We start from the raw sequence: 57541 nt of genomic DNA on the forward strand, positions 1-57541 counted from the left end.
TCCGCCTTCACCCCGCCGCCGAAGGTGATGTCCGCCGTCGTCCACCTCGTACCCGTGGAGGCACCGGCCGGCGTGGACGTGAAGGTGCTGGAACGCCTCACCGCCGCCGCCTTCGGTCAACGCCGCAAGATGCTTCGCCAAAGTCTGAAGGGCGTTCCCGGGGCTCTCGATGCGCTGGAGCGGATCGGGGTCAAAGCGACCAGGCGCGCCGAAACGGTCAGCGTGGCGGAGTTCGTCGATCTGGCGAGGGAAGTATCACGCCCCTCCCTCTAGGGAAGGAGAGCAGCCGCCATCAGTTCTGAGCGGCGACCGGCTTGGCCTCCGGCGCTTTGGTTTCGACCTGCGCCGTCGTCAGCGGAGGTCCCTTGGCGATCACCGCGGCCAGCTGGTTCGCCTCCGGGCAGGCGCCCTTGCACAGGGTTTTGATCTTGGCGAGGTTGCCCCGCGCAACCGCTACCGCCCCCTTGGCCACCAGCGCCTCGCCCTGCCCGCGTAACGCGGCGATGTCGTTCGGCTCCAGCGTCAGCGCCTCGCGGTACAGGCGGATCGCCTTGCCCGGCAGGCCCCGCGTTTCAGCGACTTCCGCGAGGACGATGAACGCCTGACGATTGCGCGGATCGACTGCCAGCGCGGTTTCGATCAGGTCGGTCGCCCCGTCGAGATTGCCGGCGGTGCGCGCCGCACGACCCTCGGCCAGCAATTGCAGCGAACGCGCGTCGATCTGGTCGTCGGGGCGCTGGCCGCTCAGCGATGTCGAGACGCATACCAGGGTCAGCGCAGCGGCAAGGGCGACGGACGTAACGCGCATGAAGGTCTCCACTCGGGGCATTGTGCCCGAGATTAGCAGGGGCGGACCAGCCGTGCGACAAAAAAGCCGTCGGTGTTGTCGCTCGCCGGATCGAGCCGCAGTCCCTGCCCACGTGCTGCGCCTGCCGGAAGATCGAGCGGCTCGGCAGACCATCCCGGATGATCGTCGAGGAATGCCTCGACCTGCCCTGCACCCTCGGCGTCGAGCAGCGAACAGACGATATAGACCAGCGCGCCGCCCGGCCGGACGAGGCTCGCGCCGACCTCCATCACATGCCGCTGCTGGCTGGCAAATTTGCCGAGCCGGTCCGGCGTCAGCCGCCAGCGTGCCTCGGGGTTGCGTCGCCACGTGCCAGTGCCCGAACACGGCGCATCGATCAGCACGCAATCCGCGGTATCGGACCAATCGGTCAGCGCCTCGACCTCCCGGTTCGGATCGAGCAACCGGGTTTCGACGATCGTCACGCCCGCCTTCGCGGCCCGCGGAGCCAATCGCGACAGCCGCCCGCGATCGATATCGGTCGCCAGTATGCGTCCTTCGTTCGCCATCGCCGCGGCGAGCGCCAGCGTCTTGCCGCCGCCACCCGCGCACAGGTCCACCACCGCCTGCCCGGGCTGCGCACGCGCCGCCAGACTGACGATCTGGCTACCGGCATCCTGCACCTCGATCCGACCGCCCAGCGCATCGACGTTCGTCCCGCTGGGCAGCCGCATCGCATCCGGCAGTCCGGCGATCGGCTCACCGCCAAGCTGATCGATGGCCGCCGCATCCGCGGTCAGCCGATTGATCCGCACATCCAGCGGCGCGCGCGCGATCAACGCCGCCTGCTGCTGCGTCGATACGCCGGATTCCGCCAGTGCATCGGCCAGCCAGCCCGGCATGACCCCGCTCGCCGCCGCCTGTTCGCCAGCGTCGATCGGCGCCGGTCCGTGCGTCGAGCCATCGAACGTCACTGCGACGGCCTCATCATCGATCGCAACTGCCAGCATCGCCGCGCGACCCGATGCCGGCACCTCGCCGGCTCGTCGGATCGCAGCGTAGACCAGCTCGCGCACCGCGCGGCGATCCTTCGACCCGGCATAGCGGCGCGTGGCGAAATAGCGGGATATCAGGGTATCCGCTGCGGCACCGCCGCCCCGTGCGGCGGCGATCACCTCATCGAGTAATTCGATGGCGGCCTGTGTGCGGGCGGCGGGGGTCACTGGGCGGACGACGACATGCAGTTGATCCAATTCGATCGTTCGCCCCGGGCGCTTCGCAGGGCGTGAGGCTCAATGGGCTTCGACTGGCCCGGCATGCACGGACGCAAGGCGGCAGCGCGTGTCCGGATCAGCGCGTCGGATAATTCGGCGCTTCCCGCGTGATCGTCACGTCGTGCACGTGGCTTTCCTTCAGCCCCGCACCGGTGATCTGGACGTACTCGGCCCGCTTTTGGAGATCGGGGATCGTCGCCGATCCGGTATAGCCCATCGCCGCCTTGATGCCGCCGACGAGCTGGTGGATCACGTCCCGGGCCGGTCCCTTATAGGCGACCTGCCCCTCGATACCCTCCGGCACCAGCTTCATCTGGTCCTTGATATCGCCCTGGAAATACCGATCCGCGGATCCGCGCCCCATCGCGCCGACCGATCCCATCCCGCGATACGACTTGTACGCCCGCCCCTGGTACAGGAACGTCTCGCCCGGCGCCTCTTCGGTGCCGGCGAGCAGCGATCCGACCATGCACGTCGATGCCCCCGCCGCCAACGCCTTGGCGAGGTCGCCCGACGTACGCAGCCCGCCATCGGCAATGATCGGCACGCCATGCTTGGCGGCTGCCTCCGCGCAATCCATCACCGCGGTCAGCTGCGGCACGCCGACGCCCGCGACGACGCGCGTGGTGCAGATCGACCCCGGCCCGATGCCGACCTTGATCCCGTCAGCGCCCGCATCGATCAGCGCACGCGTCGCCGCGCCGGTCGCGACGTTGCCCGCCACCACCTGCACCGAATTGCTGAGCTTCTTCACCCGCTCGACCGCGCGCGCGACGTCGCGATTGTGGCCGTGCGCCGTGTCGATCACGATCAGGTCGCATTCCGCGTCGACCAGCGCCTCGGTCCGCTCGAACCCCTTGTCGCCGACCGTCGTCGCCGACGCGACCCGCAGCCGTCCCGCCGCATCCTTGGTAGCGGTCGGATAGGTCACCGCCTTCTCGATATCCTTCACCGTGATCAGCCCGACGCAGCGATACGCCTCGTCCACCACCAGCAGCTTCTCGATCCGCCGCTGGTGCAGCAGCACGCGCGCTTCCTCCTGCCCGACGTCGGTGGTGACGGTGGCGAGGTTCTCGTGCGTCATCAGCTCGGCGACCGGCTGCTTCGGATTGCCCGCAAAGCGCACGTCGCGGTTGGTGAGGATGCCGACCAGCTTGCCGTCGCGCTCCACCACCGGGATGCCGCTGATCTTGTGATGCGCCATCAGCGCCTGCGCCTCGGCCAGCGTCGCGGTCGGCGCGATCGTGATCGGGTTGACCACCATCCCCGATTCGAACCGCTTGACCTGTCGCACCGCCGCCACCTGTTCCTCGATCGACAGGTTGCGGTGGAGCACGCCGATGCCACCGAGCTGCGCCATGACGATCGCCATGTCCGCCTCGGTCACCGTGTCCATCGCCGACGAAAGGATCGGGATGTTGAGCGCGATGCCGCGCGTCAACTGCGTCCGCGTGTCGGCGGTGCTCGGCAGGATGTCCGACTCAGCCGGTACGAGCAGCACGTCGTCGAAGGTGAGGCCGAGCCGGATGTTCAAGATGCCGTTCCTCGCGGGAGGGGAGAAGTGGCGGGCCATGTAACCGCAGTGCGGCATTCGCGCTAGAGGGCGGCGAGATGGGCGCTCACGTAATCGGTGACGACGCCGACCAGCGACCCGCCGAACCGCGGGTTCACCTCCAACAGGCGCAGCGCACCATCCTCCAGCTTGTAGTTGAAGCAGCACGTCCCCTCATATCCCATGACGTCGAGGATATCGGCGCACGCGCCAAGCACATCGCCCGGATCGACCGGCTCGATGCTCGCCGGCCGATCGACCTCCCCGCGCACCCCCAGCGGCTGCCCCATGTCGTAGCGATAGCCGACATGGAAGCGGATACGCCCGCCGATCCGCAGCAGGTGCAGGACGTATTCGTGCGCCCCCGGAACCGCGCGCTGGCGGAACACGTCGGGATCGTCGCTCCCGTCGTCCTCGCCGGGACCGCGGATCATCCGGCACCCGATCCCGAAATCCCCCCGCCGCGTCTTGCGGATGTACGGATAGACGCCCGGTTCCACCCCCAGCAGCTCCGGCACCACGTCGCCGAAGCCCCGCTCGATCAGCCAGAGGTTCAGCGCCAGCTTGTCGTCGCACAGCGCCACCAGCTCGGGCGTCGGCAGCACCGCCCGCCCCCGCGCCACCGCTGGCCGCGCCGCCTCGATCTGGTCGACCCGCAGCGGAACGACCAGATCGAACCGCGCGACATCCACCGCATCCAGCGGCGCGAAGCTCGCCTCGTACCGCGCGTGGTCGATGTACCGCGCGATCGCCGGCATCTGCGTCGGATGGTTGCCGAAGAGGATACGCTGCATGGTGACCTTTGTAGAGCTCGCGACTGTGCTATCAACGCGCCACGGCGCGCGGGAGTCGCACCGCCGGGAGGGATGTCATGGGTTTATCGATCGCCGCGTTCGCACTGGTCCTCGTGCTCTTCTATCTCTTCACCAGCATCAAGATCGTCCGCCAGGGCTATCAATATACGATCGAACATTTCGGCCGCTACACCAACACCGCCAGCCCCGGCTTCAACTTCTACCCCGCCTTTTTCTATCGCGTCGGTCGCAAGGTGAACATGATGGAGCAGGTGATCGAGATCCCCGGTCAGGAGATCATCACCAAGGACAATGCGATCGTCTCGACCGACGGCGTCGTCTTCTTTCAGGTGCTCGATGCGCCAAAGGCGGCCTATGAGGTGTCGGACCTGTACGTCGCGCTGCTCCAGCTGACGACGACCAACCTGCGCACGGTGATGGGTTCGATGGACCTCGACGAGACGCTGTCGAAGCGCGACGAGATCAACGCGCGCCTGCTGTCCGTGGTCGATCACGCGACGGTGCCATGGGGCGTCAAGATCACCCGCGTCGAGATCAAGGACATCCGCCCGCCCGCCGATATCGTCACCGCGATGGGTCGCCAGATGAAGGCCGAACGCGAAAAGCGCGCGAACATCCTCGAAGCCGAAGGCACCCGCGCCTCGGAAATCCTCCGCGCCGAGGGCCAGAAACAGGCCCGCATCCTCGAATCGGAAGGCCGCAAGGAATCGGCCTACCGGGACTCCGAGGCCCGCGAACGCGCCGCCGAGGCGGAGGCCAAGGCGACCCGCGTCGTCTCCGAGGCGATCGAACAGGGCGGCACGCAGGCGATCAACTATTTCGTCGCCCAGAAATACGTCGAGGCGATCGGCAAATTCGCCACCAGCCCCAATGCCAAGACGATCCTGTTCCCGGTCGAAGCGACGCAGCTGATGGGGACGCTCGGCGGGATCGGCGAACTCGCCAAGGAAGCGCTTTCGTCCACCCAGGCATCGCCCAAACCCGAACCGAAGCGCGGGCCGTTCGAACTGCCCAGGCAATGACCCTCGATTCGATCGGCGGCGCCGGCGGTGCATGGCTGATCGCCGCGCTGCTGCTCGGGCTCGCCGAATTGCTCATCCCCGGCGTCTTCGCGATCTTCCTCGCGATCGCCGCGGGAATCGTCGGCGTCGCCACCCTCGCGCTGCCGCTGCCGCTAGAGGCGCAGATCGCCGCCTTCGCGGTCTGGAGCGTGGTCACGGTGCTGATCGGCAAGCGCTGGTACGTGGATTTCCCGGTCGCCAGCAGCGATCCGCAACTGAACGATCGTGCCGCGCGGATGATCGGCCAGACGGTGGTGGTAGAGGTGCCGATCGACGCCGACGGCGGCCGCGTCCACATCGGCGACGGTTCGTGGCCCGCGCGCGGCACCCCCGCCGCGGCCGGCACGCGCGTCCGTATCGCCGAGGTGCGCGGCGGCCTCGTCATCGTCGAGCCGCTCGACGTTTAATTCGTCGCGCCCGCCGCTTGGTAGCTGTCAGTTCACCACTGATCTGCTATATAAGACGGGTGACGCAGAGCATTCCCCACCTTTACCCGATCGGCATCGATCCGACCGACATCGACTTCATGGGCCACGTCAACAACGCGAGCTATCTGAAGTGGGTGCAGGATGCGGTCGTCAGCCATTGGCAGAAGCTGGCACCGGCCGAAGCGGTGGCCGCGCACCTCTGGGTCGCGCTGAAGCACGAGATCACCTATCGCAAGCCGACCTTTCTCGGCGACGACGTGATCGCCACCGTGCTGCTCGAAAAGGTTCAGGGCGCACGCGCCTTCTACGAAACGGTGATCCGCCGCGGCGAAGACGTACTTGCCGAGGTAAAGTCGAGCTGGTGCTGCCTCGACGCAGAAACGCTGAAGCCTGCCCGGCTGGCGCGCGACATCGTCGAACAATTCTTTCAGCGCGGCGATGGGCCGATGCCCGCGACAGGGCTCGTCGAACGCTAGGTCGCTCGGAGCGCGGCGAAAGCGGCAGGAGTATCGCCTCGAACACACCGTTACCCCGGACCTGGTCCGGTGTTCACGAGGCGGCATAGCGAATAGCCGAAGCGCCTTGTCTGCTCGTGGTGAGGGCGTGGCCCCCGGATCCGATCCGGGGGTAAAGGGGCGAGCCTTCGATAGCCACCCCCCCCCAAAAAAAATCGGTCAGGCGGGTTCCGGTGCTTTCACGCGAGGAGCGGACTGGCGAACGCCTTCGTCGACGTGCTCGGCGAATTGCGCGAAGTTTTCCACGAACAGATCGATCAGCTTGGCCGCGGCGGCGTCATATTCCGCCGGGTTCGCCCATGTCCCGCGCGGGTCGAGGATCGTCGCGTCGACGCCCGGCACCGCGACCGGCACGGCGAAACCGAAGTTGGGATCGACCCGGAATTCGGCATCCTTCAGGCTGCCGTCGAGCGCGGCGTTGAGCAAGGCACGGGTCGCCTTGATCGGCATGCGATGGCCGACCCCGTATTTGCCGCCGGTCCAGCCGGTGTTGACCAGCCAGCAATCGACTTCGCCCCTTGCGATCCGCTCTTTCAGCAGATTGCCGTATACCGACGGGTGCCGCGGCATGAACGGTGCCCCGAAGCAGGTCGAAAACGTCGCATCCGGCTCGGTGACGCCGATCTCCGTACCGGCGACCCGCGCGGTATAGCCGGACAGGAAATGGTACATCGCCTGATCCGGCGTCAGCTTCGCGATCGGTGGCAGGATGCCATAGGCGTCCGCGGTCAGCATCACGATGTTCTTCGGTACCCCGCCCATATTGTCGGCGGACGCGTTCGGAATGAAATCGATCGGATAGGCCCCGCGACTGTTCTCGGCGAGGCTGTTGTCGTCGAGGTCGAGCTGACGCGTGATCGGATCCATCACCACGTTTTCCAGCACGGTGCCGAACCGCTTGGTGGTCGCGAAGATCTCCGGCTCGGCATCGCGCGACAGGCGGATCATCTTGGCGTAGCAGCCGCCCTCGAAATTGAAGACGGCCGTGTCCGACCAGCCATGCTCGTCGTCGCCGATCAGCGTGCGGCTGGCATCGGCGCTCAGCGTGGTCTTGCCGGTGCCGGAAAGCCCGAAGAACACCGCGGTCGATCCGTCGGCGCCCATGTTCGCGGAGCAATGCATCGGCATCACGCCGCTCGTCGGCAGAAGATAGTTGAGCAGACCGAACACCGACTTCTTCATTTCGCCGGCGTATTTGGTGCCGCCGATCAGGATCAGCTTGTCGGTGAAGTTCACCGCGATCACCGTTTCGCTGCGGGTGCCGTGCCGGGCCGGATCGGCGCGAAAGCTCGGCAGGTCGATGATCGTATATTCCGCTTCGAACTGCTTCAGCTCATGCTCCTGCGGACGGACGAGCATCGTGCGGATGAAAAGATTGTGCCATGCGAGCTCGTTGACGACGCGGACGCGGACGCGATTCTCGGGCTGCGATCCGCCGTACAGATCCTGAACGAACAAATGCTCCTTTTCACGCAATGCGGCGAAGAAATCCGCCTTGAGTGCTGCGAAATGGGCCGGTGTCATGCCCTTGTTCGATTTGCCCCACCAGACGCTGGTCTCCGTCTCAGCGTCGCGTACGATGAACTTGTCCTGCGCCGAGCGGCCGGTGTGGCGTCCGGTTTCGACGACCAGCGGGCCGTCGGCACTCAGCCGACCTTCGCTGCGTGCCACCGACGTTTCGATCAGGCGCGCCGTCACCAGGTTCCAATGAATATCGGCACGGGTCTCGATACCCTGCGCGGCAAGGCCCGCGTGCGGAATACGCTCGTTCACAATCATCCTCCCATTCGTCGCCACCTGCGCGCGCATCCTGGGGAGGGGGCTGTGCGCGTGCTGGTCTATGCGCTTCGCATAAGCGGCGCGTGGCAGGCGGTCAAACGGCACGCGGTCGTCCGTCCGTTCACGGGTCGGCGGCATGTGGTTGAGCGCGGTCGCGCTTTGCCGTACCGCGGGTCGATGGCCCCGAGGTTCCTTTCCGCATGACGGCGACGATCGCGCTGGTCGACGACGACCGCAATATCCTGACGTCGGTGTCGATCGCCCTCCAGACAGAGGGGTTCCTGACCCGCGTCTATTCGGATGGCGAGACCGCATTGAAGGCGCTGACCGACAATCCGCCGGATCTCGCCATCTTCGACATCAAGATGCCGCGGATGGACGGACTGGAACTGCTCCGCCGTCTCCGCGAGAAGAGCCACATCCCGGTGATCTTCCTCACCAGCAAGGACGACGAGCTGGACGAGGCGCTGGGCCTGGCGATGGGTGCGGACGATTATATCGCCAAGCCCTTCAGCCAGCGGCTGCTGATCGCGCGCATCCGGGCGATCCTGCGTCGCACCGAACTGGCGACATCCCCGATCGAGGAGGATGCGGCGACGGGGGCCGGACCGCTGGTCCGCGGACGCCTGTCGATGGACCCCGCCCGGCATCGGACGACGTGGGGCGACGAGCCCGTGACGCTGACCGTCACCGAGTTTCTGATTCTTGAGACACTGGCACAGCGGCCCGGCATCGTGAAGACGCGCAACCAGTTGATGGATGCCGCCTATCACGACGATATCTATGTCGACGATCGCACCATCGACAGCCACATCAAGCGTCTGCGCCGTAAATTCCGGCAGGTCGATCCGACCTTCGACGCGATCGAGACATTGTATGGCGCCGGCTACCGATTCTCCGAGGAGTGATCTGCGGCCGGAAGGTGGCGATCTCGCGCTGCGCTGGTCGGGGCAGATTTCGCTCACCCGGCGTATTCTGGCGGTCAACATCTTCGCATTGCTGCTGCTCGCGGGTGGCTTCTTCTACCTCGACTCGTATCGCAGCCGCATCGTCGACGGTCGCGTCGCGCAGGCAAGCCGCGAGGCACGGTTGATCGGGGAGGCGCTGGCGATGGTCGGGACGGATCAGCGCAATGCGCTGATGATGCGGCTCGCGCGGGATACCGGTGCGCGATTGCGGTTGATCGATGGCGCCGGGCAGACGGTGGCCGACAGCCGCGATCTGGGCGTGCGCAATGTGACCCTGCTCGATCCCGACAAGCAGGCATGGGACCAGACGATCGCGCGGTTTCTCGACGCCGGAATCGATACGGTGGTGAGTGCCGCCCGCCCTCCCCTCTATCGCGAGCGCGTCGACGGGCGCGAATGGCCGGACGTCCGGGCGATCCGTCATGGGAAAGTCGCGTCGGCCAGTGTGTGGCGCGCGCCCGATCGGACGCCGGTGGTCACGGCCGCGGCACCCGTGCCGGGTGGCCCGATCGTCATGACGACGGTCAATGCGCGCGACATCACGCAGACAGTCCGGATCGAGCGATTTCGGCTGAGCCTCGTCCTGCTGGTGGTGACGATCGTATCGGTGCTGTTGTCGCTGTTCCTCGCCCGGACGATCGTGCGGCCGCTCAGGCGGCTCGCGCGGGCGGCGGTGCGGGTTCGGCTGGGGCGCGCGCGCGAGGTGGTGGTCCCGCGGCTACCGTCACGGCGGGATGAGATCGGCAGCCTGGCTCGCGCCCTGTCGGACATGAGCCTGGCGCTGCGTGCCCGCATCGACGCGACCGAGGCGTTCGCCGCGGATGTCACGCACGAAATGAAGAACCCCCTCGCCTCGCTGCGATCCGCCGTCGAGGGGCTGGGCGCGGTGAAGGATCCCGACTTACAGGCCCGCCTGCTAAAAATAGTCAGAGACGACGTCCACCGCCTAAATCGATTGATTACCGATATCTCGGAAGCCTCTCGGCTGGATGCGCAACTGAGCCGCGCCAAGTTCGAGCCGCTGGATATAGCGGCCATGCTGCGCGCGCTGGTCGACCAGCGGATTGCCCGCGACGTGGAGCGTGGCGTGCGATTGCGCTTCGATCATCAAGGGGGGGCGCTAATCACACTTGGCGAGGGCGCGCGGCTGGAGCGCGTGTTCGACAACCTCATTGATAACGCCGTGTCCTTTTCGCCGGACGGCGGGCTGATCGCGATTGCGGCGGTGCGCGATGGAAGTGATCTGGTGGTCCGGATCGAGGACGAGGGACCGGGCGTGCCGGATGAAGCGCGTGAGTCGATTTTCCGACGCTTCCAGTCGATCCGGCCAGAGGGGGAGGAGTTCGGACAGCATTCGGGCCTCGGCCTCGCCATTGCACGAACCATCGTCGAAGCGCATCAGGGCGACATCGCCGTCGAATCACGCGAGGATCGGTTGAGTGGCGCCCGTTTTGTCGTCCGCTTGCCGCTCGCTGACGAACGATAGGCAACATCGAACGGAGCCATGGCCATTCTGTCATCGGAAATCTTGCATGCGACCAGCATTGCGATCGACGGACGCGCCGTATTGCTGGAGGGCGTATCGGGCACAGGCAAGTCCGACCTCGCACTGCGCCTGATCGACCGTGGTGCCATGCTGATCAGCGACGACCAGACGCTGCTGGTGCGTAAGGGCAAGGACCTGCTGGCACGCGCGCCCGGCACGATCCGCGGCCGGATGGAGGTGCGCGGCATTGGCATCGTGACGATGGAGCACGTCGAGGACATACCGGTGAACCTGATCGTACGACTTGGCGTCGAACCCATGCGAATGCCTGAGCGACGCCAGCGGCGTATCGCCGGCGTAATCGTGCGTGAAGTCGCCTTCGAGGCTTTTCATGCGTCGACCCCGATCAAGATCGAATGGACGCTCCGTCAGCCGGAGGCAACTCCCGCATGACCAAGGATATCCTGCTCGTCACCGGCCTGTCGGGAGCCGGTAAATCGACGGTACTCAAGACATTGGAAGATCTAGGCTGGGAGGTCGTCGACAACCTGCCGCTGGTCTTGCTCGACCGTCTGCTGGAAGCCCCGTTGGCGGCCGGGCACGCCGACGACGGTCATCCGCTGGCGATCGGGATTGGCACGCAGACGCGGGATTTTGATCCGGTGCGGATCGTCGAGCGCATTCGCGTCCTGCGCGATGTTCATGGCCTCGATATCGGCATGCTGTTCCTTGACTGTTCGGGATCGGAACTGGAACGGCGCTACTCAGAGACTCGCCGGCGGCATCCGCTGGCCCCCGACCGGCCGGCGGGCGACGGGATCGCGCGCGAGCGTGAATTGCTGCGGCCGCTCCGCGATTGGGCGAACCGACTGATCGACACCACGGATCTTACCGCCCATAGCTTGGCGCAGCAGGTTCGCGCGACCTTTGCCGATCGCGGCAACGACGCGCCCGTGCTGTCGGTCCAGTCGTTCGGCTTCGCGCGCGGATTGCCACGCAATGCCGATCTGGTGTTCGACATGCGGTTCCTGCGCAACCCGCACTGGAACCCCGAACTGCGGCCCGGGACCGGGCTGGACCCGAAGGTGGCGGCGTATGTCGCCGAAGACCCCGCCTATCCACTGGCTATGGAACAGATCGGCGCACTGCTCGAACTGCTGATTCCCCGCTATCGCGCCGAGGGTAAATCCTACTTGAGCGTCGCGATCGGATGTACCGGAGGGAGACATCGGTCGGTCCATGTCGCCGAGCACCTCGCTGCCCGGTTGCGCGCGGCAGGTTTTTCGCCCACCATCACGCATCGCGACCTGGAGGCCGCACCGCAGGACTCGCTCGAGGGGCCGCCGGCCAGCACATGAGTAACGTATCTGAGATGATTGGCCTCGTTCTGGTGACGCACGGGCGGCTCGCCGAGGAATTTGTGACCGCGATGGTCCACGTCGTCGGCCCGCAGGACCGTGTGGCGACGATCGCGATAGGTCCCGACGACGACATGGAGGAGCGGCGCGCCGATATCGCCGCTGCCATCGCCGCGGTCGATGTCGGCCGTGGTGTGATCGTGCTGACCGACCTGTTCGGGGGCACGCCATCCAACCTCGCGATATCGCTGATGGAGCGCGGACGGGTCGAGGTGATCGCGGGAATGAACCTGCCGATGCTGATCCGTCTGGGATCTGCGCGCAAGTCCATGAAGGTCGTCGAGGCAGTTGCCGCGGCGCGCGAGGCCGGCCGCAAGTATATCTCCGTGGCATCCGAGGTTCTGGGAGAGGCTGCGGCATGAGCGAAGTCACCCGCACCGTCCTGATTACCAACAAGCGCGGATTGCATGCGCGCGCGAGTGCGAAGTTCGTCACTCTTGCCTCCAGTCAGTCGTGCGAGGTGCATGTTCGCAAGGACGATGGTGCCGTGACCGGCACCTCGATCATGGGGCTGATGATGCTCGGCGCCGCCAAGGGCGACAAGATCACGATCAGCGCAGCCGGCGAGGGTGCGGAGGCGGCCGTCGGGGCGTTGGTCGATCTCGTTGAGGCCAAGTTCGGGGAAGATTAGGCTTGCACAGGCAGGGCTTCCTGCCGGAGGGGTAATCCATGCCCCGTGAGATTACCGCCTTTTCAAACCCTCTGGTAAAGTACGCGCGCGAGTTGCGCGACAAAAAGCATCGCAGGGGTTCGCGCCAGTTCATGGCGGAGGGATTGCGCATCCTGACGGAGGCGCGTGATACCGGGCGACTACCAAGCATCCTGTTCTACGCAGCGGGCAATGCCGACCATCCGCTGGTGCATGGCCTTTCGATCGAAGTGGAAATGGCGGGCGGCGAATCGATCCAGACCACGCCTGATATTCTGTCGAAGCTGTCGGGGAAGGATAATCCGCAAGCGGTCGTCGGCGTGTTTGACGAGTTTGCTGCCAAGCTCGAAGACCTTGATCGGGCATCGGCGGGAATATGGCTGGTGGCGGAGCGGCTGCGCGATCCCGGCAATCTGGGAACCATTCTGCGGACCGCCGATGCGGTCGGTGCCGGGGGGCTGATCCTGATCGGCGAATGCGTCGATCCGTTTTCGGTGGAGGCGGTGCGCGCGAGCATGGGCGCGCTGTTCACGGTGCCGGTGGTCAAGAGCGAGTGGCAGCCGTTCCTCGACTGGCTGCGGCAAGGGCCAGGACAGTTGGTGGGATTGAGCCTCGACACCGAACATGACTATCGCGGCGCGCGTTACGAGGCTCCAGCGTTCCTGCTGACCGGCAACGAGGCGCAGGGAATGCCCGCGGATTATTCCGAGGCGTGCGACCTGCTGGTCAAGATCCCAATGCTGGGCAAGGCCGATAGCCTGAACGCGGCGGTGGCGACCGCTGTCATGGCGTATGAAGTACTCGCGCAGCAGCGGGGCTGATCGAGCGCAAGAGCGATGACATTTCAGGCCTTGATCCGAGCCGCCAGTTTGCCCTCAGGTCGTCAAACGGCTCGTGTGTCGTCCGTCTTTATCTCTACTCTAGCGATAGACGAGCGAGATGTAAGCGCAGCCAGCTCGGTCTGATTTAGCCTCGAACCATACCCGATATGCGGACCTCGCCGCCGTGATCGATGATCCTACCGGATACCATGCCACTGATGTGGACGATTGCGCCGTCCTCGATAATCACATCGCCGGCCACCATGCCGCTGATGCGGACCTCACGGCCGGACCGGACGATCACATCACCGGCGATCATGCCCGATACACTGCCGTCCCGGTCCATGACCAAGTCGCCGTCATACATTTCGCGCATCGTATCGCCCCCTATTGCGCCGCGTCCGAGAGGCGTGGCGGCTGCTCGTCACCGTAGCGTGCGAGCGCCTCGACCGGTTCCAGTACGCTGATTTCGCGCGCGCCGGGTTCGATATTGAGGTCGCGGAACTTGCGCGCCGAAACCAGCGCCCGGCTTTCGAAGCTGGAGACGAAGCTGTTGTAATTGTTGACGGCCGTGGTGAGGCCGCTGCCGACCTTGCGAAGGTCCTCGCCGGCCTTGGCGAGACGATCGTAGAGCTCCTTGCCGAGGACACCGATGGCGCGAGCTTCGGTGGCGAGCTTTTCCTGACGCCAGACCGCAGCGACGGTGCGCGCGATGGCGACAAGGTTGGTCGGTGTCGCCAGAAGAACCCGCTTATCGAAAGCGAACTGCCAGATCTCGTGGTCGTGTTCGAGTGCCGCGGAAAGAAAATGCTCTCCCGGGATGAACATGATGACGTAATCCGGCGTATCGGCAAATTGCGACCAGTAGCTTTTCGCCGACAGACCGTTGACATGCGCCCGGATCGATGTGGCATGGGCGATGAGACCGGCCTTACGATCGGCCTCGTCTACGGCGCCAAACGCATCCTGATAGGCGTTGAGAGATACCTTGGCATCGATGATCAGCGACTTGCCGCCTGGTATGGTGACGATCGCGTCGGGGCGCAGGCGACCGCCCTCCCCGTCGGCCACGCTGACTTCCATCGCGAAATCGGTGTGCTCTGCAAGACCGCAGCTCTCCAGCACATTGCGCAATTGCTGTTCGCCCCAACGGCCCCGGGCCTTGGGGGCATTGCGGAGCGCGTTGACGAGCTTGGCGGCTTCGCCGGAGACGCGTTCCTGACCGAGGCGCATCTGTTCGATCTGGCCCTTGAGGTCGCCGAAGGCGTCGCGGCGTTCCGCCTCGACCTTGGCGACACCCTCTTCGTAGCGCAGCAGGCGATCGTTCACCGGCTGAAGCAGTGACTTGAGGTTGGTCCCGGCGAGTTCCTCGGACTGACGAAAGCGCGCTTCAGCACGCTCCAGGAACGCCTTTTGCGCGTCGGTCAGCGCCTTGTTAGCAAGATCGTTGAACTGGGTGGCCATCAGATCCTTCGCCTCGCGCATGTCGGCTAGGCGGGTTTCGAAGGCTTCGTGCTGCGCCTTCAGCGTGGCTAGGTCGGCTCGCGCAGCGTCGCGGTCGGCGCGGATGGTCGTCAGTTCAATGCGAAGCGATTCGGCGGTGGCGATGCGGTCTTCGGCCTGGGCGCGGAGGGCGGCAAGATCGCGGATCGCGTCGTTGCGTTCACGTTCGACGGCGTCGCGAGTCTGGCGGACCAGGTCGGCGTCGGCAGCCCTGCTCTGCGCTACCGCAAGATCGGCGGCCAGCGTGGCGGCTTTGCGGTTTGCGAGCAGCCACCCGATGACGAGGCCGACGACGAGGGCCAAAATGGCGATGATGAGCGACTGGTCCAACGACTGCGTTTCCCTTGTTGTGGCGGGAACATACGTCGAACGTGTGGTTGGCGACAGGGAAATTTACTATTGGCAAGAACCCGTTCCTGCACGGCCGGCGCCCCGGACGTGTTCGGGGATCAACCCGTCCACGACCAGCCCGCCCACGCCTCCTGCTTTTCTCCCATCCGCGAAGTGGCCCCGGAACACGTCGGGGATGACGGGGGAGGTGTGGCGGCTTTCCTATGGATCAGCCGCGGCGCATCTTGGTCAGCTTCTTCATCACCATGTCGCGCTTGAGGCGGCTGATGTGGTCGATGAACAATACGCCGTTCAGGTGATCGATCTCGTGCTGCATGCAGGTGGCGAGCAGGCCGGTGAGGTCTTCCTCATGCGTCGCGCCCTGTTCATCCTGCCAGCGAACGCGGCAGGCGGCGGGACGGGCGACGTCGGCGTATTGCTCCGGGATCGACAGGCAACCTTCGTTATACGTGCTCGTCTCTTCGCTGACCGAGAGGATTTCGGGGTTGATATACGCGTGAGGCGCCTTGATCGGCTTGTCGTCCTCGTCCTTTTCGTCCTGCAGATCGATGACGAGAATGCGGCTGTCGATTCCGACCTGTATCGCGGCAAGGCCGATGCCGTTGGCGGCGTACATCGTGTCGATCATGTCGGACACGAACGCGCGCGTGTCGTCAGTGATCGCCTCGACGGGCTTGGAGATGACGCGCAGGCGCGGATCGGGGACTTCGACGATAGGGAGGACTGCCATGAGGGGTGAGCTAGGTCGGTCGTCAGGATGCGTCAAGATTGTGGGGCGTCAGGCAACGGGACGTCGCGCTCGCAGCGCCTGCGCGAGGGTGCCTTCATCGAGGTAATCCAGTTCTCCCCCCACCGGCAGGCCATGGGCGAGCTGGGTGACGCGGACGGGCAAGCGTTCGATGCGCTCTGCGAGGTAATGCGCCGTGGTCTGGCCTTCGAGGGTAGCGTTCATCGCCAGCACGACCTCGTCGATGCCGCCGGCCTCGACGCGGGTGACGAGGGCGTCGATCGAAAGGTCTTCGGGGCGAACGCCTTCGAGCGCGGACAGGCGACCGCCGAGGACGTGGAACCGGCCAGGGAACAGACGCGAGCGTTCAAGCGCCCATAGGTCGGCGACTTCCTCGACCACGCAGAGCGAGCGCTGGTCGCGGCGCGGGTCGGCGCAGATCGCGCACGGGTTGGCGGTGTCGACGTTGCCGCAGGTGGCGCAGGTCTCAAGCCGTTCGTCGACCGCTTCCAGCGCGGCGCGCAACGGACCAAGCGCGGCTTCACGCTTCTTGAGCAGGTGAAGCACGGCGCGGCGGGCCGAGCGCGGGCCGAGGCCGGGAAGACGTGCCAGCGCCTGGGTCAGGGCTTCGATTTCGGGAGACGCCATAGCCAGAACAGATAGGGGGTTGCGCGCCCGCCCGCCAGCGCGTTGAAGGCGGCGATGCGGATCATCTTCATGGGAACTCCGGACTTCGCGGTGCCGACGCTGGAGGCGCTGGTGGATGCGGGCCACGATGTCGTCGCGGCGTACAGCCAGCCGCCGCGGCCGGGCGGTCGACGCGGGCGTGAAACGGTGACGTCTCCGGTGCAGAGCCGGGCGGAGGCGCTTGGCATTCCCGTTCGGCACCCGGTCAGTCTGAAGGGAGCGGAGGAACAGGCGGCGTTTGCCGACCTCGGCGCGGACGTGGCAATAGTAGCGGCCTACGGCCTGATCCTGCCGCGGGCCGTTCTGGACGCGCCGGTGCATGGCTGTCTGAACGTGCATGGATCGCTGTTGCCGCGCTGGCGTGGCGCGGCGCCGGTGCAGCGGGCGATCCTGGCCGGAGACGCCGAGACGGGGGTCGGCATCATGCAGATGGAAGCGGGACTCGATACCGGACCGGTTCGACTGGAGGGACGTGTCGCCGTCGAGGGCAAGACGGCTGGCGCGCTGACCCGGGAACTGGCGGCATTGGGCGCACGGCTGATGGTGGAGGTGCTGCGCGATCTCAAGGCGCATCCCGCCGTAGCGCAACCGGACGAGGGTGTGACCTATGCCAGCAAGATCGACAAGGCGGAGGCGCGGATCGACTTCACCCGGAGTGCGATAGAGGTCGAGCGGCTGGTGCGGGCGATGAACCCCGCCCCGGGCGCCTGGTTCGAGGTGGCTGGCGAGCGGGTGAAGGTGCTGGCAGCGGAGGTGTTGCCGTTCAGCTTCCCCGGCGGCGAGGGTACGACCGTCGATGCGGGGCTGACGATCGCATGCGGGGATGGCGCGATCCGACCGACGTCGGTGCAGCGCGCCGGGCGCGGGGTGACCAGCACGGCCGACCTGTTGCGCGGGTTTCCGGTACGATCGGGGACCCAACTTTGACGCGATTCGCGCTGACGGTGGAATATGATGGCCGGCCGTTCATGGGTTGGCAGCGGCAGAAGCATGGGCCGAGCGTGCAGGCGGCACTGGAAGAGGCGGTGTTCCTCGTGACCGGCGAGCGGACGGCGGTGCATGCGGCCGGGCGGACCGATGCGGGCGTGCATGGGCTTGGAATGCGGGCGCATGTCGATATCGTCAGGGCCATCACGCCATTCCGCTTGATGGAAGCGCTGAACGCGCGGGTGCGGCCGAACCCGGTTGCGGTCCTCGACTGCGTCGTAGTGGCGGACGATTGGCATGCGCGATTTTCGTGCCTGGGGCGCGCCTATGAGTATCGAATCGTCAATCGGCGCGCGCCGTTGACGTGGGAGGCCGGACTGGCATGGCAGGTGCCCCAACCACTGGATGATACCGCGATGGCGGCGGCGGCGGCGGTGCTCGTCGGGCGGCATGATTTCACGACGTTCCGGTCGGCGCACTGTCAGGCGGATTCTCCGGTCCGAACGCTGGATGTCCTGACTGTCGAGCGTTCAGGAGAGCGGATCGCCGTGCGGGCCGCTGCGCGGTCGTTCCTGCATCATCAGGTGCGGTCGATGGTCGGGTGTCTGGCGTTGGTGGGTATGGGGCGCTGGTCGGTGGATCAGGTCGCCGAGGCGTTGGACGCGCGGGATCGGGCGCAGCTGGGACTGAATGCGCCGCCCGATGGCTTGTTCTTCGTGGCCGCCACCTACCCTGTTTGAGGAGGCGCTGCCCTATCGAACGAAGCGCGCGGCCAGTTCTACATGGGTGGACCAACGGAACTGGCCGACGGGCTGAATCCAGTCGATGCGCCAGCCGCCCTCGATCAGGAGCTTGGCGTCACGGGCGAAGCTGCTGGGATTGCAGGAAACGTAGCCGATCACCTTCGACTGGCAAGCGGCGAGCGCTTCGGTCTGGTCGCGGGCACCGGCGCGGGGAGGATCGATGACGATCGCGTCGAAACGGTCGAGTTCGGGAACGGTCAGCGGACGACGGTAGAGGTCCCGGTGTTCCGTGAAGACCTGCATCTGGCGGATGCCTGCGGCGGCTTTCAGGGAGAATACGGCATCGCGTGCGCCCTCCGCAGCATAGACACGTGCGGGAAGTGCGAGAGTGAAGGTGCCGAGGCCGGCGAACAGGTCGGCGATCGTGGCCGCGCCCCTGGTCGCTTCCCGCATCGCGGCGACAAGCGCGTCCTCGCCTTCCTGCGTCGCCTGCAGAAAGGATGCCGGCGGCAGCGGGACCGGGATACCACCGAGCGTGATCGTCACCGGCTGCGGTTCCCAGCGTGTCTCCGGACCGTCGCCGCTGTCGAGCGTGAAGCGCGCGACGCCGTGACGTTCGCAGAAGTCGGTTATCCTCTCCGCAGCAGCGAGGCCGTCGGCGGTCAGGTTGGTGACCATCACGTCCGGGCCCTGGTCGGACAGCGTCAGGTGCACGTCGCCGCGGCGTTTGAAGCCGAGTTTTTGTAAAAGTGCTCTCAGGGGCGCGACGACGGCGAACAATTCGGGCGCGAGAACGTGGCATTCGCGCATGTCGACAATGTCATGGCTCTTTTCGGCGGTGAAGCCGAGCGTGACGCGACCGCCCTTCCCTTCCGCGTGCAGCGTAGCGCGACGGCGGGTGTTCGGTGGTGAAACGAGCGGCGGGCGCAGTGTTGCGGTCAGATCCTGCCCGTCGAGCGCGCTGGCGACGCGATCGGTGACGAAGGCGGCATAGGCTTCGTCGTCGAGGTGCTGGAGCTGGCAACCGCCGCATTCGGGGAAGTGGCGGCACGGTGCAACCTGGTGATGTGGACCAAACGTCAGCGTGCCATCGTCGCCCAGCAGGTCGCCGGGCGCGGCGAAGGCGGCGTGGCGACCGTCCCCGGTGACGCCATCGCCGCGGGCGGCGACGCGCAGGATCATGTTGTCGGATGTCATGCGCTGGCTCTGGCGGCGGTGAGCGCGTTTGCCAAGTCGTCGGCGATGAAGCTGTTGCCGCAAAACGCCGCGGCGCGGGCGTGGAGCCATGTGCCAGCGCTGGCGGCGGTGAGCGGATCGGCATTCGGATAAGCGAGCTGTGCCGCGATCGTGCCGGCGAGAACGTCGCCGGTGCCGGCGGTGGAAAGCCACGGATTGCCGCCAGGGTGGACGATCGTTCGGGTCGCGCTGGCGACGATCGTGGTGGGGCCTTTCAACACCACGATCGCATTGGCGCGGGTTGCAGCGATGCGGGCGTGATCGAGCAACGAGCCTTCGGGGGTGCCGAACAGGGCGTTGAACTCGCCTGCGTGGGGAGTGAGGATGACGGCGTTCTTACGCGCCCTCAGCGCGTCGGGGTCGAGGAGGTGGAGCGCGTCGCCATCGATGACGATCGGGTGACCGTCGGCTTCGATCAGGGCGGCCAGACAGGTACGGGCCCGATCGTCGCGACCGAGCCCCGGGCCGATGAGGATCGCGCCGATACGCGTGTCGGCCAGTGCTTCGGGATCGTAGGGGCGATGAACGATCGCGTCCGGGCTACCCTGTCCGGTGCCGCCGTAGAGCGCCACATAGCCGGCGCCGCTGCGCAGTGCGGCGACCGCTGCGAGACGGGCGGCGCCCTCCATCGCGCCGGCGACGATGGCAACCATACCGCGAGTGTATTTGTGCGATTCAGGGCTTGGCTGCGGAAGATCGGGTCTTGCAGCGATGGTGACGCCATCCGGGCGATCGATGCCGAGGTCGATGAGGCGGATGGCACCGCATGCCGCGGCGGCCGGGTGGAGGACATGGGCCGGCTTTGGCGCGCCGAGAGCGAGCGTCACGGTGGCGGGGGTTTGTCTTGCCCAGACGGGGGCTTCCGCAGTGTCGGCATTCGTGCCGCTCGGAAGATCCGCCGCGATCACGATGCGCGCCGCCCGGGCGAGACGTGCGAGGGCGGCATCGAGGTCGGGCGCGAGGGGACGTGTGAGGCCGCTGCCGAAGACACAGTCGATCAGGATCGGGGCTGGGCGGGTCTGGTCGAGCGGCTCGATAATGCCGGTCCAGCGGCTACGCGCACCGCGGGCGTTTTTGGTTCTCGGTTCAGCGTTTGCCGCTACGCGAACCGGAACGCCGGCGGCGTGCAGCGCCGCCGCGGCGAGATAGCCGTTGCCGCCATTATTGCCGGGGCCGCAGAGGATCAGGACGTCGGCTCCCGCGGCGAGGCGTCGGGCGGATTGTGCGATCCCTTGTCCCGCCCGGTTCATAAGCGTTTCGGCCGAGGTGCCCGCGGCGATGGCGGCGTCCTCGGCAGCGCGCATCCCGGCTGTCGTCAGGATGGGCTGGCCGTGGACGGTAATCACCCGCCGCTCTTGATCGTCGCGGGCAGGCGATAACGGCTACCGCCGATCGATACGTCGATCGACCCGGCGTCGGGGATGGTGACCTGCGCCGCCTCCGCGCCATCCGCTGCGATGACGCCGCGACCGTCCCTGGTAACCAACAGGCGGTGGAACCCGCCGTCGGAATGCCGCAGGGTGAGGATCAGGCCGTGCCGGCCTTGCACCTGTTCGATCGTGCAAGTGCGCTGCAAAGCGCCCTGACCCCGGGCGCAAAGAATGTTGCCGTCATCCTCGGCGGCCTTCGCCTGTTGTGCCTCTGCCTGCGCGAGGACGTTGGCGTTCGCGGTCTGTGTCGCGGGATTTCCGCATCCGGCGAGGAGCAGCAACGCTCCTGCCGCCAGTCCGCGATCAAATATCCGCATAGACGTGGGTTTCGGCTTTCGCGCCGGGGTGGGTAACGGCGCCTTGCCATGCGGGACCGACGTTCTGCGCATAGCGCCACAATGCGCCCGAGCCGTAATCGTTCACCCGCGGTTGCCATGCGGCACGGCGAGCCGCGAGCGTGGCGTCCTCGACGACGAGGTCGATGGTGCCGGCCTCGGCATCGATACGGATCGTGTCGCCGTCCTCGACCAGCGCGATCGGACCGCCCTCGGCGGCCTCGGGGCCGACGTGGCCGATGCAGAAACCGCGGGTGGCCCCGGAAAAGCGACCGTCGGTGATGAGCGCGACCTTTTCGCCCATGCCAAGGCCGTAGAGCGCGGCGGTGGTCGACAGCATCTCGCGCATGCCGGGGCCGCCCTTCGGCCCCTCATAGCGGATGATGAGGACTTCACCTTCGTTGATGCTGCGCGCCTCGACCGCGGCGAAGCAATCTTCCTCACAATCGAAAACGCGCGCCGGCCCTTCGAACTGGAGGCGGTGCATGCCGGCGACCTTCACGATCGCGCCATCGGGAGCCAGGCTGCCACGCAGGCCGACGACGCCGCCGGTCGGGCTCAGCGGGGTACTGACGTCATAGATGACCTTTTGGTCCGGGTTCCACGTCACCTGATCGATGTTCTCGCCCAAAGTCCTGCCCGTAACCGTCATGCAATTGCCGTCGAGCAGGCCGCCGTTCAGCATCGTCTTCATCAGCATGTAGACGCCGCCGGCCTCGTACATGTCCTTGGCGACATATTGCCCGCCGGGCTTGAGGTCGGCGATATAGGGCGTCGACTTGAATGCTTCGGCGACATCGAACAGGTCGAAGTCGATGCCTGCCTCGCTGGCCATCGCGGGCAGGTGGAGCGCGGCATTGGTCGATCCGCCGGTGGCGGCGACGACGCGGGCGGCGTTGATGAAGGCTTCGCGTGTGCAGATATCGCGTGGGCGCAGCTGCTTCGCGACCAGTTCCATCACCTGCGCGCCGGCTGCAACGGCGATCTGTTCGCGCGTGCTGTAGGGTGCGGGAACCATGTTGCTGTTGGGCAGGCTGAGCCCGATCGCCTCGCCGACGCAGGCCATGGTGTTGGCGGTGAACTGGCCGCCGCACGCGCCGTGACCGGGGCAGGCGACCTTTTCGAGCTCGTGCACTTCCGACAGCGGACAGGCGCCGGCGGCATATTTGCCGACGACTTCGAACACGTCGACGACGGTGACGTCCCGGTTATGGAAGCGGCCGGGCAGGATCGATCCGCCATAAACGAAGATCGACGGGATGTTGAGGCGCAGCATCGCCATCATCATGCCGGGGAGTGACTTGTCGCAGCCGGCGAAACCGACGAGCGCGTCGTAGCAATGGCCGCGGACGGACAGCTCGACCGAATCGGCGATCACCTCACGGCTGACCAGCGAGGCTTTCATGCCCTGATGGCCCATCGCGATGCCGTCGGTGACGGTGATCGTGTTGAACCGGCGCGGCATGCCGCCGCCGTTGATGACGCCCGCCTGCGCGGCATCGGCCTGCGCATCGAGCGTCGTATTGCACGGCGCCGAATTGTTGCCGGCACTGGCCAGCGCGACGAAGGGCTTGGCAATATCCTCTTCGGCGATCCCCATCGCGTAATAATAGCTACGATGCGGGGCGCGCTCTGGTCCTACCGAGACGTGGCGGCTCGGCAGGCGGGTCTTGTCGAACTGGGTCATGGCGACAGGCTATTGCGTCGAGCCAACCCGCGACGCAAGTCTGTTACGCTAAAATTAGCTCAGAGCGCGTCCAGAGCCTTCGCGACGCCGTCCATGGTGAAAGGCTTCTGCAACACGGGGCGGTCGCGGAACTGGGCATCCACGCTATCGTCACTGCCGCCGGTGGCGAATACGAACGGAATGTCGCGTGCGGCGAGCGCTTCGGCGACGGGCGTGCTCTTCTCGCCGCCCCGCAGGTTGACGTCGAGGATGGCGGCGTCGATGCCGCCGCCTTCGACGCGTGCAAGTGCGCTAGCGACACTATCGACGGTGCCGACGGCGGTCTTGTCCAGAACCTCGAGGAAATCCTCGAGCATCATCGCGATGAGCGGTTCATCCTCGACGATGAGGATCTGCATGGGGGAAGGCATGCATGGTCCTTACCCGCGGTTGTTGCGCAATGCCAACATGTTGTTTGCAAGAGCAGCCCGGGACGAAACCTGCCGCTCCACCCCTTTGCGATGCTGGGAAGGAATCACGTGGCGGCCAGCACGTCCCTTGCCGCTTCTGCCAGTTGTTGCACGCTGAAGGGTTTTGGCAGGAAGGCGACGTTGTCGAGGTCGATCGACTTGCGCAATTGCTCCTCGGCATAGCCGGACATGAAAATGATCGGCAGGTCCGGGTAGCGATCGCGCGCATGGCGGACCATCGTCGGGCCATCCATCGTCGGCATGACCACGTCGCTGATGAGCAGATCCGGTCGGCCGTTCCTGTCGAGCAGATCGAGTGCCGCCTCGCCATTTTCGGCGGTCATCACGGTGTATCCCTGTCGGGTCAGCGCGCGTTCGGCAACGGCCCGAACCATGTCTTCGTCCTCGACCAGCAGGATGGTGCCGGTGCCCCACATCTCGACCGGCTTCGCGGGTGCCCGGGTCGGAACGGGCGTGCGGGTGACCGTGCCGGCGGCATGGACGGGCAGATACATGGTAAAGGTTGCGCCCTGACCCGGCTTCGATTCGGCGAAGATCCAGCCGCCCGATTGTTTGACGATGCCATAGACGGTCGACAGGCCCAGGCCCGTGCCCTTCCCCACTTCCTTGGTGGTGAAGAAGGGTTCGAAGATCTTCGGCAGAATTTCGGGCGGGATGCCTGCACCGGTGTCACTGACGACGAGTGCGGTGTAATCCGCGACCGGCAGTATGTCGGACGCCATCGCACGAACCTCCGCTGCGGTCACCGCCTTGGTCTGGATCGTGAGCGTGCCGCCGCCGCGTGGATTGTGCGAGAGCATCGCGTCGCGGGCATTGACGGCGAGGTTGACGACCACCTGCTCCAGCTGGCCCGGATCGGCGCGTACTGCGCCAAGATTGCGGCCGTGCGTGACGTCGAGCGTGATCTGTTCGCCCATGAGCCGCTTGAGGAGATTGGAGACCTCGGCAACCACATCGGGCAATTGCAGGGTCTGCGGGCGCAGGGTTTGCTGCCGGCTGAACGCCAGCAGTTGGCGGGTCAAGCTGGCGGCGCGGTTGGAATTTGTACGAATCTGCTGGATGTCGTCATAGTCGCTGTCGCCAGGTGAATGGCGCATCATCATCAGGTCGCAATGCCCGATGATGGCGGTGAGGATGTTGTTGAAGTCGTGGGCGACGCCGCCGGCCAGCTGACCGACCGCCTGCATCTTCGTCGCCTGCGCGACCTCACGCTTCAAACGGCTTTCCTCGCTATTGTCCTTCAGGCTGAGCAGCACCGCGGCGTCGCCCAATCCCCGGGCACCGGCAATGGTCAGAGCGACGGGTTCTTCCGGGTGGCTCTTCAGCCGGACGGCCATGTCCGACGAGTGCGTCGCGCCGCCGGCGAAGCGTCGAATGGCGTCGGCAACCGCAGTCTTGTCCTCGCGCACGACGAGGTCTCCGGGGTAGAGCGGAGGTGCGTGCGGATCGACGCCGGCGGCACGGATGAAGGCGTCGTTCATCTGGAGGAAGCGCCCTTCGCGATCGACCAGTGCCATGCCGAACGGCATCAGGCTGACAAGGCTGCGGACATGAGCGGAGGCGCTCGCGCCGATCGCGGGAGCAGTATCCTCGTCGTCGAGCAGCGCGACGAGCACCGGGGCATCCTCCGCCTCCATGAACGGGATCTGGAGGACGCGGAGCGGTGTACCGTCGAGCCCTTCACGTTCGAAGCGGACGAGGCCACGGCTGTCGGTGATGAGCAGGCGGGCGAAATCCCGCCCCTCGATCGCGCCGATCCCGCCGAGTGCCCGCTGGGTGAGCACGCGGTTGGCGGCGCGGACCCGACCGTCGGGGCCGATCAGCGCGGCCATCACGCCTGCACCACCAAGGCGATCCCCGGTCGCGCCGCCGATGAGCGTCTCGGTCGAGGCAACGACGTCGTGCTTCTGAAGGACGACGAAGCGCCAGACGAGCATGTCGCCTTCGTCGCCGGAGCGGGTGATGTGCGCGCGAATGCGGTGCGCCCCGACATGCATGCCTGAAACGTCCGCCGAACCGTCCCGCCATGCGATCCGGCCCGCATTGCCGAGTTGGGCGACGCCATCGCCACCGAGGGGCAATCCGGGCGGCGTCGGAAAGCCGGCAAACAACGTCTCGTAGGCGTCGTTCGCGCAGACAAGGCGGCCGGCGCGGTCGGTGATCGCCACGGCGTCCCCGCTCGCTTGCGCGACGGTGCGCGTAAATTCCCAATCGACCGATTGCTGATCACGCACCGACGGCGTGGAAAGCAGGCGCCACGCGACGACGGCCCCACCCGCGATGATGCCGATCGCTGCGAATCCGGCGGCGGCAGCGACGCTGCCGACGAGGAGTAGCACGAGACCGGCGGCGGCGAGCGTGGCTATACCCGCGACCACGGCGGCAGCGCGGGTGGGATCAAGGCCTGCGGGGATCGGGTGGGACGCCATGTCGGCGATGTCATCGCGGGATGTGACGGGCGGCGTCAAGCGATTGGTTTGGCTGGGCCCAGGGAGAAGAGACGTGAAGACGTAACCGTGCGTCGAGTGCGGCTCGACCTTGGCAATGTCCGCTTGAGGTCAATGACAGTCCCTCCCCCGCCGGAGCGAGGGAGGGATGACGTTTACCAGATCCGGACGCGCTGTTCGGGCGTCAGTACCAGCTTCCCGGTGGGCGCCGGCTTGAAGGCCGGATACCAGGGATCCAGATTGCGGACGACCCAGGTGCGCTGTTGCGAGGGGCTGTGCGGATCGGTCATCAGCCGCTGCTTGAGGTTGGCCTCGCGGTAGTTGCGACGCCACACCTGCGCCCAGCCGAGGTAGAAGCGTTGATCGCCGGTCATGCCGCCGATCATCGGTGCCTCCTTGCCGTTCAGCGACTTCTTGTAGGCATCATAGGCCACCGACAGGCCGGCGAGGTCCGCGGTGTTCTCACCGAGCGTCAGCGCACCCTTCACGTGCAGACCGGGCAGCGGTTCGTACGCGTCATATTGCGCGACGAGCTTGCCGGTCAGTGCCTTGAACCGCTCGACATCCTGCTGCGTCCACCAGTCGGTCAACTGCCCCTTGGCGTCGTATTTCGAGCCCTGATCGTCGAAATGATGGCTGAGTTCGTGTCCGATCACCGCGCCGATGCCGCCATAGTTCACCGCCGGATCGGCATTGGGATCGAAGAACGGCGGCTGCAGGATCGCGGCGGGGAAGACGATCTCGACCATGCCGAAATTGGCATAGGCGTTCACCGTCATCGGGGTCATGCCCCATTCCCAGCGCTGCAACGGTTTGCCGAGATGACCGATGTTGTAGTTGTAGCGCCATTCCGCCGCGCGCCGTTCGTTGCCGAACGCATCGCCGGCGACGATCTTCAGCGCGGAATAGTCGCGCCAGCGGTCGGGATAGCCGATCTTCGGGGTGAAGGCCGCGAGCTTGGCATGCGCCTTCACCTTGGTTTCGGGCGCCATCCAGTCGAGCTTGTCGATGCGCGTTCCCATCGCGGCGAGCACGTTCTTGACGAGCGTGTCCGCTGCCGCCTTCGTTTCGGGCGGGAAATATTGCGCGACATAGACCTTGCTGACCTCGTCGGACAGCGCGCCGCTGGTGAAGCCGACCGCGCGCTTCCAGCGCTCCTCCTGCTGCGGCGTGCCTGACAGGAGCGTACCATAGAAGGCGAATTGCTCCTGATCGAAGACGGCAGGCAGCACGTCGGCATAATTGTCGAGGCTGCGGATCAGCAACTGGTCTTGCAACACGCCGATCGGTGCCTGCGCGATCAGTCTGGCGATGCCGGTGATCGCGGACGGCTGGCTGACGTTGAGGCTGTCGACCGGGGTGCCGAGCCCCTTCAGATAGGTGACGAAGTCGAAGCCCGGCGCGGCGCGCGTCAGATCGGCGACGGTCATCTTGTTGTACGTCTTGTTGGCGTCGCGGCTGTCGATGCGGGTCCAGCTGACCTGCGCGATCCGGGTTTCGAAATCGATGAGCGCCTTGGCGCGTGCGGCGGCGTTGGGCTCACCGGCCAGCGTGAACATCCTGGCGACATGCGCCTCGTAGCCTGCCTTCTCCTTGGCGTTCTTGGCTTCGAGGTAATAATCGCGATCGGGCAGACCGAGGCCGGACTGGCGAACGCCGACGATGTACACCTCCGGATTCTTTGCGTCCTGACCGACACCGGTGCCGAACGGGGTGCCGACGCCCTGCCGCGCTGCCTTGGCGATCAGCGCCGCGTAGTTCGCCTTGGTCGCCGATTTGATCTGCGTCATCCACGGTTTGAGCGGCGCGAGGCCCTTCTTCTCGATTTCCGTCGTGTCGAGATAGGTTGCGTAGGCAGTGCCGATCTTCGAACCCTTGTCCTTGGCGGCCGCTTCGAGGATGCCGCGGGTGCGGTCGCGCGAACGGTCGGCGAGCACGTCGAACGCGCCGAAGCTCGATTTGTCGGAGGGGATGGCGGTGCTCTTCGCCCAGGCGCCGTTGGCATAGTCGTAGAAGTCGTCGCCCGGTGCGGCGGCACGGTTCATGCCCGCCTCGTCGAAGCCATAGGTGCCCAGTTCGGGCTTGCCGGCGGTCGTGGCTGGTGCGGGCGCGGTTTGGGCGTGGACGATGCCGGCGAGCGCCGACGCGCCGAGCAGGCCGGCGATGAGGATGGTTTTCATGGCTACTCCAGACGAAACGAAAACCGCCGCCCGCCGGTCAAGGCGGACGGCGGTGAGATTATTCAAACTTCTAAGTGGGCTGCGACGCTTCCGAGCTTCCTACCGTCACCCCGGACTTGTTCCGGGGGCCACTGGTCCGCGAAGGAAAAGCTGGAGGCGCGAACGCCTCCCCCAGCCGCGAAGTGGACCCCGGAACCAGTCCGGGGTGACGGAGGATGTGGGACAGCCAAAGGTTCACAGACAGCCGAGGCTTACCAGATCTTGATGCGGTCGGCGGGCGCGAGATAGTATTTCTGACCCGGCTTCACGTCGAACGCCGGATACCAGGCGTCCATGTTGCGCACGACATAGGCACGCCACTGGCCCGGCGTGTGCGGATCGGTGGTCAGCTGGTTCTTGATCGACGCCTCGCGTGCCTTGGTCTGCCAGACCTGGCCGAAGCCCATGAAGAAGCGCTGGTCGCCGGTGAAGCCGTCGAGCACCGGTGCCTTCTTGCCCTTCAACGACAGCTTGTAGGCGTCATAGGCGACGTTGATGCCAGCGAGGTCGGCCATGTTCTCGCCCAGCGTCAGATTGCCGTTGACCTTGCTGCCGGGGATCGGTTCGTAGGCACCGTATTGCGCGACGACCTTGTCGGTCAGCGCACCGAAGCGCTTGACGTCCTCCGCCGTCCACCAGTCGGCGAAATTACCCTTCGGATCGAACTTGCGGCCCTGATCGTCGAAGTGATGGCTCAGCTCGTGGCCGATCACCGCGCCGATCGCGCCATAGTTCACCGCCGGATCGGCGTTGGGGTCGAAGAACGGCGGCTGCAGGATCGCGGCCGGGAAAACGACCTCGTTCATCAGCGGATTGGCGTAGGCGTTGACCGTCTGCGGAGTCATGAACCATTCGGCGCGATCGACCGGCCTGCCGATCTTGTCGAGCTGACGCTTGTATTCGAACTCCGCGACGCGGTCGGCGTTGCCGAGCACGTCGCCCTTCACCACGCGCAGGTTGGTATAGTCGCGGAACTTGTCGGGGTAGCCGATCTTGGGCGTGAACGCCGCCAGCTTCGCGCGCGCCTTCACCTTGGTTTCGGGGGCCATCCATTCCAGCTTGGCGAGACGGGCATCCATCGCGCTGATCAGGTTGCGGACCAGCTCGTCGGCCTTCGCCTTGGCCTCGGGCGGGAAATACTTCTGGACGTAGACCTGGCCGACCGCCTCACCCAGACTGCCGTTGACCAGGTCGACGCCGCGCTTCCAGCGCTCCTTCAACTGCGGCGTGCCCGACAGGGTCGTGCCGTAGAACGCGAACTGCGTGTTGACGAAATTCGACGACAGCAATGGTGCGGCGTTCGAGATGGTGTGGAACGCCAGATATTCCTTCCACACCGGTAGCGGCGTGGCGGCGACGATCTTGGCGGTCGCGGTCAGCGTCGAAGGCTGGCCGACGATCACGCGCGTCTGCGCGCCGAGGCCCTGCGCGGCGAGCATCGCCTTCCAGTCGAAGCCCGGCATCGCGGTGGCGAGCTGCGCCACCTCCATCGGGTTATAGCCCTTTTCGACCTGACGCAGTTCGGCGCGCTCCCAGTGCACCTGCGCGATGCTCTTCTCGAGGTCGAAGATGCGCTGTGCCGCGCCCTGTGAGTCGGGCTGGCCGGCCATGCGCAGCATGTCGGCGATGTAGGCGACGTATTTGGTGCGCGCCTCGGCGAACTTGGGATCGTCCTTCAGGAAGTAATCGCGGTCCGGCAGGCCGATGCCGCCCTGGCCAAGATAGACGGCGTAGACGGTGTTGTCCTTCAGGTCCTGCTGCACGCCGGCGCCGATCGGCACGTCGATGCCGTGCATCGTCGCTTCGCCGAACGCCTTGGCGAGATCGGCCTGCGTGTTGATCGCAGCGATCTTGGCAAGATACGGCTTCAGCGGCGCGGCGCCGGCAGCCTCGATCTTGGCGACGTCCATGAAGCTGGCGTAGGTATCGCCGATCTTGGCCGACACCGGATCGCCGCCGGGATTGGCGGCCGAGCCTTCGATCACCGCGCGGGTCCGTTCGTCGGACAGGTTGCGCAGGATCGCGAAGCCGCCCCAGCTGGAACGCTCGGCAGGAATCTCGGTGCGGGCCATCCACGCGCCGTTGACGTAATTGTAGAAGTCGTTGCCGGGCAGGACAGCCTTGTCCATCGCGGTCAGATCGACACCGAAGTCACCGAGCTGCGGCTTGCCGGGGACCGGCGCGGCCGTCGTGGCTGCGGTCTGGGCGTAGACGGCGCCGGTTGCGGCGGAGGCGAGCAGAAGAGCGGCGATAACCGTATTGCGCATCGAGTATCCTTGGGAAAACGACTCTGGATGCGCGGTGTTGTAATCAGTTAAAACGGCTCGTCAAATATGGTTTCCGTTGTGACGATGTCGCCACTTGCGCGCGATCCACAGCCGCCAGCCGAGTGCCGTCAGCGCGTAGCCCAGCACAGCGCAGACGGTGGTGAGGACGATCAGGCCCAGCCCGAACGCCGGCCCCTGCGACCAGAGCCAGTCGAGCGCTCCGGTGAGCCATTGGAGCCAGCCGGTAGCCGCCTGTGTGACCGGCTGGGTAATCGCGGGCGCGTCGCTCCGCAGCAGCCACGTGCCGATACGGTATGCAACATACCAGAGGAACGGCGTCGTCAGCGGGTTGGTGATGAAGGTCGTCAGTGCCGCGACCGGCACGTTCGCCCGGAACGGCAACGCGAACAGCGCGGCGATGGCGATCTGCGCGACCGGGAACAGGAAGCCCGCGACCATCCCGAGCGCCACGCCGCGCGGAACAGAGCGGCGATTGAAGCGCCACAGGCCGGGTTCCATCACGCGATGCGCGACGGGACGCAGCAAGCGGTTTGATTCCATCGATTCGCGCGTCGGCATGTTGCGCCGGCACCATGCGATACTCTTGTGGAACATGCCCGGCGCTGTGGCGACCATCAGCCCCGGTCGCGCATGATGCGACCGGCTTCGCGCTTCCACTCGCGCTCCTTGATCGCGGCGCGCTTGTCGTGATCCTTGCGACCCTTGGCCAATGCCAGTTCCACCTTCGCGCGCCCTCGCCCGTTAAAATAAACACTAAGCGGCACAAGGGTCATCCCCTCGCGCGCGACGGCGCCGTGGAGCTTGCTTATCTCGCGTTCGTGAAGCAGCAATTTACGGGGACGCTTCGCTTCGTGATTGAAACGGTTGCCGTGACTGAATTCGGGGACGTTGGCGTTGACCAGCCAGACGATGCCATCGCGCACCTCGGCATAGCTCTCGGCGATGCTGCCCTCGCCGAAGCGGAGCGACTTCACCTCGGTGCCGGTGAGCGCGATCCCCGCCTCGTAGACGGTGTCGATGGTGTATTCGAACCGCGCCTTGCGGTTCTCGGCGACGATCTTCTTCTTGTCGAAGGTGGCGGGTTTGGGACGCGACATGTGGGGGCGATGTAGGGGGTGATGGGGGGCAAGGGAAGCGGGAGGCGGTTATTCCTGCCAGAGGCAGATCGTGACAGACATTCCTCCCCCGCAAGGGGGGAAGGACTTGGTCAGATCAGGCCGGCATGTGCCAGCGCCGCTTCTACTGCCGCACGCGAGCTTTCGGAGGGCCACGTCATCGGCAGGCGGATACCCTTGGGAAAATCGGCCCGTACGCGGGTCATGGCGTATTTCACCGGACCGGGCGATGCGTCGGTGAAGAGCGCGTCGTGCAGGGGGTAGAGCCTGTCCTGCAATGCCAATGCCTTCTTGAAATCTCCCGACTGACAGGCAACCTGAAACTCTGCGCACAGGCGGGGCGCGACGTTGGCGGAGACGGAGATGCAGCCCCTGCCCCCCATCGCGTTGAAGGCCAGCGCCATGTCGTCGTTGCCCGACAGCTGTATGAAGTCGGGGCCGCACGCCTCGCGGTGGGCGGAGACCCGCGCGATCGCCCCGCTGGCGTCCTTCACCGCGACGAATACCTTGGGAAAGGCATTGACGATCCGAGCCATCGTGGCGGGCTGGATATCGGTCACTGTGCGTGCCGGCACGTTGTAGAGGACGATCGGGAGTTCGGCGGTTTCCGCCAGTCGGGCGAAGTGCTGGTAGATGCCGTCCTGGCTCGGCCGATTATAATAGGGGGGGACCATCAGCGCGGCGTCGGCACCGGCGTCGCGGGCGCGGGCAATATTGGCGGCGGCGACGACCGTGTCGTTCGATCCTGCCCCGGCGATCACCGGCACGCGGCCCGCCGCCTGATCGACGCACACCCGGACGATGCCGAAATGCTCGTCGGCGGTGAGCGTCGCCGCTTCTCCGGTGGTGCCGCAGGGAACGAGCGCCGACGATCCTTCGGCAATCTGCCAGTCGACCAGCGCGCGGTAAGCAGCCTCGTCGAACATGCCGTCATCGGCGAATGGCGTGACGAGGGCGGGGATGGAACCTGAAAACATGAGGTAATTCGCGCTCCTGCTGCGCCGGGACGGGTTTTCGTTCAGGACAGATACGGGTGGAGGCCGTATGATGTCCACATGCACCCAGCCACGCTTCCGATCGGCCTCCTTCTCGCCACCTTCGCCAGCGTCACCGCGGCTCCCGTCCAGATGCAGGTTCAGCCCGTTCCGCAAGCCGCGGATCAGGATCAGCTGGACCGCTATCGTACGCAGATGGCGAACATGTCGCCGCGGGCGCCACAGAACCCCGCCGATGGCGCGATCGCCGCATCGATCGCGCAGTGGAAGGCGATCGGGCAGACCGATGCGCTGCCGTTCGACAGCTATGCCGGGTTCCTGATGGCGCATCCCGGCTGGCCGAGCGAAGCCGCCAACCGGCGCGCGGCGGAGCGGCAGGCGGCGAACGCTTCGCCGGCCAATGCCATCGCCTATTTCACCCGCTTCCCCCCGCTCGGCGGTGCCGGCCTGGTCGCGCAGGCGCGGGCGTTTCAGGCGGTCGGACGCATGCCGGAGGCGCAGGCCGCGGCGCGGGCTTCGTGGCGCAAGGGCGGGTTGTCGGCGAACGACGAGGCGACTGTGCTGAGCGGCTTTGCGGGCGCGCTGACCCCTGACGATCACGATGCGCGAATGGATGCGCTGCTCTGGCAGAGCGCGACCGGCGTCGCCGGGCGGCAGATCGCATACACCAGCCCCGCACGCCGTCCGATATTCGAGGCGCGGCTGGCGTTCCGGACCAACGCGGCGAACGCTGCCGACCTCGCGATGCGCACGCAGGATCAGTATGCTAATGATCCGGGCTATGTCGCCGATCGGGCGATATGGCTGCGGAATTCCGGCGCTTCGCCGACGGCGCGGTCGTGGCTGGCGCGGCCGCGGGCGCTCGCCAATCGACCCGGCGATGTCGAGAAATGGTATGAGGTGCTGCTGATCAATGCGCGCGGTGCGCAGGCGGACAGCCAGTATCAGGTCGCCTACGATATCGCGCGACAGGTCGACGACGCCTACCCCGCCGGCACCGACGTATCGACCAAGCCCTATGGCGAGCGCGACGATTACACGAGCCTCGTCTGGCTCGCCGGGCAGGTCGCGATGAAGCAGTTGGGTCGACCGGCGGACGCGATGGTGATGTTCGAGCGCTACGGCCGCGGCAGCCAAGCGCCGCAGACGCGGGCGAAGGGATTCTATTGGGCGGGCCGCGCGGCGGAGGCAGCGAACAAGTCGGCGGAGGCGGCGAATTACTACGCTCGCGCCGGGGGCTATCGCGACCAATTCTACGGTCAGCTGGCGCTGGAACGGACCGGCAAAGCGCTGGTGGCACCGCCGACGATCGGCGCGCCGGCGATCGCGCCTGCGGTGCGACAGGCGTTCGCCAACCGCGAGACGGTGCGGGCAGTACGGTTCCTGGGGCAGATCGGCAGCTGGCAGGACCAGACGGCCTTCGTCCGCCAGATCGCGGCGCAGGCGACGAGCGACACCGATCACCTGCTCGCCGCCGAACTGTCGCGCGAGATCAACCGGCCCGATCTGGGCGTGATGGTCGGCCGCAGCGCGATGCAGAATGGGCTGAGCGACTATTCTGCGGCGGGCTTTCCGACTGTGAGCGTGCCGGCCGGGTATGAGGACAATTGGACGCTGATCCACGCCATCGCGCGGCAGGAGAGCCAATTCGACAAGACCGCGGTCAGCCATGCCGGTGCGCGTGGGCTGATGCAGCTGATGCCTGCCACTGCGCGCGAACAATCGGGCAAGATTGGCATTTCCTACAATCCGTCGGCACTCACGAGCGATCCCAATTTGTCGATTATGCTGGGGTCGAGCTATTTTCAGCGGATCTTCGGCATCTATGGCAGTTATCCGCTGGCCATCGCTGCTTACAACGCCGGTGGTGGCAACGTGAACAAGTGGCTGCGCGCCAATGGCGATCCGCGCACTGGCGGGGTCGACATGGTCGACTGGATAGAGGCGATTCCCTATATGGAGACGCGAAACTACGTGCAGCGCGTGCTGGAAAATGCGGTGGTCTACGACCTCATCAATCCGGGCCGCGCGAAGAGCCGGGGGCCGGCGAACCTCAGCTGGTATCTGGGCAAGCGTCCGGGCTGATCGGTGGAACAACGGCCGAATTACATCACGCCGGCGGGTTATGCGACGCTGAGCGCCGAATACCAGCAGCTGTTCGGCACCGAGCGCCCGGCTCTGGTCGAAACGATCGCCTGGGCAGCGGGCAACGGCGACCGGTCCGAGAACGGCGACTATATCTACGGCCGCAAGCGATTGCGCGAGATCGACCGGCGACTGGGCTGGCTGTCCAGGCGAATGAAGGCGGCCAAAGTCGTCGATCCTGCAAAGTCACAGGACCGCAATCGGGTGTGGTTCGGCGCGACGGTGACGATCGCGGACGAGGACAACAACCAGCGCGTGCTGACTCTCGTCGGCGACGACGAGGCTGAGGCCGGTTCGGGTCGGATCGGATGGAATGCCCCGATCGCACGGGCATTGCGCGGGTCAACCGCGGGCGACCTGCGGCGGGTGGTACTGCCCGCGGGCGAGAAGGAATATGAGGTGATTGCCATAACTTACCCGGCGGAGTGAGGAACGCTGAGCCCCTCTGCCCGGTTATTGACGGCAGAAGGAGAGCGATCATGGCCGAGACTCCACGCACCGAGACTGCCCGCGACAACGACGACACCGATCTGATCGAGGGCATGATCCCGGCCGGCGATGCCGTGGCCGGATCGAGCGGCGGCAGGCTGGCGCAGGACGTCGGCAGCAAGGACGACCTGACTCGCTCAATCGACGATCCGGAAGCACACGAGCGGGTCACCAAACAGGACGACGTGAACCACGGTCAGGCACGTCCGGCGGATCGCGGGCCGAACCGCTGACGCAGAACGCTTAGCGGTTGACCGGATGCGCCCGGCCCGCGAGGTTCGCGCGCATGGAAGACAACAACCGCAACATCGCCCTGCTGATCGACGCCGACAATGCGTCGTGGCACGCGATCGATCCCGTCCTAACGGTGCTGGCAGAGCTTGGCACCGTCAACATTCGCCGGGTCTACGGCAATTGGTCGAAGCCTGCGCTGAAGGGCTGGCGAGACATGACGGTAAAGCACGGTATCGAGCCGCAGCAGCAGTTCGACCTGACCAAAGGCAAGAACGCCACCGACATGAAGATGACGATCGACGCGATGGACCTGCTGTTCCGCGGGCGGATCGGCGGTTTCGGCATCATGTCGTCGGACAGCGACTTCATGCCGCTGGCGATGCGGATCCGGCAGGATGGCATCCCGGTATACGGCTTCGGCAATGCCAAGACGCCCGAGGCGTTCAAGCATGCGTGCACCCGCTTCATCGATGTCGGCGCGCTGGTGAGCGAGGCGAAGGCGGAAATCGTGGTGGCTGCGCCTGCCAGACCGGCGAGCGTCGACGTGCCGATCGGCGATTCGCTGCCGCCGTCGATCGCCGTCGCCAAGACGAAGAAGCCGATCGATCCCGAGCTGATCGCCCTGCTGATCGATGCCTATCAATCGGTGAAGCGCGACGAGAAGGGCTATGTCAGCGTTTCCAAAATGGGCCAGCTAGCCGGCAACCGGTCGAGCTTCGACACCCGGAATTACGGTTATCAGCGGTTGTCGGACCTGATCCTTGCGGTGCCGAACTTCCAGTCCGAGCGGCGGCCCGACGGGGTGTACGTCAAGCGGGTGCGCTAGGCTGGTCTGTGGTGGCGTGATAGGGTGATCGCATGACGGAGATGAGTCCTTTGGTAACCGCTCCCGAGAGGGTCAAGTTGCGCGTCGAGGACTATCGGCGGCTGGATGAGGCTGGGGCGTTCAAGGCATATGGCAAGACCGAGTTGCTTGACGGCGATATTGTTTACATGAATGCGCAATATCGCCCCCACGCGCGTATTAAATCGCGGTTGCATGTGCGTATTTCGCAAGCGCTGTCCCGTATTGGAAGTTCGTTCGAGGCGCTGGTCGAGAGCTCGGTAGCGATGCCGCCCAACAACGTGCCCGAACCTGATATCGCCCTGACCGCCGAACCCGAGGGTGACGGTCTGATCCCCCTCGCCTCCCTCGCCATCGTGGTCGAGGTGGCGGATTCGACGCTGGAGAACGACCTCGGCCGCAAGCAGGCGATCTATGCCGAGGCTGCGGTGCCGGAATATTGGGTCGTGGATGTCCAAGGCGAGGTGATCCACCAACTATGGCAGCCTGCGGGCACCGCCTATACGGAAGGTCGGCAGATCACATTCGGCGATCCCATCACCTCCATGGCGATCCCCGGCCTGACCGTGGCAACCGACCGGCTGTAATCAGCCTGACCGCGGATCGGGCATCACCAGCAGGGCGCAGGTGCCGGGGGCGGCATCCTCATAGACCAGTTCGCCGCGCAGCTGGCGTGACAGACTGGCGATCATCCGCATACCAAGGCTCTGCCGCGACGCCGATTTAAGGTCGAAGCCTTCGGGCAGGCCGTGGCCATTGTCTCGAACCGTGAGGTGCAATTCCTGTGCCCTGTCGACGATCGCGACGTGGATCTCGCCGCCTTCGTCATAAGCGTATTTGATCGCGTTGGTGACCAGTTCCGTCACCAGCAAGCCGATCGGTATGGCCGAATCCGCACTGATGTGGATGCGTGCGACATCGCAGGCGATGGTGTGGAGCGGCGCCTGTTCGCGCAATTGTTCGACGATGCCGCCGATCAGATCGTCCAGAGCGACGATGCCGACCTGTTCACCACGCCACAAACGGTCGTGTGCCTGCGCTATTGCGGTGATCCGCGCCTGAGCATCGCCAAGCAGTCGGGTGATCCGTTCGTCGGGATCGGCCTGCATCTGGAGGTTGAGCAGACCCGATACCATCGCCAAGCTGTTCTTGACGCGGTGGCTCGCCTCGCGCGTCAGCAGCTCCTGATGCTCGAGCGCGTGGTTAAGCCGGCGCTCGGCCTCCTGTCGCTCGATCGCGACGCCGATCAAATTGGCAAACCCCTGCATGAAGGCGAGGTCGGATGCTTCGAACTTGCCCTCGTCCGGACTGTCGACCTCGAGCACGCCGAAGCGGCGGCCGCTCGCCTCCACCAGCACGTTGATCGCGCGGCGGATGTGGTGATCGGCCATGAACGAGGGGGTGCGGAAGCGCGTCTCGTTCTCGAGATGGTTCGAGATCACCGCCTCACCGGTGTGGTAGGCATAACCGGCGGGTGAACCGAGATCGGCGCGCATCTCGGTGCCACCGACCACGCCCTCGCGCCAGCCGACTCCGTTGCGGACGAGCAGCACGTTTTCATCGGCGCAATGTTCGAGGAATTTGCAATAGCGCGAGCGCATGCCCTCGGCGCACAGTTCGACTGCGCGCTGCAGCATCGGTTGCAGGTCGCGGGCGCGCAACGCCTCGATACCGAACTTCGCCAGCACCGATTGCTGTTGCAGCCGGTATTGCAGCTCACCGGCGCCCGGCGCTTGATCCCCGCCGGGTGATTCCTCGACCACCGCCAATCCTTCGCATCTCCTTGGACGGGCTGCTGCCCGATCGCCTCTCGCCCGACGCCAAGTACATCGGATGCGACCGTTTTCAACCCGGTTCGGGCTGGATCGTGGCTTATGAACGGGGCGGCGCGCCATCGCCGCCCCGCGTCGGGGTCAGCGCGTCAGCTTCTTGTAGGCCAGACGCGTAGGACGGTCGGCGGCGTCGCCCAGGCGGCGACGCTTGTCCTCTTCATAACTTTCGTAATTGCCTTCGAACCATTCGACGTGGCTGTCGCCTTCGAACGCCAGGATGTGGGTGGCCAGACGATCGAGGAAGAAGCGATCGTGGCTGATGACCACCGCGCAACCGGCGAAGGTCTCCAGCGCCTCCTCAAGTGCACGCAGCGTCTCGACGTCGAGGTCGTTGGTCGGTTCGTCGAGCAGCAGAACGTTGCCGCCCTCCTTCAGCATCTTGGCCATGTGGACGCGGTTGCGTTCACCGCCCGACAGCTGACCGACCTTCTTCTGCTGATCCTGCCCGCGGAAATTGAACGCGCCGACATAGGCGCGCGTCCCCATCTCCTGCTTGCCGAAGCGAAAGACCTCCAGCTCGTCGGAGATTTCCTGCCAGACGTTCTTGTTGGGATCGAGGTGATCGCGGCTCTGGTCGACATAGCCGAGCTTGACGGTCGACCCGACCTCGATCGTGCCGCTGTCGGGCTGTTCCTGCCCGGTGATGAGCTTGAACAGCGTCGACTTGCCGGCGCCGTTCGGGCCGATGACGCCGACGATGCCGCCCGGCGGCAGCGTGAAGTCGAGACCGTCGAACAGCAATTTGTCGCCATAGGACTTGGTCAGCCCCTTGGCTTCGATCACCTTGCCGCCGAGGCGCGAGGGCAGCTGGATCAGGATTGCGGCCTTGCCGGCGACGCGATTTTCCTGCTTCTCCATCAGCTCGTCGAACGCGCGAATACGCGCCTTCGACTTGGTCTGGCGGGCCTTGGGGGTCTGGCGCATCCATGCCAGCTCGTCGGCGATCGCCTTTTGCTTGCCGGCCTCTTCGCGCTCTTCCTGGCTGAGGCGCTGCGCCTTCTTTTCCAGATAGCCCGAATAGTTGCTTTCATAGGTGTAGTAACGGCCGCGATCGAGTTCGAGCACCCAGTTGACGACATTGTCGAGGAAGTAACGGTCGTGCGTCACGAGGATGACGTTTCCGGTATATTCCTTGAGGTAGTTTTCCAGCCACGACACGCTTTCGGCATCGAGGTGGTTGGTCGGTTCGTCGAGCAGCAGGATCTGCGGCTTTTCGAGCAGCAACTTGCACAAGGCGACGCGGCGCTTTTCACCGCCGGACAGGTTTTCGACCGAGGCATCGCCGGGCGGGCAGCGCAGGGCCTCCATCGCCTGTTCGAGCTGGCTGTCGAGCGACCAGCCATCGACCGCGTCGATCTTGGCCTGAAGGTCGCCCATCTCTTCCATCAGCGCGTCGAAATCGGTGTCGTCCTTGGGATCGCCCATCTCGGCCGAGATCGCGTTGAAGCGATCGACCAGGTCGGCGATTGGACGCACACCGTCCTTGACGTTGCCCATCACGTCCTTGCTCGGATCGAGCTGCGGTTCCTGCGCCAGATAGCCGACGTTGATGCCCTCGGCGGCCCAGGCCTCGCCGGTGAAGTCGGGGTCCATACCCGCCATGATCTTCATCAGGGTGGACTTGCCCGACCCGTTGGGGCCGATGATCGCGATCTTCGCCGACGGGATGAATTGCAGGTGGATGTTGTTGAGGACCGGCTTGGCGGCACCGGGGAAGGTCTTGCTCAGACCCTTCATGACGTAGGTATACTGGACGGCCATGGTCGGCACGCGCTCCTGATCGATACGGACGGAATTTCTGCCGTGCGCATGTAGCGAGCGCAGTGGCCGGGTGCAAATCCGCGGTGCTTGTGCTGGCCGCCCGCTTCGCTCACACCGTCGTCATCGAAGAATGACAAGGGGATTGACCGAATGACCCGCCTGACGCTTGCGCTGCTCGCCCTCGCCGCTTCTACCGCCCTGCCGGACACCCTGGCGGCGCAGCGCGTCGCACCGCCTGCGCCTGCGGCGGTCGATCCGAAGGTTGCAGCGCTGCGCGACGCTGCGTTGAAGGACGATGTCGCCTACGACATCGTCGAGGGGCTGACCACGGAAGTCGGCCAGCGGCTGGCGGCGACGGAGGCCGAAGCGCGGGCCCGGACGTGGAGCGTCGCCAAGCTGAAAGCGCTGGGATTCAAGAACGTGCATGTCGAGACGTACCAGATGCCGGTCTGGCTGCGCGGCGAGGAAACCGCGGAGGTGCTCGCACCCTTCCCGCAGCAGCTGAAGCTGGTGGCGCTGGGCAATTCGGGCGCCACTCCGGCGGCAGGTCTGACCGCACAGGTCGCGGTGTTCCGCACCTATGGCGAACTCGCCAACGCCACCCCCGCAAGTGTCCGCGGCAAGATCGTCTATATCGGCAATGCCATGCAGCCGACGCAGGACGGATCGAGCTATGGCGCATACGGCCCTGCCCGCTTCGTCGGGCCGGCGCTGGCGGCGAAGCTGGGCGCGGCGGCGGTCGTGATCAAGTCGATCGGCACGGACCATCATCGTAACCCGCACACCGGCGGCACCAACTTTCCCGCCGGCGTCGCACCGATCCCTGCTGCGGCCCTGTCGGTGCCGGACGCGGAGCTGATCGAGCGGATGGCGGAGCGCGGCAAGCCGATCACGCTGAAGCTCGTGCTGACGCCGCGCTTCGCAGGCACCGGCACATCGGGCAACGTCATCGCCGAGGTACCCGGGACCGATCCCGGGGCGGGAATCGTGCTGATCGGCGGGCATCTCGACAGCTGGGACCTCGGCACCGGTGCGATCGACGACGCATCGGGCGTCGGCATCACGGCAGCGGCCGCGAAGCGACTGCTCGACGGGCCACGCCCGCGCCGTACGATCCGCGTCGTCTGGTTCGGTGCCGAGGAGCCGGGCGGCTATGGCGGCAAGGAATATGCCCGCGTCCATGGCGGCGAGCGGCACGCCACCGCCGGCGAGAGCGACTTCGGCGCGGATCGCGTCTGGCGGTTCGAGGTCAATCTGCCCGAGAGCGCGAAGGCGGTGGCGGATCGGCTGCAGAGCGCGCTGGCGCCGCTGGGGATCAGTCGCGGATCGGGCGTTGGCGGGGATGGCACCGACGTCGGCCCGACGATGGCGCTCGGCGTGGCGGCGATCGACCTGAACCAGGACGGCACGCGCTATTTCGATACGCACCATACACCCGACGACACGCTCGACCGGATCGACCCCGAACAGCTGCGCCAGAACGTCGCTGCGTGGACCACGATGCTGGCGATCGTGGCCAATGCGCCGGAGGAGATCGGGCCGGTCACGCCGCGCAAATGACGGGGTGCAGCGGGCTCCGACTGGCGCACACCTTTCCCCCGGATGAATTTGGTGATTGACCGGGGGGAGTCGCGCGGTATTTGGGCTGTCTCGCGACGGCGATCGGGCCGGCCGCGATTTTTGCTTTGCTTGGGAGCATTCGAATGAAGAAGATCGCTTTCGTTCTCGCTGCCGCCGGCCTGATGTCCGTCGCTGCCTGCTCGAAGTCGCCTGAAGCTGCTGCCGTTGAGAACAACGCGGACATGCTGGCGGACAACATGGAAATGCAGGCGGACAACATGGACGCCATGGCTGACAACACCGCAAACGGTGCAGCTGAAGCCGTTCTCGAGAACGCGGCCGACAACATCAACTCGGCAGCGGACAACGTCCGTGATGCAGCCGAGGAGAAGGCCGACAACATGTAATCGCGCTGCGCCGGGTGATACCCGGTGCGCCGGTCATGCTGTTGCACGATCCGAAAAGGGGCGTTTTCCGCGAGGGAAGCGCCCCTTTTTCTGTGCAAGACGACCCGCACCGGCTTTTTCTTTGCGTACGGTTGCGCTAGCGAGCGCCTTGCGTGTGGGCCTGTAGCTCAATGGTTAGAGCTGGCCGCTCATAACGGCTAGGTTGCGGGTTCGAGTCCTGCCGGGCCCACCACGTACGCCTGCGTCGGCGGCTCGATGAGCATGGTCCGTTGGTGATGATATTCCATGCTGGGTCGTGATCGATGGCGGCGTGGACCGCGAAACCGTCGGCAATCGTATCCGCTTTCTGAGGTGATCTCGCGGGCGGTGCGCTATGCCGGGCGGAATCATCGCTGGCGGTCGACGAAGGTGACACATTGGGTTGCCAGTAAGCGCTCGTCGGATTAGGAGCGGGTTGTTCGCACCCGATGAGCTCTGCGGAGCACTTATGGGTCGCCGGGCATGTCGGGGAGTGGCGCAGGCTGGTAGCGCACCTGGTTTGGGACCAGGGGGTCGCAGGTTCGAATCCTGTCTCCCCGACCATTTTATCTATCACATAGAACTTCCATGCAGTTTACGCCGCTCGGCAAGTGAGTTTTATCCACTGCGTCTGATGATGGCGACGTCGACGGGTCGTCCTCTTCGCTCGATCATCAACGGCTAATACCGTCGATACCGCCCAAGCTTATCCCATGAAAGCGATGCTGCGTATCGGAGAAGGCATCTTAGCTGGGCCTAGGCGCTGCCCACGATTGTCCGCCGGGCTTCCTGATAGGCTTCCGACAGATAATCTATCGCCTGCGCGACGCTGCCAGTCGTGACGGACGCCAGAATCAACAAGGGGAGCCGAAGCCCCCCTTGTCTAACCTGAATGATGTCCGACGAGCGTCTTGGGAACTCCGCCGGATATCGGCAGGTCTTAGTTGCTGTCGCTGTCGCTGTCGTCGGCGACGACCACGATGCCCACAACGACCGCAGCCGCCGCGATCAGCGCGATGATCAGACCGCCACCGGCGAGCTCGTTGCTCTTCTTCGAAACCGAACCGGTGCGAACCGACTTGGAAACCGACAGGCTCGCGGCGGGATTCGACGGAGCAGCCGCGGCGGGTGCCACGGCAAGGGCGGCTGCAGCTGCAGCCATCAGATACTTGGCAACCATAATGGTCCCCCCTCTCATATGGTGAGCGGCACCCATGGTCACATTCGTCGAGAAACGCAATAGAGTTTTTCGAATTCCGCAGAAGTATCTGTTTAATCGAAAGACCTTTTACATAAGACACTCCGCGTCATCTTGGCTCAGTGAAGATATCGAGTCGGATGGTTTTGCAAACGCAGGGATCGACGGCCGTATGACCGGGATCGTGCATGGTCGACAGGGAATGTCACACCGTTGTCATACGTATCTCGAATCGCGAATGTTGAAGAACGCGATAAAGCTAGCTGGAGCACACCAGATCGTCGAAGCAATCGATCAGTTCACTCAAGCCGATCGGGCGTACGTCCAGTCCCGCGAGTAATGACAACATGCGGTCCCACCAGACCCAGAAGTGCTTCAGATCATCCGGATCGCGTACATAAGGCGTATGGCCCGGATCCAGCGATGGCGAGTGGAAGGAAAAACTGAGCAAGCTCTGTCGCTCCTCAAGTACCGCAACCTTGACGGCGTCCAGAGCGGCTTCGATTGGCATATCCTCAGGTGTGAGCGCCACGCGTTGCAAAAGACCGGATCGGGCGCCGATGCCCCGTGCATGAGGTACATGCCCGAGCAGTGGATACAGCGGCTCGCCCCAGCGACGGAGCCTGCCGGTGAAGACCGTCGTCAACGGGACTTCGAGCAGCGTGCCGAGCCGGTATGACGCGTTGCCGATCGCGCTGAAGTCCGGCCCGCCATCGAAGCGGTAATCGTATCGGGCGCGGACGGACGTTTCCACCCGGTAGCCCCGGTTCGCGAGCAATGCGGCCGTATGGCGGCCGATCCCGTACCGGCCGGCCCGATACGCCTGCGGCCGGTGCCCGAACGCGCGATGCAGCGCATTGGTCAGCGTGTCGAGCTTGGCGGCCTCCAGATCTTGGGGAAGGTTTCCCGCGTAGCTGTCGCCCGGCTGCGGCCCGGTGAATGGCGGCGTGACCCAAGGGTGCAGTTGGGCGCCGATCGAGGATCGACCGTCGGCGAGGACGCCGCGCAGGATATCGATTGCAGCCGGATCGACGGCCACCGGGTGGTCGACCATGCACGCCAGTGCCACGCCGTGATCGACAAAGCGGGCGTGGGCGGAGGGCAGCGCCCGCATCGCTTGTACCGAACGGTTGGCGGCGCTTAACGGCGCAGACCAGTCGAATTCCTCTTCGACATCGACGAAGACGATGAAGCGGGTGCCAAAGTCGTCGGGCCAGCATATCCGGTCTTCCAACGCGGGCGCCGGCATCCGGTATGGGGCAGCGGCGCCGGTGGCCACGGTCAGGGGATCGCCCGCTCCGCTATGACGTCAGCAGCGGCGGGTAACCGCAAAGTCAGCAGGTGGTCGCCGAAGATCAGCTCGCCACCCAGCTCGATCGCCAGATTACGGGCAAGACGCAACGCGAACCCGGTACCGAGGAGAGGTGCGCCCTCCCCCTCCGTGCCGACCCCGTCTCCGTCGATACTGAGCAGCACGTCTTCCCCGCCAGTGCCGAGCGATACCGGCCGAGCGAAGCAGATCGCCACCTGCCCCGCCGGTGCCGGTGCCTCGGCGATGTCGATGCGCTCGCCGGATGCGGCCGCGGCCGTGAGTGCGGCAAGCAACCGCGACAACAGGCGTTCCATGTTGCGATCATCGGTCAGCGCCGCATGATCGCCCATCGGATGAACGTCGATAGCCGTGCCCCGCAACGTAGCGAGCGGTGCCAGATCGCGCGCGATCCTGTGCAGCATCGGTTCGATTGCGACCGGCCCCGGCCGAAGTTCGAGCGCCTTTCCCTCGATGCGGGCCGCCGTGTCGAGGTCCTCTATCGCGCCCAGCAAGCTGGCCGCCTGGCTGCGGATCGTCATCGCATGATCCCGATAGACGGGGGACACCGGCCCCAGCAGCTGTGCCTCGATCAGCTCGGCGAAACCGGCGATCGCATTGGTCGGCGTCCGAAGTTCATGCACGAGTTGCCGCAGCGAATCGGACGCTGCCTTGCCGGGCACCTGTGCTGCCTCTTCGTCGCTGCGCGGCCGACGGGCGATCGCCGCATAACCGGTGAACCGCCCGGTGGCGGCATCGAACTGCGGCGTACCGGCAACGCGCCACGACCCTGCGGCATCGGATCGTCCACCGACGTCCAGCCGCGCGCCGGCGAACCGCTGACGCTGACGCAGCGCACCGTTCATCACGGCATCCACCTTCACTTCACCCTGTGCAGCGCCGGACGCGAGAGACGCCCCGACCAGCGCACTTCGCGATACGCCCTCGACCGCGCAGATGATGCCCTGCCCGTCGGTGTCGAAGCGGAAGCAGGTCACCGGCTGATGCGGCTGCCTGGGATCCGGCGCGGCAAAGGCGGGCTCGCGCTGCCGTTGGAATGCGTCGATCCGTGCAACGAGATCGGCGATGTAAAAGCCACCCGCAGGCGTGGGTCGTAATTCGGGTGGTGAAGGCGGCGCTTCGATATCCACGATCGGATCGTCTTGCACGCTCGATACAACCGCCGGCGCCACGTCGGATTCCGCGACCGGACTGGCATCGACCGGGTCGTTGCCGTCATCCGGCGCGGTAACCGACACGTCCTGGTCGAGGTCGTTGGCGACGATCGGCGCGTCATAAGGCAGTATGAAATCGGCAGGTCCGAAGCTTTCCAGCCCCCGTGCCACCTCTGCCGGCAGATCGCGGCGATGGCGAAGCAGCGCGCGTCCTTGCGGATTCAGGCGAGGCAACAGGGAAACCCAGTCGGCCCCGGCCAGCTCCGCCGTCCGCAAGACGGGTGCCGCGACTGCAAGTTCGTCTTCTGCAAAAAGGCCGACGAGCGCCGCGGGTGGGGTAGCGAACGCCAGAGTCCGGGCGCTGGCGGCGCGAACGCCGAGCGGCACCGCCTGCCGCAACAGGCGCAGGCGAGCCAAGGCCGGTTCGTCCACCGCAATGCGGCCACGCCCCATCAGATCGACGAGCTGCCGCCACGCGGATTGCGCACCGAAGCCAGTCTCCATATCGGCAGAGAGCACTGTCTTGAGGCTGTCGTCGAAACGCACATCAACTCCCGGGAACCGCTCACCCGAAGGATGCGCGCGCCTATTTCTTAACGAGCCTGAGTCGCGGGGGGAACAGGTGATTTCGCGTCGTCGCATAGTGGGACAATTGCGTTGCGCCGCAATTTTCTTATGATTAGGGGAAGCCGCCGCGCGAGTTCGGCCTGTTTCCGGAGAGTAATACGCAATGTCCTTCGATCGGATCGATCGTCAGATTCTCGCCCACCTGCAACAGGACGGCAGGATGACCAATGTCGAGCTGGCCGAACGCGTCGGGCTGACTGCCCCGCCCTGCCTGCGCCGCGTCCGTGCGCTGGAAGAGGCAGGCGTCATCCGCGGCTATCACGCCGATCTTGATCCCGCCAGTCTGGGTTTCCCGATCACCGTCTTTGCGATGGTGTCGTTGCGCAGCCAGGCGGAGCACGATCTGGCCGCGTTCGAGGCGCATGTCGCCGATATCCCCGAAATACGGGAATGCCACATGCTCAACGGGGAAATCGATTTCATCCTGAAGATCGTCGCGAGCGACCTGAAGAGCTTTCAGGAAATCCTCACCACGCATCTGACGCCTGCCCCGAACGTGGCCAGCGTCAAGACATCGCTGACGATCCGTACCGCCAAGTCGACGTCGGGTATCCCGGTCACCATCGACTAACCCCCAAAAGGAAGGGGCGGACCGTCGCCGGACCGCCCCTTCTTATCAGCGGGTCTTGGATCAGGCCGCCGGAGCCGCCGCCGCCGCGGGTCCCGAACCAACCTGGGTCCACGTGGTCCATAGTGCGGCGATCCCGGCGCGCGGATTGCCGGTGACCGCACCGAATGCGGCCTGCGCCCCGGCCTTGTCGCCCGAACGTGCCAGCGCGATGCCGAGGCGGGTGTTCACCTCGTTCGCGTCGACGCCGCCCTTGCTGAGCGCGGCGCGGTACATCTCGACAGCCTTGGCGTAGTTGCTCTGGCCGAGATAGGCATCGCCGGTCGAAGACGCGATCTTGCCGTCTTTCGCGGCCAGCGCCTGCTTCTCGCTACCCGCCAGCGATCCTTCGCTCTTGATCGCCGTGTTAGCCGCCGTCAGCAGGCTCTTCGAAAAGCTGCTGCTCGCCGGGATCTTGCCGGATGCCATACCTTCCTTGAGCACCGCCGCCGCCTCGTAAGGATTGCCGCGATCGAAGACGTTCTTGGCGTATTCCTCATACATCGACTGGTCGGGCATCGCGCCCGCCGCACGCAGCAGGCGGAAGAGATCGACGTTCTGCGCCTTGTCCGGCATCGCGAGGCTGTTCTGCGCAAAGGCATATTGCAGGACCACGTCACGCCAGACCTTGGCGTTCGGATAGGCGGTGACGTATTTCTGCATCCATGCCAGCGTCTCCGGCGCCATCTTCTTGCCGTTGGCGGTTGCGATGCCGAAGCGATAATAGGCTTCGGGCACGGTCTGGCCGGCAGCCTTTTGCGCAGTCACGTAGCGATCGAGATCGGCAAGACCGCCGGCAACGTCACCTGCCTGTACCTTCACCTTGGCGAGTTGCAGATCGAAATCGCCGCTGGTGTAGCCGGCCTGCTTGGCCTGCGTGAAATATTGCGACGCCACCGGATATTGCTGGCTGTTGTAGGCGAGTTGACCGCGGCGGAAGAGGTACTTGCCGCGGTCGGCCGCCGGCGTGCTCTTGGCAGCGAGCAACGCGTCCAGCGGCTTTGCGAGGACGGTCTCGTCGAGCGGCGCCTTGGGGTTGGCGGCCTGCGCCAGCGCGAGCTTCGTATTCTCCAGATCGTAGCGCAGAGCGGCGGCGATGTACTTGTCGTCATCCGTCGTCGCGGCGGTTTCGATCTGTGCGACGATCGGCTCGGCAACCGCCGGGTTACGGGCCTTGATTGCTTCCTGCGCCTGGAACGCGACGGCCTGGACGGGCTTGCTGAGCTTGAAGCCGGGTGCCGCCTGTTCTTCCTTCTTGTCCTTGGCAGCCGCGGGCGCGACGATCGCCAGACCGCTCACGCCGGTGGCAAGTACCGCGGCCAGCGCGAGCTTCGACAGGGTCTTCATGCTAACTCTCTCTCCGACAAGTTGGGGGCATCGCTGCCGCTAACGTTCGCGGCGCTCTAACGGTCCGTCGCGGGCCGTTCAAGCAAAGCCATGACGCATCCGTTTGCCGTAGACCCGCTGAACGGTGATTGAACGCAGGGTCCGGCGCGGCTACCGGCACATGCGATGATCGCCGTCCTTTCCCCCGCCAAGACGCTCGACTATGAGTCTCCTTTGCCGGCGCTCACGCCGACCACGCCACGCTTCGCCACGGAGGCGACGACGCTTGCCGCGGCGGCATCGCACCTGACGCAGAAGAGGCTGTCGGAACTGATGCACATCTCGCCGGCGCTGGCGAAGCTGAATGCCGACCGCTTCCGCAATTTCGCCGATGCACCGGAGCGCCCGGCGATGTTCGCCTTCGACGGCGACGTCTACACCGGGCTGGATGCCAGGACGCTGGAGGACGAGGCGATCGCGTTCGCGCAGGATCATCTGCGCTTGCTGTCCGGTCTATATGGCCTGCTGCGGCCGCTGGACCTGATGCGTCCGTATCGTCTGGAGATGGGAACGCGGTGGGGGCCGCGCGTCAAGAAACTGACCGACTGGTGGGGGGATCGTATCGCGACGCTACTGGCTGCGGACGTAGCGCAGGATGGCAGCGACGTGGTGCTGAACCTGGCCAGTCAGGAATATTGGGCGGCGGTGGCGGCGCGATTGCCCGGCAGCGTACGCGTGGTCGCGGTCGATTTTCGCGACGGCGACCGCTTCGTGAGTTTCCACGCCAAGAAGGCACGCGGGTTGATGGCGCGCTGGATGATCGAACATCGCATCACCGATATCGACGCGATGCGGGGGTTCGACAGCGCCGGCTATGCATTCGATGCGAACGAGAGCACGGACGATCAATGGCGGTTCGCGCGATGAGCGCGGGCATGACGAGCGCCGTGGTAATCGGCAGTTCCGGCGGGATCGGCGCGGCGCTGGCCGACGCGATCGCCGACGAGGACGCGTTCGGCGTCGTCCACCGGCTGTCGCGATCGGGCGACGACCGGATCGACATCGCGAACGAGGTCAGCATCGCGGCCGCCGCCGCGCGGATTGCCGCCGGCCCGCCGCCGTCGCTGGTGATCGTCGCGACCGGCCTGCTTCACGACAACGCGCATGCTCCCGAGAAAAGCTATCGCGAGTTCGACCCCGCGTGGCTGGCGACTACGATGGCGGTCAACGCCATCGGGCCGGCGCTGGTGGCCAAGCATCTGTTGCCGCTCATGCCGAAGCAGGGCCGCAGCGTGTTCGCGTTCCTGTCCGCACGGATCGGCAGCATCTCCGACAATCGGCTGGGCGGATGGTACGGTTATCGCATGGCCAAGGCGGCGCTCAACCAGCTCGTGCGGACGCTGAGCATCGAGGAAAAGCGGCGCAACGATCGTTCGATCATCGTCGGGCTGCATCCGGGGACGGTCGATACGGCATTGTCCAAACCGTTTCAGGGCAACGTGCGTCCGGGTACGCTGTTCACGCCCGAGCGCGCGGCGTCGCAGCTGCTCGACGTGATAGACGGCCTGAAGGCGCCCGACAGCGGCAAGCTGTTCGACTTCGAGGGCAAGGAAGTCGCACCCTGAGACCGGCTGCGGAGGCGGCTCGCCAGACGCGGTCGAAAAGCCCTCGCGTACGTGCGCCTGCGTGCCTGCGCGCACGTGACTTTCCCGTCGCGGCGTCCTACATGATCGGCACACATCTGTAACAATCCGAAAGCGTATTGCCTTGGCCGACGAGACGACACTCGCCGAACCTACCCCCCATAACGGCGACATTTCGACGATCTCGATCGTCGACGAGATGAAGTCGAGCTATCTCGACTATGCCATGAGCGTGATCGTGGCGCGCGCACTGCCCGATGTGCGCGATGGCCTGAAGCCGGTGCACCGGCGCATCCTGTTCTCCGCGCAGGAGAACGGCTTCCTGTTCAACCGGCCGTACCGCAAATCCGCGCGCATCGTCGGTGACGTGATCGGTAAATATCACCCGCACGGCGACCAGTCGATCTACGACGCCTTGGCGCGCATGACCCAGGATTGGGCGATGCGGCTGCCGTTGATCGACGGTCAGGGCAACTTCGGCTCGATGGATCCCGATCCGCCTGCCGCGATGCGATACACCGAGGCGCGCCTCGCGCGGTCTGCCAGTTATCTAATGGACGATCTCGACAAGGATACCGTCGATTTCCAGCCGAACTACGATGCCAGCGAGCGCGAGCCGCAGGTGCTGCCCGCGCGTTTCCCCAATCTGCTGGTCAACGGTGCGGGCGGCATCGCGGTCGGCATGGCCACCAATATTCCGCCGCACAACCTGGGCGAGGTGGTCGACGCCTGCATTGCGTATATCGACAATCCGGCGATCACGATCGACGAGCTGATTGAAATCGTACCGGGTCCCGATTTCCCGACGGGTGCGATCATCCTCGGCAAGGCCGGGGCGCGATCGGCGTATCACACTGGTCGCGGCTCGATCATCGTGCGGTCGCGGCATATCGTCGAGGAAACGCGCGGCGACCGCCGGTCGATCGTGCTGACCGCCATCCCGTTCCAGCAGGGCAAGAATGCGCTGGTCGAGAAGATCGCCGAGGCCGCCAAGGACAAGCGGATCGAGGGCGTCAGCGACATCCGCGACGAATCGAACCGTGAAGGGGTGCGGATCGTCATCGACCTGAAGCGCGATGCGACGCCTGAGGTGGTGCTCAACCAATTGTGGCGGCACACGCCCGCGCAAGGCAGCTTCCCCGCCAATATGCTCGCGATCCGCGGTGGCCGCCCGGAAACGCTGAACCTCCGCGACATCATCCAAGCCTTCGTCCAGTTCCGCGAACAGGTCATCACCCGCCGCTCGAAGTTCGAGCTGAACAAGGCGCGAGACCGCGCGCACATCTTGCTGGGTCTGGTGATCGCGGTCACCAATCTCGACGAGGTGGTGCGGATCATCCGCGGGTCGGGCAGCCCGGCAGAAGCGCGCGCGGCACTGCTGGCGCGCGAATGGCCGATCGCCGAGATTGCACCCTATCTGAGCCTCGTGGAGGCGGTCGAGGGCACCCAGGTTGGTGACGGTTACAAGCTGTCCGATACGCAGGTCCGCGCGATCCTCGATCTGCGCCTGCATCGCCTGACCGCGTTGGGCCGCGACGAGATCGGTGACGAGCTGAAGGGCCTCGCCGATTCAATTGCTGCGCTGCTCGAAATCCTCGGCAATCGTGTCCGCCTGTACGAGGTGATGCGCGAGGAACTGGTCGATGTCCGCTCGATCTTCGCGACGCCGCGCCGGACTGAAATCGCCGCGGCCGCCGACGGCATCGACGACGAGGATCTGATCGAGCGCGAGGAGATGGTCGTCACCGTCACCGTGCAGGGTTATATCAAGCGCACGCCGCTCGATGCGTTCCGCGCGCAGAAGCGTGGCGGCAAGGGTCGCGCCGGCATGGCGACAAAGGAAGAGGATGCGATCACCTCGCTTTTCGTCACCTCGACACACACGCCGGTGCTGTTCTTTAGCAATCACGGCAAGGTCTATCGCAAGAAGGTCTGGCGCCTGCCCGAGGGCGGGCCGGCGACGCGCGGGCGGCCGATGATCAACCTGCTGCCGTTGGCGGAAGGCGAGACGATCTCCACCGTGCTGCCGCTGCCCGAGGACGAGACGCGCTGGGGCGACCTGCACGTCATGTTCGCGACCGCCAACGGCACGGTGCGGCGCAACGCGATGGATGCGTTCGCCAACATCCCGACCAACGGCAAGCTGGCGATGCGCTTCGACGAGGGGTCCGACGACAAGCTGATCGGCGTCGCGGTGCTGACCGAGACCGACGACGTGTTGCTGGCGACGCGCAACGGCAAGGCGATCCGCTTCTCCGCCACCGACGTGCGAGAATTCCAGAGCCGCACCTCGACCGGCGTGCGCGGCGTCAGCCTGATCGGCGACGACGAGGTGATCAGCCTGTCGATCCTGCGCGGCTTTGCGGCGACCGCCGAAGAGCGCGAACTATACCTGAAGGCGGCGAGCTGGAAGGAAGGCGAGCGCGAATCGACGCTCGATCCCGACCGCATGGCCGAATTCGCCGCGGCGGAGGAGTTCATCCTGACCGTCACCCAGAACGGCTATGGCAAGCGGACGTCGGCGTTTGAATATCGCCGCACCAACCGCGGTGGTCAGGGCATCACCAACATCGTCTCGGCGGGACGCAACGGCCCGGTGGTGGCGAGCTTCCCGGCGCATTCGGGCGAGCAGCTGATGCTGGTCACCGATCAGGCGAAGCTGATCCGCATGTCGGTCGGCGACGTTCGCGTCACCGGCCGCAACACGCAGGGCGTTACGCTGTTCAGCGTGGCGAAGGACGAGCATGTCGTCTCCGCCGCGCGGATCGACGAGGAGGAAGAGCCCGAGAACGAGGCCGAGGCGATCGTTGCCGGGGAATTGGGCGATGCTCCCGCCACGCCGAGCGGGGATGCGCTGATCGTCGACGACGGCACCGGACCGCAGACGATGGACGAGGCGGTCGACGAGACGGATGACGGCGACGCGGATGGCGGGGAGGACGAGGCGTGAGCGACCTCCCTACCACCGCGTACAAGGTCCTGACCGCGGAGCAGATGGCGGCGCTGGAACGCGACGGGACGTTCCCCGGGGCACCAGTCGACCTGACGGATGGCTACCTCCACATGTCGACCGCAGCGCAACTGACCGAAACCGTCGACAAGCATTTCGCCGGGCAGAGCGATCTGCACGTCGCCGCGGTCGATCTCGGCAGTTTCGGCGATTCGCTGAAATGGGAGGAATCGCGGGGCGGGCAGCTGTTCCCGCACCTCTACGGTCCACTGCTGCTGGAAACGGTCATCGCCTACTCGCCGCTGGAACGAGATGAGGACGGGACAGTCCGTTTGCCTGTAACCGGCTGATCCCGTTAGGCTCTCCGCTCGCCGACAAAGGCGGGCGGAACCGCATCGGACATACCATCGTTACCCTGTCACAACGACAGAAGATGGAGAATCCTCATGCGTACCCTAGCCCTGACGATCGGCAGCCTGATGATGGTGCCCGCCGCGGCTCTGGCACAGCAAGCCACACCCGGCCGTGCAGCGTTGCCCGCAAGCGCTCCGGCACAGGCCGCGACATCGGCCGATGCGACCGCCACCGCTCCGACCGTAGGCGCGACGATCTACGACAGCGCCGGCGTCGCGCTCGGCACCGTCGCGAGCATCACGCCACAGGCGATCGTGCTCAACACCGGTACCGCGCAGGTCCCCGTGCCGCCGACCTCGATCGGCAAGACCGACAAGGGCTTTGCAATGGCCATGACCAAGGCCGACCTCGATGCCGCGGTCGCCAGTTCGCAGGCGCAGGCGCAGGCGGCTGTGAAGGCGAAGCTGACGCCGGGCACCGCGGTCAGCGGGTTGAACGGCGCATCGCTGGGCACGATCAAGACGGCCGATGATCAGTTCGTTACGGTCACCACCGCCAAGGGCGATGTGAAGCTGCCGATCGCCGGCTTCTCGGCGGATGCGAGCGGCAAGGTGATCGTCGGTATCACGGCCGACCAGCTTGCCGCGGCAACGGCCGGCGCAAGTGCCGGTGCCGCCACGAGCGGTGCCGCACCGAAGTAATCGGTTCGGTCAACCAAAGTGAAACGGGGAGGGTTTACGCCCTCCCCGTTTTCATTTGGGCTTCGGAGCCCATGACGACCCGTATCGCCGTCTCCGGTTACCGAGATTTCTCTGTCCACCCGCGCGCGTTCTTAGGGCGACGAAGGGTATCAGATTGTCCCGGAGGGCTATTACGCTGCCAGTGCCTGCCGGACTGCGTCGACCGCATCTGCGGCTTTCGATCCGTCCGGGCCGCCGCCCTGCGCCATGTCGGGCCGGCCACCGCCGCCCTGTCCGCCGAGCACCGCCACCGCCTTGCGCAACAGGTCGACCGCGTTGAAGCGCGCGACCAGATCGTCGCTGACACCGACTGCGATCGAGGCACGGCCGTCGTTTACGGCGACCATCACCGCAATACCCGATCCATTCAGCCGCTGCCTGGCGTCGTCGACCGCGCCACGCAGACCCTTGGCCTCGAAGCCGTCGAGCACCTGCCCGATAAAGGCTACGCCGCCGATCTCTTCCGGTCCGGCAGCCGCGCCACCCGCACCGCCACCCATCGCGAGCGCTTTCTTGGCCTCGGCGAGTTCGCGCTCCAGCCGGCGCCGTTCGTCGAGCAATGCGACCACACGTGCCGGGACCTCGTCGGGCGTGGTCTTCAACGCGGTCGCGGCTTCGCGCAAGCGTTCGTCGCGTGCGGTGAGATAGGCGCGAGCCGCTTCGCCGGTCAGGGCCTCGACACGGCGGACGCCGGACGACACAGCGCCCTCGCCCACCACCTTGAACAGGCCGATATCGCCGAGCGCGTTGACGTGGGTGCCGCCGCAAAGCTCGATCGAATAGGTCTTGCCGCCGTCCTCCGTACCCATGCCGACGACACGCACCTCGTCACCATATTTCTCCCCGAACAGCGCCATCGCGCCTTCGGCAATCGCTTCGTCGGGGGTCATCAGGCGGGTGGTGACGGTTCCGTTACCGCGAATTTGCGCGTTCACCGCCGCCTCCGCATCGGCCAGCTCGTCCGCTGTCATCCCAACGGGATGTGACACATCGAAGCGCAGGCGTTCGGGCGCGACGAGTGAGCCCTTCTGGGCGACGTGCGTGCCGAGCCGCTGCCGCAGCGCTTCGTGCAACAGATGCGTCGCCGAATGGTTGGCGCGGATCTGCGCGCGGCGTGCCACGTCGATCTGGAGCTTCACCGGGTCGCCGACCGCGACCGTACCGGCCTCGACGGTGGCGTGATGGACGAAGATACGACCGAGCTGCTTCGACGTCTCGCTGACATGCGCACGCAGGCCGGCATCGGTGGAAATCGTGCCGGTGTCGCCGACCTGCCCGCCGCTTTCGCCATAGAAGGGCGTCTGGTTCACGATGATCGCAACGGTATCGCCCGCCGCGGCATGGTCGACGCGCGCGCCGTCCTTTACCAGCGCAACGACCTCGCCCTCGCCGACGTCGGCGGAATAGCCGATGAATTCGGTCGAACCGGATTCCTCGGCGATGTCGAACCACAGGTCGTCGGACGCCTTGGCGCCCGATCCCTTCCACGCGGCGCGGGCGGCGCGCTTCTGCTCGGCCATCGCGGCGTCGAAGCCGGCACGGTCGACGTGGAAGTCCTGCGCCCGTAGCGCGTCCTCGGTAAGGTCGTAGGGGAAGCCAAAGGTGTCGTAGAGCTTGAAGGCTGTTTCGCCGGCGAGCGTATCGCCGGGCTGCATGCCTGCGGTCGCCTCGTCGAGCAGTTTGAGACCGTTTTGCAGCGTCTTGCGGAACTGCGTCTCCTCCTGCCGCAGCGTCGCCTCGATCAGCGGCTGCGCGCGGACGAGCTCGGGATAGGCCGCGCCCATCTCTGCCACCAGCGCGGGCACCAGCCGGTGCATCAACGGCTCCTTCGCGCCGAGCAGGTGCGCGTGGCGCATCGCACGGCGCATGATCCGGCGCAGCACATAGCCGCGGCCTTCGTTGGCGGGCAGCACGCCGTCCGCGACGAGGAAGCCCGATGAACGCAGATGATCGGCAATGACGCGGTGCGAGGCTTTGCGCGGCCCCTCCGCATCGGTGCCGGTGAGCGAGGTCGAGGCGGCGATCAGCGCCTTGAACGTGTCCGTGTCGTAATTGTCGGTGACGCCCTGCAACACCGCGGCGATCCGCTCCAGCCCCATGCCGGTGTCGATCGACTTCTTGGGCAGCTCGCCGACGATCTCGTTCGCGTCCTGCTCGTACTGCATGAACACGAGGTTCCAGATCTCGACGAACCGGTCGCCGTCCTCATCCGGGCTGCCGGGAGGACCGCCAAAGATATGGTCGCCATGATCGTAGAAGATTTCCGAACACGGCCCGCACGGGCCGCTGTCGCCCATCGCCCAGAAATTGTCCTTGGTGGCGATGCGGATGATGCGTTCGTCGGGGAGGTATCTGGTCCAGAGCGCATGCGCCTCGTCATCGGTGTGGTAGACGGTGGCGGTCAGCTTTTCGGCGGGAATGCCCCAGACGTCGGTCAGCAGCGTCCACGCATGATGGATCGCCTGTTCCTTGAAATAGTCGCCGAACGAGAAATTGCCGAGCATTTCGAAAAAGGTGTGGTGGCGCGCGGTATAGCCGACATTGTCGAGGTCGTTGTGCTTGCCGCCGGCGCGGACCGACTTCTGGCTGCTGGTCGCGGTGACATATGGCCGGGATTCGAGCCCGGTGAAGACGTTCTTGAACGGCACCATGCCTGCGTTGACGAACATCAGCGTCGGATCGTTCTGCGGCACGAGCGGTGCGGACGGCACGATCGTGTGCCCCTGCGCGGCGAAATAGTCGAGAAAGCCGCGGCGGATGTCGTTGGTCGAGGTCATAGGGATAGCGACTTAGGCGAGAGCGCCCCTCCCCTCAAGCGGTCGTTACGCACCGCCGCACATGTGCTGCGCATCGGGTAAAGTCCATGATGCCATCGTGCGTAGGTTGGTGGTGGTATACCAGCGGCCGCGCTTGTCGCCGGGCGGGCAGTTCTTGGGCAATTGAACGAGGCAGGTCAGCGCGCGATCGCCCCGGCGGGACCGATCCACCGCGGGGATTTGGTCATAGGACACGCCATAGACACCGTTGGCGAGGGTCACTGCCGATCCGCTGTCCGGCACCGCCTTGCCCGCGCCGTCCTCCAGCCGCGACGACACGCTCCGGATCGTGGTCATCGCGCAGGCGCCGACGCGGGCCGGCATGCGGACGGGGGTCGCCGCCGTGAGAGGCGCTGCGGCAGCGAGCAGCAGCAGGATCGTACCGCAGGTGGTGGGCGTCATCATCGTTCCCTTCGTCATAGTGGCTGATCGATCGAAGCAGGTGGCGTACTGAACCAGACGGGGCCGTCGGCAGTCATGTGGAAGCAATCTTCCAGTCGGACGCCGAAGTGGCCGGGCAGGTAGAGGCCGGGTTCGTTCGAGAAGCACATGCCGGGCGCAAGCCGCGTTGTTTCGCCGCGCACAAGGTTGACCGGTTCGTGGCCATCCATGCCGATACCGTGGCCGGTGCGATGCGACAGGCCGGGAAGCCGGTAGTCGGGGCCGTAGCCGAGGCCGGTGTAGAAGGTACGGACCGCGTCGTCGACGCTGCCCGCGGTAGCCCCGACCTTCGCCGCGGCACGAGCGACCTGCTGGCCTTTGGCGACTTCGTCCCAGACCTTGCGTTGAACTA

55 protein-coding genes and 2 tRNA genes (2 of these 57 cut by a window edge) are annotated in these 57541 nt (G+C 65.6%); 28 read left to right on the forward strand and 29 right to left on the reverse strand.

Annotation, left to right across the window (positions count from 1 at the left end; all coding sequences use genetic code 11):
• Positions 1–273: the end of a 16S rRNA (adenine(1518)-N(6)/adenine(1519)-N(6))-dimethyltransferase RsmA gene (gene rsmA / locus NF699_03210; protein USU05724.1), read on the forward strand. The gene continues 573 nt to the left of window position 1, outside the view; only the last 273 of its 846 coding nucleotides appear in the window; the start codon falls outside the window, past its left edge; its stop codon occupies positions 271–273.
• A gap of 19 nt (positions 274–292) precedes the next feature.
• Here the strand turns inward: rsmA and NF699_03215 are convergent, their stop codons facing one another.
• The 4 genes from NF699_03215 to NF699_03230 form a co-directional block, all read right to left on the reverse strand.
• Positions 293–808, reverse strand: a complete 516-nt coding sequence (locus NF699_03215; GenBank protein USU05725.1) for a tetratricopeptide repeat protein — start codon at positions 806–808, stop codon at positions 293–295.
• A gap of 32 nt (positions 809–840) precedes the next feature.
• Complete coding sequence (locus NF699_03220; protein USU06973.1) at positions 841–2010, reverse strand: RsmB/NOP family class I SAM-dependent RNA methyltransferase; 1170 nt, start codon at positions 2008–2010, stop codon at positions 841–843.
• Positions 2011–2137: 127 nt separating this feature from the next.
• The gene (gene guaB / locus NF699_03225) at positions 2138–3595 is read right to left on the reverse strand and encodes an IMP dehydrogenase (GenBank protein ID USU05726.1); all 1458 of its coding nucleotides are present in this window, start codon (positions 3593–3595) and stop codon (positions 2138–2140) included.
• A gap of 62 nt (positions 3596–3657) precedes the next feature.
• The gene (locus NF699_03230; GenBank protein ID USU05727.1) at positions 3658–4407 is read right to left on the reverse strand and encodes a hypothetical protein; all 750 of its coding nucleotides are present in this window, start codon (positions 4405–4407) and stop codon (positions 3658–3660) included.
• Between the two features lie 77 nt (positions 4408–4484).
• Between NF699_03230 and NF699_03235 the strand changes: the two genes are divergently transcribed.
• Genes NF699_03235 through NF699_03245 form a run of 3 tightly spaced genes read left to right on the forward strand, consistent with a single transcriptional unit; the run spans position 4485 to position 6393 of the window.
• Positions 4485–5450 carry an SPFH/Band 7/PHB domain protein gene (locus NF699_03235; GenBank protein ID USU05728.1) on the forward strand — a complete coding sequence of 322 codons (966 nt, stop codon included), beginning with the start codon at positions 4485–4487 and terminating at the stop codon, positions 5448–5450.
• The gene (locus tag NF699_03240) at positions 5447–5896 is read left to right on the forward strand and encodes an NfeD family protein (GenBank protein USU05729.1); all 450 of its coding nucleotides are present in this window, start codon (positions 5447–5449) and stop codon (positions 5894–5896) included. Before NF699_03235 ends, NF699_03240 begins: the two co-directional genes overlap by 4 nt.
• 59 nt (positions 5897–5955) lie before the next feature.
• The gene (locus NF699_03245; GenBank protein USU05730.1) at positions 5956–6393 is read left to right on the forward strand and encodes an acyl-CoA thioesterase; all 438 of its coding nucleotides are present in this window, start codon (positions 5956–5958) and stop codon (positions 6391–6393) included.
• A gap of 198 nt (positions 6394–6591) precedes the next feature.
• Here the strand turns inward: NF699_03245 and NF699_03250 are convergent, their stop codons facing one another.
• A complete protein-coding gene (locus NF699_03250; protein ID USU06974.1) occupies positions 6592–8211 on the reverse strand; it encodes a phosphoenolpyruvate carboxykinase in 1620 nt (539 codons plus the stop codon).
• Between the two features lie 200 nt (positions 8212–8411).
• Between NF699_03250 and NF699_03255 the strand changes: the two genes are divergently transcribed.
• From NF699_03255 to NF699_03285, 7 genes are read left to right on the forward strand one after another with little or no spacing between them, the layout of a single operon-like run.
• Positions 8412–9119, forward strand: a complete 708-nt coding sequence (locus tag NF699_03255) for a response regulator transcription factor (protein USU05731.1) — start codon at positions 8412–8414, stop codon at positions 9117–9119.
• Entirely contained in the window at positions 9088–10665 is a 1578-nt protein-coding gene (locus NF699_03260) for a sensor N-terminal transmembrane domain-containing protein (GenBank protein ID USU05732.1), read from the forward strand. The genes NF699_03255 and NF699_03260 overlap by 32 nt, the downstream gene beginning before the upstream one ends.
• A gap of 18 nt (positions 10666–10683) precedes the next feature.
• Positions 10684–11118, forward strand: coding sequence for an HPr kinase/phosphatase C-terminal domain-containing protein (locus NF699_03265; protein ID USU05733.1), 435 nt, complete (start codon positions 10684–10686; stop codon positions 11116–11118).
• Positions 11115–12023: an RNase adapter RapZ gene (rapZ, locus tag NF699_03270; GenBank protein ID USU05734.1), complete on the forward strand. Its 909-nt coding sequence runs from the start codon at positions 11115–11117 to the stop codon at positions 12021–12023. Before NF699_03265 ends, rapZ begins: the two co-directional genes overlap by 4 nt.
• A 14-nt stretch (positions 12024–12037) precedes the next feature.
• Positions 12038–12445 carry a PTS sugar transporter subunit IIA gene (locus NF699_03275; GenBank protein USU05735.1) on the forward strand — a complete coding sequence of 136 codons (408 nt, stop codon included), beginning with the start codon at positions 12038–12040 and terminating at the stop codon, positions 12443–12445.
• A complete protein-coding gene (locus NF699_03280; protein USU05736.1) occupies positions 12442–12714 on the forward strand; it encodes an HPr family phosphocarrier protein in 273 nt (90 codons plus the stop codon). Before NF699_03275 ends, NF699_03280 begins: the two co-directional genes overlap by 4 nt.
• Before the next feature lie 38 nt (positions 12715–12752).
• The gene (locus NF699_03285) at positions 12753–13553 is read left to right on the forward strand and encodes an RNA methyltransferase (GenBank protein USU05737.1); all 801 of its coding nucleotides are present in this window, start codon (positions 12753–12755) and stop codon (positions 13551–13553) included.
• Between the two features lie 145 nt (positions 13554–13698).
• Here NF699_03285 and NF699_03290 read toward each other — a convergent pair whose 3' ends face one another.
• The 4 genes from NF699_03290 to recR form a co-directional block, all read right to left on the reverse strand.
• Positions 13699–13929, reverse strand: a complete 231-nt coding sequence (locus NF699_03290; GenBank protein ID USU05738.1) for a hypothetical protein — start codon at positions 13927–13929, stop codon at positions 13699–13701.
• Positions 13930–13940: 11 nt separating this feature from the next.
• Positions 13941–15386 (reverse strand): DNA recombination protein RmuC, encoded by a 1446-nt coding sequence (gene rmuC / locus NF699_03295; protein ID USU05739.1) that lies wholly within the window; start codon positions 15384–15386, stop codon positions 13941–13943.
• A gap of 229 nt (positions 15387–15615) precedes the next feature.
• Positions 15616–16137 (reverse strand): peptide deformylase, encoded by a 522-nt coding sequence (gene def, locus NF699_03300; GenBank protein ID USU05740.1) that lies wholly within the window; start codon positions 16135–16137, stop codon positions 15616–15618.
• A gap of 48 nt (positions 16138–16185) precedes the next feature.
• Positions 16186–16782 (reverse strand): recombination mediator RecR, encoded by a 597-nt coding sequence (recR, locus tag NF699_03305; GenBank protein ID USU05741.1) that lies wholly within the window; start codon positions 16780–16782, stop codon positions 16186–16188.
• Between the two features lie 54 nt (positions 16783–16836).
• Between recR and fmt the strand changes: the two genes are divergently transcribed.
• Positions 16837–17748 carry a methionyl-tRNA formyltransferase gene (gene fmt, locus NF699_03310; GenBank protein ID USU05742.1) on the forward strand — a complete coding sequence of 304 codons (912 nt, stop codon included), beginning with the start codon at positions 16837–16839 and terminating at the stop codon, positions 17746–17748.
• Positions 17745–18488 carry a tRNA pseudouridine(38-40) synthase TruA gene (gene truA / locus NF699_03315; GenBank protein ID USU05743.1) on the forward strand — a complete coding sequence of 248 codons (744 nt, stop codon included), beginning with the start codon at positions 17745–17747 and terminating at the stop codon, positions 18486–18488. The genes fmt and truA overlap by 4 nt, the downstream gene beginning before the upstream one ends.
• Positions 18489–18500: 12 nt before the next feature.
• On the opposite strand, the gene NF699_03320 is transcribed toward truA, so the two are convergent.
• From NF699_03320 to dapA, 11 genes are all read right to left on the reverse strand, one after another.
• The gene (locus NF699_03320; GenBank protein ID USU05744.1) at positions 18501–19688 is read right to left on the reverse strand and encodes a class I SAM-dependent RNA methyltransferase; all 1188 of its coding nucleotides are present in this window, start codon (positions 19686–19688) and stop codon (positions 18501–18503) included.
• On the reverse strand, positions 19685–21073 hold the full coding sequence (locus NF699_03325; protein ID USU05745.1) for an NAD(P)H-hydrate dehydratase: 1389 nt from the start codon (positions 21071–21073) through the stop codon (positions 19685–19687). Before NF699_03325 ends, NF699_03320 begins: the two co-directional genes overlap by 4 nt.
• Positions 21070–21474 (reverse strand): hypothetical protein, encoded by a 405-nt coding sequence (locus NF699_03330; GenBank protein USU05746.1) that lies wholly within the window; start codon positions 21472–21474, stop codon positions 21070–21072. Before NF699_03330 ends, NF699_03325 begins: the two co-directional genes overlap by 4 nt.
• Positions 21461–23179, reverse strand: a complete 1719-nt coding sequence (gene ilvD / locus NF699_03335) for a dihydroxy-acid dehydratase (protein USU05747.1) — start codon at positions 23177–23179, stop codon at positions 21461–21463. The genes NF699_03330 and ilvD overlap by 14 nt, the downstream gene beginning before the upstream one ends.
• Before the next feature lie 59 nt (positions 23180–23238).
• Positions 23239–23589 carry a response regulator gene (locus tag NF699_03340; GenBank protein USU05748.1) on the reverse strand — a complete coding sequence of 117 codons (351 nt, stop codon included), beginning with the start codon at positions 23587–23589 and terminating at the stop codon, positions 23239–23241.
• Positions 23590–23693: 104 nt separating this feature from the next.
• Positions 23694–26078: a response regulator gene (locus tag NF699_03345; protein USU05749.1), complete on the reverse strand. Its 2385-nt coding sequence runs from the start codon at positions 26076–26078 to the stop codon at positions 23694–23696.
• A gap of 173 nt (positions 26079–26251) precedes the next feature.
• A complete protein-coding gene (locus NF699_03350; protein ID USU05750.1) occupies positions 26252–28276 on the reverse strand; it encodes a M13 family metallopeptidase in 2025 nt (674 codons plus the stop codon).
• Positions 28277–28527: 251 nt separating this feature from the next.
• Complete coding sequence (locus NF699_03355) at positions 28528–30582, reverse strand: M13 family peptidase (protein USU05751.1); 2055 nt, start codon at positions 30580–30582, stop codon at positions 28528–28530.
• Between the two features lie 60 nt (positions 30583–30642).
• On the reverse strand, positions 30643–31197 hold the full coding sequence (locus NF699_03360; protein ID USU05752.1) for a DUF2062 domain-containing protein: 555 nt from the start codon (positions 31195–31197) through the stop codon (positions 30643–30645).
• A gap of 20 nt (positions 31198–31217) precedes the next feature.
• Positions 31218–31700, reverse strand: coding sequence for an SsrA-binding protein SmpB (smpB, locus tag NF699_03365; protein USU05753.1), 483 nt, complete (start codon positions 31698–31700; stop codon positions 31218–31220).
• 110 nt (positions 31701–31810) lie between these two features.
• Positions 31811–32695 carry a 4-hydroxy-tetrahydrodipicolinate synthase gene (dapA, locus tag NF699_03370; GenBank protein ID USU05754.1) on the reverse strand — a complete coding sequence of 295 codons (885 nt, stop codon included), beginning with the start codon at positions 32693–32695 and terminating at the stop codon, positions 31811–31813.
• Positions 32696–32773: 78 nt separating this feature from the next.
• On the opposite strand from dapA, the gene NF699_03375 reads away from it, so the two are divergent.
• The 5 genes from NF699_03375 to NF699_03395 are packed head-to-tail and all read left to right on the forward strand — an operon-like array spanning position 32774 to position 37012.
• Entirely contained in the window at positions 32774–34798 is a 2025-nt protein-coding gene (locus NF699_03375; protein ID USU05755.1) for a lytic transglycosylase domain-containing protein, read from the forward strand.
• A 3-nt stretch (positions 34799–34801) separates the two neighbouring features.
• The gene (gene greB, locus NF699_03380; GenBank protein ID USU05756.1) at positions 34802–35287 is read left to right on the forward strand and encodes a transcription elongation factor GreB; all 486 of its coding nucleotides are present in this window, start codon (positions 34802–34804) and stop codon (positions 35285–35287) included.
• 50 nt (positions 35288–35337) lie between these two features.
• Positions 35338–35580, forward strand: a complete 243-nt coding sequence (locus tag NF699_03385; protein ID USU05757.1) for a hypothetical protein — start codon at positions 35338–35340, stop codon at positions 35578–35580.
• Positions 35581–35633: 53 nt separating this feature from the next.
• Positions 35634–36407: an NYN domain-containing protein gene (locus NF699_03390; protein ID USU05758.1), complete on the forward strand. Its 774-nt coding sequence runs from the start codon at positions 35634–35636 to the stop codon at positions 36405–36407.
• A gap of 32 nt (positions 36408–36439) precedes the next feature.
• Positions 36440–37012, forward strand: coding sequence for a Uma2 family endonuclease (locus tag NF699_03395; GenBank protein ID USU05759.1), 573 nt, complete (start codon positions 36440–36442; stop codon positions 37010–37012).
• Here NF699_03395 and NF699_03400 read toward each other — a convergent pair whose 3' ends face one another.
• The gene (locus NF699_03400) at positions 37013–38188 is read right to left on the reverse strand and encodes a GAF domain-containing protein (protein USU05760.1); all 1176 of its coding nucleotides are present in this window, start codon (positions 38186–38188) and stop codon (positions 37013–37015) included. It lies immediately after the preceding gene.
• A 150-nt stretch (positions 38189–38338) separates the two neighbouring features.
• The gene (gene ettA, locus NF699_03405; GenBank protein USU06975.1) at positions 38339–40018 is read right to left on the reverse strand and encodes an energy-dependent translational throttle protein EttA; all 1680 of its coding nucleotides are present in this window, start codon (positions 40016–40018) and stop codon (positions 38339–38341) included.
• Positions 40019–40168: 150 nt separating this feature from the next.
• Here ettA and NF699_03410 point away from each other — a divergent pair, with 150 nt between their 5' ends.
• From NF699_03410 to NF699_03425, 4 genes are all read left to right on the forward strand, one after another.
• Positions 40169–41578: a M28 family peptidase gene (locus NF699_03410; GenBank protein USU05761.1), complete on the forward strand. Its 1410-nt coding sequence runs from the start codon at positions 40169–40171 to the stop codon at positions 41576–41578.
• Positions 41579–41721: 143 nt separating this feature from the next.
• The gene (locus NF699_03415) at positions 41722–41985 is read left to right on the forward strand and encodes a hypothetical protein (protein USU05762.1); all 264 of its coding nucleotides are present in this window, start codon (positions 41722–41724) and stop codon (positions 41983–41985) included.
• 156 nt (positions 41986–42141) lie between these two features.
• Positions 42142–42217 (forward strand) — tRNA-Ile (locus NF699_03420).
• A gap of 273 nt (positions 42218–42490) precedes the next feature.
• Positions 42491–42567: transfer RNA gene (locus NF699_03425), tRNA-Pro, on the forward strand.
• Between the two features lie 376 nt (positions 42568–42943).
• Here NF699_03425 and NF699_03430 read toward each other — a convergent pair.
• From NF699_03430 to NF699_03440, 3 genes are all read right to left on the reverse strand, one after another.
• Positions 42944–43165 (reverse strand): hypothetical protein, encoded by a 222-nt coding sequence (locus NF699_03430; GenBank protein USU05763.1) that lies wholly within the window; start codon positions 43163–43165, stop codon positions 42944–42946.
• A 295-nt stretch (positions 43166–43460) separates the two neighbouring features.
• Positions 43461–44480, reverse strand: coding sequence for a WalW protein (locus NF699_03435; protein USU05764.1), 1020 nt, complete (start codon positions 44478–44480; stop codon positions 43461–43463).
• A gap of 2 nt (positions 44481–44482) precedes the next feature.
• Positions 44483–46231 carry a HAMP domain-containing histidine kinase gene (locus NF699_03440; protein USU05765.1) on the reverse strand — a complete coding sequence of 583 codons (1749 nt, stop codon included), beginning with the start codon at positions 46229–46231 and terminating at the stop codon, positions 44483–44485.
• 184 nt (positions 46232–46415) lie between these two features.
• On the opposite strand from NF699_03440, the gene NF699_03445 reads away from it, so the two are divergent.
• Positions 46416–46883, forward strand: a complete 468-nt coding sequence (locus NF699_03445) for an Lrp/AsnC family transcriptional regulator (protein ID USU05766.1) — start codon at positions 46416–46418, stop codon at positions 46881–46883.
• Between the two features lie 60 nt (positions 46884–46943).
• Here NF699_03445 and NF699_03450 read toward each other — a convergent pair whose 3' ends face one another.
• Positions 46944–48266, reverse strand: coding sequence for a hypothetical protein (locus NF699_03450; protein ID USU05767.1), 1323 nt, complete (start codon positions 48264–48266; stop codon positions 46944–46946).
• 165 nt (positions 48267–48431) lie between these two features.
• On the opposite strand from NF699_03450, the gene yaaA reads away from it, so the two are divergent.
• From yaaA to NF699_03475, 5 genes are all read left to right on the forward strand, one after another.
• Positions 48432–49172, forward strand: a complete 741-nt coding sequence (yaaA, locus tag NF699_03455) for a peroxide stress protein YaaA (protein USU05768.1) — start codon at positions 48432–48434, stop codon at positions 49170–49172.
• A complete protein-coding gene (locus NF699_03460; GenBank protein ID USU06976.1) occupies positions 49169–49870 on the forward strand; it encodes an SDR family oxidoreductase in 702 nt (233 codons plus the stop codon). The genes yaaA and NF699_03460 overlap by 4 nt, the downstream gene beginning before the upstream one ends.
• 142 nt (positions 49871–50012) lie before the next feature.
• Entirely contained in the window at positions 50013–52838 is a 2826-nt protein-coding gene (gene gyrA, locus NF699_03465; protein USU05769.1) for a DNA gyrase subunit A, read from the forward strand.
• Positions 52835–53188 (forward strand): DUF952 domain-containing protein, encoded by a 354-nt coding sequence (locus NF699_03470; GenBank protein ID USU05770.1) that lies wholly within the window; start codon positions 52835–52837, stop codon positions 53186–53188. The genes gyrA and NF699_03470 overlap by 4 nt, the downstream gene beginning before the upstream one ends.
• Before the next feature lie 96 nt (positions 53189–53284).
• On the forward strand, positions 53285–53893 hold the full coding sequence (locus NF699_03475) for a hypothetical protein (protein USU05771.1): 609 nt from the start codon (positions 53285–53287) through the stop codon (positions 53891–53893).
• Between the two features lie 170 nt (positions 53894–54063).
• Here NF699_03475 and alaS read toward each other — a convergent pair whose 3' ends face one another.
• The 3 genes in view from alaS to NF699_03490 are tightly spaced (at most 45 nt apart) and all read right to left on the reverse strand, a layout consistent with a single transcriptional unit that may run on beyond the window.
• Positions 54064–56709 (reverse strand): alanine--tRNA ligase, encoded by a 2646-nt coding sequence (alaS, locus tag NF699_03480; protein ID USU05772.1) that lies wholly within the window; start codon positions 56707–56709, stop codon positions 54064–54066.
• 45 nt (positions 56710–56754) lie between these two features.
• Positions 56755–57153: a hypothetical protein gene (locus NF699_03485; protein ID USU05773.1), complete on the reverse strand. Its 399-nt coding sequence runs from the start codon at positions 57151–57153 to the stop codon at positions 56755–56757.
• An 11-nt stretch (positions 57154–57164) separates the two neighbouring features.
• Positions 57165–57541 carry the final stretch of a Xaa-Pro peptidase family protein gene (locus tag NF699_03490; protein USU05774.1) on the reverse strand. Its footprint extends 880 nt past the window's final position, so 377 of the gene's 1257 nt are visible here — the last part of the coding sequence; the start codon falls outside the window, past its right edge; it ends in the stop codon at positions 57165–57167.

Source organism: Sphingomonadaceae bacterium OTU29LAMAA1 (assembly GCA_024072375.1).
Classification (GTDB): Bacteria; Pseudomonadota; Alphaproteobacteria; order Sphingomonadales; family Sphingomonadaceae; genus Sphingomonas.

Coding starts and splice junctions, on each gene's coding strand:
- NF699_03430 (USU05763.1), bottom strand. CDS start 43,165: ATGGCTGCAGCTGCAGCCGCCCTTGCCGTGGCACCCGCCGCGGCTGCT.
- recR (USU05741.1), bottom strand. CDS start 16,782: ATGGCGTCTCCCGAAATCGAAGCCCTGACCCAGGCGCTGGCACGTCTT.
- ettA (USU06975.1), bottom strand. CDS start 40,018: ATGGCCGTCCAGTATACCTACGTCATGAAGGGTCTGAGCAAGACCTTC.
- NF699_03330 (USU05746.1), bottom strand. CDS start 21,474: ATGCGGATATTTGATCGCGGACTGGCGGCAGGAGCGTTGCTGCTCCTC.
- NF699_03255 (USU05731.1), top strand. CDS start 8,412: ATGACGGCGACGATCGCGCTGGTCGACGACGACCGCAATATCCTGACG.
- NF699_03345 (USU05749.1), bottom strand. CDS start 26,078: ATGGCGTCCCACCCGATCCCCGCAGGCCTTGATCCCACCCGCGCTGCC.
- NF699_03460 (USU06976.1), top strand. CDS start 49,169: ATGAGCGCGGGCATGACGAGCGCCGTGGTAATCGGCAGTTCCGGCGGG.
- NF699_03320 (USU05744.1), bottom strand. CDS start 19,688: ATGACATCCGACAACATGATCCTGCGCGTCGCCGCCCGCGGCGATGGC.
- NF699_03290 (USU05738.1), bottom strand. CDS start 13,929: ATGCGCGAAATGTATGACGGCGACTTGGTCATGGACCGGGACGGCAGT.
- rapZ (USU05734.1), top strand. CDS start 11,115: ATGACCAAGGATATCCTGCTCGTCACCGGCCTGTCGGGAGCCGGTAAA.
- NF699_03240 (USU05729.1), top strand. CDS start 5,447: ATGACCCTCGATTCGATCGGCGGCGCCGGCGGTGCATGGCTGATCGCC.
- dapA (USU05754.1), bottom strand. CDS start 32,695: ATGTTTTCAGGTTCCATCCCCGCCCTCGTCACGCCATTCGCCGATGAC.
- NF699_03475 (USU05771.1), top strand. CDS start 53,285: ATGCGTACCCTAGCCCTGACGATCGGCAGCCTGATGATGGTGCCCGCC.
- NF699_03450 (USU05767.1), bottom strand. CDS start 48,266: ATGAAGACCCTGTCGAAGCTCGCGCTGGCCGCGGTACTTGCCACCGGC.
- NF699_03385 (USU05757.1), top strand. CDS start 35,338: ATGGCCGAGACTCCACGCACCGAGACTGCCCGCGACAACGACGACACC.
- NF699_03275 (USU05735.1), top strand. CDS start 12,038: ATGATTGGCCTCGTTCTGGTGACGCACGGGCGGCTCGCCGAGGAATTT.
- NF699_03445 (USU05766.1), top strand. CDS start 46,416: ATGTCCTTCGATCGGATCGATCGTCAGATTCTCGCCCACCTGCAACAG.
- yaaA (USU05768.1), top strand. CDS start 48,432: ATGATCGCCGTCCTTTCCCCCGCCAAGACGCTCGACTATGAGTCTCCT.
- NF699_03285 (USU05737.1), top strand. CDS start 12,753: ATGCCCCGTGAGATTACCGCCTTTTCAAACCCTCTGGTAAAGTACGCG.
- NF699_03265 (USU05733.1), top strand. CDS start 10,684: ATGGCCATTCTGTCATCGGAAATCTTGCATGCGACCAGCATTGCGATC.
- NF699_03410 (USU05761.1), top strand. CDS start 40,169: ATGACCCGCCTGACGCTTGCGCTGCTCGCCCTCGCCGCTTCTACCGCC.
- NF699_03250 (USU06974.1), bottom strand. CDS start 8,211: ATGATTGTGAACGAGCGTATTCCGCACGCGGGCCTTGCCGCGCAGGGT.
- smpB (USU05753.1), bottom strand. CDS start 31,700: ATGTCGCGTCCCAAACCCGCCACCTTCGACAAGAAGAAGATCGTCGCC.
- NF699_03215 (USU05725.1), bottom strand. CDS start 808: ATGCGCGTTACGTCCGTCGCCCTTGCCGCTGCGCTGACCCTGGTATGC.
- NF699_03355 (USU05751.1), bottom strand. CDS start 30,582: ATGCGCAATACGGTTATCGCCGCTCTTCTGCTCGCCTCCGCCGCAACC.
- NF699_03260 (USU05732.1), top strand. CDS start 9,088: ATGGCGCCGGCTACCGATTCTCCGAGGAGTGATCTGCGGCCGGAAGGT.
- NF699_03485 (USU05773.1), bottom strand. CDS start 57,153: ATGATGACGCCCACCACCTGCGGTACGATCCTGCTGCTGCTCGCTGCC.
- NF699_03235 (USU05728.1), top strand. CDS start 4,485: ATGGGTTTATCGATCGCCGCGTTCGCACTGGTCCTCGTGCTCTTCTAT.
- NF699_03390 (USU05758.1), top strand. CDS start 35,634: ATGGAAGACAACAACCGCAACATCGCCCTGCTGATCGACGCCGACAAT.
- NF699_03395 (USU05759.1), top strand. CDS start 36,440: ATGACGGAGATGAGTCCTTTGGTAACCGCTCCCGAGAGGGTCAAGTTG.
- NF699_03350 (USU05750.1), bottom strand. CDS start 28,276: ATGAAAACCATCCTCATCGCCGGCCTGCTCGGCGCGTCGGCGCTCGCC.
- NF699_03360 (USU05752.1), bottom strand. CDS start 31,197: ATGTTCCACAAGAGTATCGCATGGTGCCGGCGCAACATGCCGACGCGC.
- NF699_03415 (USU05762.1), top strand. CDS start 41,722: ATGAAGAAGATCGCTTTCGTTCTCGCTGCCGCCGGCCTGATGTCCGTC.
- def (USU05740.1), bottom strand. CDS start 16,137: ATGGCAGTCCTCCCTATCGTCGAAGTCCCCGATCCGCGCCTGCGCGTC.
- NF699_03230 (USU05727.1), bottom strand. CDS start 4,407: ATGCAGCGTATCCTCTTCGGCAACCATCCGACGCAGATGCCGGCGATC.
- NF699_03375 (USU05755.1), top strand. CDS start 32,774: ATGCACCCAGCCACGCTTCCGATCGGCCTCCTTCTCGCCACCTTCGCC.
- ilvD (USU05747.1), bottom strand. CDS start 23,179: ATGACCCAGTTCGACAAGACCCGCCTGCCGAGCCGCCACGTCTCGGTA.
- fmt (USU05742.1), top strand. CDS start 16,837: ATGCGGATCATCTTCATGGGAACTCCGGACTTCGCGGTGCCGACGCTG.
- alaS (USU05772.1), bottom strand. CDS start 56,709: ATGACCTCGACCAACGACATCCGCCGCGGCTTTCTCGACTATTTCGCC.
- NF699_03340 (USU05748.1), bottom strand. CDS start 23,589: ATGCCTTCCCCCATGCAGATCCTCATCGTCGAGGATGAACCGCTCATC.
- NF699_03280 (USU05736.1), top strand. CDS start 12,442: ATGAGCGAAGTCACCCGCACCGTCCTGATTACCAACAAGCGCGGATTG.